Below are 46,542 nucleotides of genomic sequence, written 5' to 3' on the forward strand. Positions count from 1 at the left end.
CAACGATCTAGGGGCGCGACGCCTCCCACCACCGCTTCTTCTGGGGCGCCAAGCTCCTGCTCATCACCACCGCAGACGGAGCCGTATGCGCGTTCTCCCCGGCCAACCCCAAGGAACTGGACGAACGCAGCCAAGCGGTGCACCTGCTCCACGTCTAGCGGTGCGCGCCCGGGGCCGTGCCCGATCGTGGGCGACAAAGGCTTCGCCAAACTGATCGCCTACGACCACTGACCAGGACACCAAACCCCCATCCTGGGACTGCCCGATCGCCCGGACGCCGGAGCGGATCGGCGGGCGGTGGACCCGGCCCGTCGTCCGCGCCGCGTTCAACGGTGTCCGCTGGTGAGGCGGCTTCCTGGGAGCACCTCGGCGTGCCGCGCGGTCCGCACTCCGCGGCTGAAGGACCTCGTGGACCGCGCCGGGCTGGACGAGCACGTCCGCACCGGCGCGGTGGTGGCCTTGTCGATCCCGGTTCCGGTGAAGCGCTTGCCGCACCCGATCGGGCGCGGTGCTGGCGCGCACCGCTGGACATAGCGGGGTGCGGGGCTCGCGGGTGTTCGTCCAGTTCCTTGGAGTTGGCCGGGGCGAGCGCGTGCACGGCTCTGCCTGTGGGGGTGGGCAGGAGCTCGGCGGTCCGGGGCAAGGCGTGGTGGGACGTGGTCCATGCCCTGGCCGGCCTCCTCGCCCGGGCGCGAGCGGTGCACGGTCGGGCGGGAGGCTGCGCAGCGCGGCGGGGTGCCGTCTGTCATCCGGGGCCGAGCCGGGAGGGACCGCGCGCTTCCAGGGGCGTCGGGTGGCGCAGCGCGGCGGGACCTGGGCGGTGGCGACGCGGACGGGTTCGGCGCCGCCACGCCGCCCGCGGGGACCGTCGTCCGCCCCGGACCGGGGGCCGGCACCGCCCGGGAGGCGCCAGTGAGCCGCGCGATGCGGGTACCGCGCCCGCTGCTCGCCCCCGGTGCACTCACCGGCGGGCGCGACCCGGTGGCCGGGACCGGCCACCGCGCGCGGCGCGGTTCAATGGAGGTATGCAGCTGGGACCAGATCCGTCGCCCTATTCCGACCTCGACCGGCCGCCGCTGCGGGAGGCCGCGCTCACCCGCGCGCTCGTCCGCCCCGGCGGGCTGTGGTCCGGCGTCGAGGTGGTTCCCGCGATGGGGTCCACGAACACCGAGCTGGCCGCCCGCGCCCGGGCCGGCGCGGCGGAGGGGGCGGTGCTCGTCACCGAGCACCAGACCGCCGGACGGGGGCGCCTGGACCGCACGTTCCACACGCCGCCGCGCGCGGCGCTGACCTTCTCCGTGCTGCTGCGCCCGGACGTACCCGCCGCCCGCCTGGGCTGGCTGCCGCTGCTCATGGGCGTCGCGGCCGTGCACGGCGTCCGGCGGGTGGCCGACGTCGGGGCCGGGCTCAAGTGGCCCAACGACGTCCTGGTCGGCGAGCGGAAGCTGGCCGGCATCCTGTCCGAGGCGGCGTTCACCGACGACGGGCCGGCCGTGGTCATCGGCATGGGGCTCAACGTCGCCCAGACCCGCGGCGAGCTGCCGGTCCCCACGGCCACCTCCCTCGCGCTGGAGGGCGCCGCCCACGCCGACCGCGATCCGCTGCTGCGCGCGGTGCTGCGCGGTTTCGCCGAGCGGTACCGGACCTGGCTCGACGGCGGCGGCGACGCCGAGGCCACCGGCCTCGCCGCCGAGTACCGGGCCTGCTGCACCACGCTCGGCCGTGCCGTCCGGGTGGATCTGCCCGGCGACCGCCGTACCGAGGGGACCGCCACCGGTGTCGACGCCGACGGCCGGCTCACGGTGCGCACCGCTGCCGGCGAGGACGCGGTGCTCAGCGCCGGCGACGTCGTGCACGTGCGCCCGGTCGGCGCCGCGCCGTCCGCCCAGTGAGACGGCCGCCGACCCCGAGCGCGGTTTCTTGACGCACCGTGCTCCCACGTACTAAACCGGCAGTCACACGCGCGGGCAGCCGCGCACCACCGGTCACCCGATGGCGGGCGGATCCCACGAATCCGGCGGCATCGCCCTGACCTCGAACACGAGAGAACGTATGTCGTCGCGTCCCGACCCCAAGGAGATCGAAGCCGCCCTGTTGGGAGGCGAGGCGCGATACACCCGCGCGGAGGCGGTCCGCCGCTCCGGGGCCGATCCGGAGTTCGTCACCCGCGTCTGGCGGGCCCTCGGATTCGCCACCCGCGGCGAGGACGTCGTCGCCTTCACCGACAGCGACGTCGAGGCGCTGCGTGCCACGGCGGAGCTGCTCCGGCACAAGGTCCTCGACGAGGAGGCCGCGGTGCGGCTCGCCCGTGCCATGGGCCAGACCATGGCACGGCTGGCGGAGTGGCAGACCAGCATCCTCACGACCCTGTCCTACGCCCCGCAGACCGTGGCCGAGCACGAGCAGCTCGGTCCGCTCGTGGGGCTGACCAAGGAGCTGCTACCCGACGTGGAGCGGCTGCTCACGCACATCTGGCGGCGCCAGCTCGCCGCCTCGGCGACCCGGACCCTCGCCGTGATCGAGAACAGCGAGGACGCGGCGCCGAACTACTTCCCGCTGGTCGTCGGGTTCGCCGACCTCGTGTCCTTCACCACGCTGAGCCGCGAACTCGACGAGGTGGGGCTGGCCGAGGTGGTCGAGGGGTTCGAGGCGACGTCGGCGGACATCGTCGCCGCGGGCGGCGGCCGGGTCGTGAAGACCCTCGGTGACGAGATCCTCTACGTCACCAACTCGGCGCGGCAGGCCGCCGAGATCGCGCTGCAGCTCGCCGACGGCGTGAAGACGCACGTGGAGGTCCCGGACGTGCGGGTCGGGCTGGCCTACGGCCCGGTGCTCGCGCTGCTCGGTGACGTGTTCGGCACCACGGTCAACAGGGCCAGCCGGCTCACCTCCTTCGCCCGCCCGGGGACCGTGCTCATCGACGACGCACTCGCCGGGCTGCTCACCGACGAGGACCCGTTCCAGGTGGTCCCGGTGCGGCCGCGGCACGCCCACGGTCTCGGGCAGCTGCAGCCGCACGCGCTGCGGCGCGCCTTCGAGCCGCAGGTACGCGGCGGCGCGGGCTGAGTCGGCCCGGCGGCCGGATCCGGCCGCCGGCTGTCCACAGGGTCGCGGAAGATCTTCCGTCCGGCGGCGATGTCAGGCATGTTGGTTGCGGACACGAAGAGTGTCCGGTGGTCGACCGCTGGTCGTCCCAGTGGCCGGTGTGAAGGGGTGGTTGGGCATGCCGCACGAAGTCAGGGCCGTGGTCTCCCGGGAGAAGAACGCCCCGGTGAGCGTCGAGACGATCACCGTCCCCGACCCCGGCCCCGGGGAGGCGCTGGTCCGGATCCAGGCGTGCGGGGTCTGCCACACCGACCTCCACTACCGCGAGGGCGGCATCAACGACGAGTACCCGTTCCTGCTCGGCCACGAGGCGGCCGGCGTGGTGGAGGCCGTCGGCGACGGCGTGACCGGGGTCGCCGAGGGCGACTTCGTGATCCTGAACTGGCGCGCCGTGTGCGGCAACTGCCGCGCCTGCCTGCGCGGGCGGCCGTGGTACTGCTTCGCCACCCACAACGCCCACCAGAAGATGACGCTGGCCGACGGCACCCCGCTCTCGCCCGCGCTCGGCATCGGCGCCTTCGCGGAGAAGACCCTGGTGGCGGCCGGCCAGTGCACGAAGGTCGACCCCGGGGCCAGCCCGGCGGTGGCCGGCCTGCTCGGCTGCGGCGTCATGGCCGGCCTCGGCGCGGCCATCAACACCGGCGGCGTCGGCCGCGGCGACTCCGTGGCGGTCATCGGCTGCGGCGGCGTCGGCGATGCCGCCATCGCGGGGGCCCACCTCGCCGGCGCGAGCACGATCATCGCGGTCGACATCGACGACCGCAAGCTCGAACTGGCCCGCGGGTTCGGCGCCACGCACACCGTGAACTCGCGCGGGACCGACCCGGTCGAGGCCGTCCGCGAGCTCACCGGCGGCCACGGCGCCGACGTCGTCATCGAGGCCGTCGGGCGGCCCGAGACCTACCGGCAGGCGTTCTACGCCCGGGACCTGGCCGGCACCGTCGTCCTCGTCGGGGTCCCCACCCCCGAGATGCGGATCGAGCTGCCGCTGCTCGACGTCTTCGGCCGCGGAGGGGCGCTCAAGTCGTCCTGGTACGGCGACTGCCTCCCCTCGCGGGACTTCCCCATGCTCATCGACCTGTATCTTCAGGGACGACTCGATCTCGAGAAGTTCGTGACCGAGAGGATCGCCCTGGACGACGTCGAGGAGGCGTTCAGCAAGATGCACCACGGAGACGTGCTGCGTTCGGTGGTGGTGTTCGAGTGACGGAACCGCCGGACCCCGCCATTCCCATCGACAAACTGGTCACCTCGGGCGTGTTCCGCCTCGACGGGGGCGAATGGGACGTCGACAACAACGTGTGGATCGTCGGCGACGACCGCTCGGCGGTTGTCATCGACGCCGCCCACGACCACCAGGCCATCGCCCGCGCGCTCGGCGACCGCGAGCTCATGGCCATCATCTGCACGCACGCGCACAACGACCACATCAACGCCGCGGCGCAGCTGGCCGACCTCACCGACGCGCCGATCCTGCTGCACCCCGACGACGGCGTGCTCTGGAACATGGTCTACCCCGACCGCGAACCCGACGCCCCACTGCTCCAGGGCGAGCGGCTGCAGGCGGGCGGGGTCGAGCTGCAGGTGCTGCACACCCCGGGCCACGCGCCGGGTGCGGTCTGCCTGTACGCGCCCGAACTGGGCGTCGTCTTCACCGGCGACACCCTCTTCAAGGGCGGACCCGGCGCCACGGGCCGCTCGCACTCGGACTTCCCCACGATCATCGCGTCCATCCGCGACCGGCTGCTCACGCTTCCGGCGGACACCGTGGTGCACACCGGCCACGGCGAGTCCACCACCATCGGCGCGGAGGCCCCGCACCTGGAGGAGTGGCTGGCCCGCGGGCACTGAGCCTGTCCCGCGCCGCCGGAGCCGCCCGGCGCCCGGCGGCGCGGACCGGCCACCGGCTCCGCCGCTCCGGCGCCTAGACCGGGCCGGTCGCGCGCGCCTGGCCGCCGGACCCGGGCGGCAGGAACAACGCGAACGTGGTCGGATGGGTCTGCACCAGTTCCACCCGGGCCCCGCCGGACTCCGCGATGTGCCGGGCCAGGGCCAGCCCGAGCCCGGTGCCGTCGCCGCCGGACACCTCGCGCTCGAAGATGCGCGGCGTGAGCTCCTCCGGGATGCCGGGACCCTCGTCGCAGACCTCGATCCGCACCGTCTGCCCGGTCGCCAGCCGGCGCACGGTGACCGTCCCGGCGCCGTGCTGGTAGGCGTTCTCCACCAGGGTCGCCAGGATCTGCGACAGGTCGCTCGGCACGGTCATCGCGGTGAGGCCGCTGGTGCCGTCCAGCCGCAGCTCGCGGTTGGCCTGGTCGAAAACCGGCGCCCACTGCCGGACGAACTGTTCGAGGACCTCGTCGATGTCGACCTGCTCGACCTCCGGGTTCTGGCTCTTGCGGGCGCGGCCCAGCAGGCTCTCCACGATCTCCACCAGCCGCTCGGTCTGGGCCAGTGCCGCCTCGCCCTCCTGCCGCACCACGTTCGGATCACTGGCCTCGGCGATGATCTCCTCCAGCCGCATCGTCATGGCGGTCAGCGGGGTGCGGAGCTGGTGCGAGGCGTCGGTGGCGAAGTGGCGCTCGGTCGCGATCAGGCTGGCGATGCGTTCGGCGCTGCGGTCCAGCACCTCGGCCACGCGGTCGGCCTCGGGGATGCCGTACCGGTGCCCCCAGGGGGTGGCCTGCCCCGAGCCCAGCCGCTCGGCGGTCGCGGCGAGGTCGACGAGCGGCAGGGTGAGCCGCCGGGCCTGGAGCATGGCGAGCCCCACCGCCACTCCGATGGCCAGCAGCGACAGTGAGGCGATGCCCAGCCAGGCGTTCACGATGCTGTCCCGGATGGCGGTGGTGTCGCGCCACACGTGCACGGTGGCGCCGCCGTTGGAGGTGGCGGTGGCCTCCAGCGTGGGAGTGCGGGTGTCCGAGTGGGGATCGTGCCGCCAGCCGCCGGTCGACACCGTTCGCTCGCTGTCGGGCGGCTTGATCTCGATGTGCCGCTGGGGGTAGACGGCGACGAAGTGCTCGACGTCGATGCTCCCGTTGCGCTGGAGCTGCACGTCGGCCTCGGCCCCGATGACCTCGGCCTCGCGCTGCAGCTGGTTGACGGTGTCGTCGTAGATCGTCTGGTAGGTGAGCGCACCCAGCGGCAGGCCGAGCAGCATCACCGCGATGATGGTGACCACCAACGTGGAGAAGAGCATCCGCCTGCGCATGTCACCTCTTGTTCGTGTGACTCTCCAGCGCGCGGCGCGGTGTCACACCGCGGGTCAGCGTCTCCTGCTGTTATTCCCGCTCGAACCGGAATCCGACGCCTCGCACCGTGGTGATGTAGGACGGCTGGTTGGCGTCGTCGCCGAGTTTGCGGCGCAGCCAGGAGATGTGCATGTCCAGGGTCTTGGTGGAACCCCACCAGTTGGTGTCCCAGACCTCGCGCATGATCTGCTCGCGGGTGACGACCTTGCCGGCGTCGCGGACCAGCACCCGCAGCAGGTCGAACTCCTTGGTGGTGAGCTGGAGTTCGCGGTCGCCGAGCCAGGCCCGGCGGGAGTCGTTGTCGATCCGCACGCCGTGCACGACCGGGACCTCCGCCCCGCCGCGGCGCAGCAGCGCCCGCACCCGCGCGAGGAGCTCGGCCAGGCGGAACGGCTTGGTGACGTAGTCATCCGCGCCCGCGTCGAGCCCGACCACGGTGTCGACCTCGTCGACCCGGGCCGTCAGGATGAGTATGGGCGTGCCATGACCTTCGGCTCGGAGCCGCCGCGCGACTTCGAGGCCGTCCATTTCGGGCAGTCCGAGATCGAGCACGAGCAGGTCGACGTCACCCGCTCGGGCGCGATCGAGGGTCTCAACGCCGTCGACGGTCACGTCGACCGAGTACCCCTCCCGGCGGAGCGCACGGGCCAGTGGCTCGGAGATCGAGCTGTCGTCTTCGGCCAGCAAAACGCAGGTCATGCACCCGATCGTAAGTCGAGTTAGCGGGTTTTCCCTATTATGCGCGCCGCTTGGCGAAGGGTTGACCGAAAACGCGCAAGTCTCATAACCGACATAGTTCCCTAACGTCCGCGGGGTGGCGGATCAGGTGCGCCGGGTAGCCGCGGAACCGCCGGCCGCGCGGGCCTTCTCACGCCCGGGACGCCGGCGCCTCGGCCGCCGGCGCGGTCCCCGGCTCCGCGGCGTCGCGCGCGGGGAAGACCCAGGTGCGGTACGACCAGAACCGGAACAGCGAACCGAGGCCGACACCGACCACGTTGCCGGCGATGTTGCGCGCCAGCGGCCCGTCCAGCCCCAGCACGGCGTCGCTGAACCACAGGCAGCCCACCTGGATCAGCAGCCCCACCCCGTTCATGAGGAAGAACAGCACGTACTCGCGGGCCAGGCCGGTGCGGGCCCGGTGGCCGAACGTCCAGTACCGGTTGCCCAGGAACGCGACCACGGTGGCGCAGACCGTGCCGAGGGCCTGCCCGGCCAGCAGGGGGGTGCCCAGGACGCTCCAGAAGAGGTTCGTGGTGGCCAGCTGCACCACGTACGCGACCGCGCCCACGGTGCCGAACTTGGCCACCTCCCGGAGGAGGTGGGAGAAACGCTGGTAGAGCGCCCGTAGCATTCGCAAGAGCCGTTCCGATCCGTCGCCGGGATGGTTACTAGACTTCCTGGGGGCCACGTCCCTGGGCGCCGCGCCGACGACCGCGGCCGGCCCTCCCGCCCCGTGTGAAGAGTTGAGGAACTGTGAGCGAGCGTAATCGGTCCGTGCCGTCCGTCGGAATGGTGGGCGGCGGGCAGTTGGCCCGGATGACCCACCAGGCCGGGATCGCGCTGGGAGTCGACTTCCGGGTGCTGGCGACCTCGGCCACGGACAGCGCCGCGCGGGTCAGCGGCGACGTGCACCTGGGCGACGACCGCGGGCTCGCCGACCTTGCGGCCTTCGCCAAGTCCTGCGACGTGCTGACCTTCGACCACGAACACGTGCCCGAGCCGGTGCTGCGCGAGCTGGAGCGGGAGGGGGCCACCCTGCGCCCCGGACGCGCCGCCCTGCGCTACGCCCAGGACAAACTGCGCATGCGCACCCGCGCCGAGGAGCTGGGTGTGCCGTGCCCGCGCTGGCGGGCCGTCACCACCCCGGAGCACGTCGAGGCGCTCGCCGCCGAAACCGGCTGGCCGGTGGTCCTGAAGGCCGCGCGCGGCGGTTACGACGGCAAGGGCGTCTGGATGGTCGACTCGCCGGAGGCGGCCGCCGAGACCGTGCGCCGCGCCGCCGAGGCCGGCGTTCCGCTGCTCGTGGAGGAGCGGGTGGACTTCGTCCGCGAGCTCGCCGTGCAGGTGGCGCGCTCGCCCTACGGCCAGCTCGCGGTGTACCCGGTAGTGGAGACCGTGCAGCGGGACGGCATCTGCCACGAGGTGATCGCCCCGGCGCCGGACCTGGACGACGAGAAGGCCACCCGAGCCCAGGAACTCGCCATCGAGCTCGCGCACGCACTCGACGTCGTCGGCATGCTCGCGGTCGAGCTGTTCGAGACCCCGGCCGGCGTGGTGGTGAACGAGCTCGCGATGCGCCCCCACAACTCGGGCCACTGGACCATCGACGGCGCCCGCACCTCGCAGTTCGAGCAGCATCTGCGGGCCGTCCTGGACCTCCCGCTCGGGTCACCGCGCAGCACCGCGCCGTTCACGGTGATGGCCAACGTGCTCGGCGGTGCGGACCCCGACGTCTACAACCGCTACTTTCATGTCATGGCCAGGGACCCCGAGCTCAAGGTGCACTTCTACGGCAAGGAGGTCCGGCCGGGCCGCAAGATCGGCCACGTGACGGTGGCCGGCACCGACCACCGCGACCTGCTCGCCCGCGCCCGCGACGCCGCCGCCTACCTCAAGGGAGACCCGCAGTGACCGAAAGCACGGGGAACGCCGCGCCCGCCGCCTCCGTCGGCATCGTGATGGGCAGCGACTCCGACTGGCCCTTCATGAAGGAGGCGGCCGCGGCCCTGGAGGAGTTCGAGGTCGGCTACGAGGCCGACGTGGTCTCCGCGCACCGCATGCCCCACGAGATGATCGAGTACGGCTCGCGCGCCGAGGAGCGCGGGCTGAAGGTGATCATCGCCGGGGCCGGCGGAGCGGCGCACCTGCCCGGCATGCTCGCCTCGGTGACGCCGCTCCCGGTCATCGGGGTGCCGGTGCCCCTCAAGTACCTCGACGGCCTCGACTCGCTGCTGTCCATCGTGCAGATGCCGGCCGGCGTTCCGGTGGCCACCGTGGCGGTCGGCGCGGCCCGCAACGCCGGCCTGCTGGCCGTCCGGATGCTGGCGGCCCACGACGCCGACCTCCGGCGCCGGATGGCGCGGTTCCAGGAGGACCTCAAGGCCCAGGCCCAGGCCAAGGGCGAGCGGCTGCGCCGTCAGGTCCGCGACGCCTCGTCGCCCATCGGTTTCGGGCTGGGGCGGTAGCCGAGCAGGTCGCCGGGCTGGCAGTCCAGCGCCTCGCACAGGCGGGCCAGGGTGGAGAAGCGGATCGCCCGGGCCCGCCCGTTCTTCAGCACGGACAGATTGACGACCGTCACGTCCACGCGCCGGGACAGCTCGGCGAGCGTCATGCCCCGTTCGGCCAGCAGCTCGTCGAGGCGGACGGTGATCGGCGGTGGGCCGTCGCCGTCCCCGGTGGCCGCTCCGTTCACACCGTCCCCTCGAGGTCTTCGCGCAGGCCGATGCCGTGCGCCACGATCTCGGCGATGACCAGCACCCCGATGCCGCAGGCGATCGGCACTACCGGGACGTCCCACGACAGGGTGAAGCCGGAGGCCAGCACGGCGTTGGTGAAGGGGACGTCGGCGGCCAGGGACACCACCGAGGAGCCCAGCGAGCCCAGGACGGTGAGGACGCCGAGGGCGCGCAGCCGGGCGGCGACGGCAGCGGTGAACGGCCCGTCGGCCAGCACCAGGCGGATCGTGTGGCGCAGCAGCAGGATGCCGGCGACCAGCAGCGCCGGTGGCAGCCCGGCGGCCACCATGCCGAGCAGGGTCTGCCACGCGTTGGGCTGGGCGAGGGTCACGCCGACGTCCCCGGAGAACTCCGCGCCGGGCCGCAGCACGCCCTCGTCGGCGCGGAGGCCGTCGAGCATGTCGGCGGGGATCGTGAACTCGTAGGGCAGCCGGGCGTGGCCGGAGGTCGCCAGCGCGATGAGGGGGTCGGCGAGTATCGCGACCGCCGCCAGGGCGGTCAGCACGCCCAGGACGGCGAGCAGGCGGTCGAGCGGCTTCAGCCAGGATCTGGTTCGGGGGGACATGTCGGCACACCTCGAAGGCATATCGTTTTTCGATGGTATCGAAAAACGTAGCTATCGACTTTCGATATGTCAATCGGTGTGCGGAGCGGCGACCCACCGGCGGCGTGCGGTCAGCGCTGCCGCCACCGCTCCCAGAAGGCGTCCGGTACGCGGTCCAGCAGGTCGGCCAGCGCGTCGAGCTTGGCCGGCAGCCGCGTAGGGCCGCCACCGTCGTCCGTGCAGATGAGCAGCGCGTCGTCCAGGTGGAACGAGGTGAGGGCGTACCGGCGGATCTGGGCGCACACCTCCGGCGACAGCAGCTCGAACGCGAAGGGCACCTCGGGGCTCTCGGCGTACACGTCGTGCGCGCCGCCCTCGGGATCGCGCACCTCGACGTAGGGCACGCTCGCCGGCAGCCGCACCGCGCACACCTGGAGGCTCTGCCACGCACCGGTGTCCGGTGCCACGTGCACGTAGTCGAACGCGGTGAAGGCCCGGCCCCGGTAAGTGCCGGAGACCGCGTTGCGCACCCGGCCCAGCGGCCCGGGCGGGAGCACCGGGCGCGGCCAGCCCTGGATCAGGCGCTGGTCGTTCGCGCGGTACGTCCAGCCGTGCGCCGCCGCCAGCGCTCGACGCTCGCTGGCCAGCCCCTCGTCAAGGGGCGGCGTCGGGCGCCCGGTCGGCCGGGCGCCCGGGGCGGGGCGCCGCCGGCCGGACTGGCCGAAGGCGCGCAGCAGACTCCTGGCGGCTCGCATACCGCCCCACTACCCCCGAAGAGGGCGCGGAACCGGTGCGGAGGTCCTGGTCAGGCGCCGTTCAGAGCGGCCCGAGCAGGCGGGGCCACTCGATGGCCGGGCAGCGGTCCATCACCATGGCGCGGCCAGCCGCGCGCACCCGGCGGGCGGCGGCCTCGTCAACCACACCGAGCTGGAACCAGACGGCGGCGACGCCGGGCAGGGCGAGTGCCTCGTCGGCGACGCCGCCGGCGTCCTCGGACCGGCGGAAGACGTCGACCACGTCCACCGGGAAGGGGATCTCGGACAGGGACCGGTACCCGGGCTCGCCGTGGACCGTCGCCGCGGTGGGATGTACCGGGACGATCCGCTTGCCCCGCGACTGCAGGAAGCGGGCCACGCCGTAGGCGGGGCGGTCCGGATTGTCGCCCAGGCCGACGATCGCCCACACCCGGGTCCCGGTAAGTATCCGCCGGATCTCCTCGTCCGCCGCCGCGGCGTCGGAAGGGCCGCCGCTCATGGCCGGCCCAGCGCGCGGTAGATCCAGCCCCGTTCCCGCCAGTGCTCGGGATCGAGCGCGTTGCGCCCGTCCACGATGCGGGTCTCGGCCACCACCTTCGCCAGCTCGTCGGGGTCGGCGTCGCGGAACTCGGCCCACTCGGTGAGCAGCAGCACGACCTCGGCGTCGCGGACCGCCTCCAGCATGGAGTGCGCGTAGTTCAGGTCCGGGTGCGCCCGCTTGGCGTTCTCCAGCGCCTCGGGGTCGTAGACCGTGACGTGCGCGCCCAGCGAGCTGATCGTCTGCGCGACGTCGAGCGCGGGCGAGTCGCGGATGTCGTCGGAGTTGGGTTTGAACGCCGCGCCCAGCACGCCCACCGTCCGGCCGGCGAAGCTGCCGCCGATGAGGCCGCGCGCGATGTCGATCGTGCGGGCGCGGCGCCGCTGGTTGATGGCGTCCACCTCGCGGAGGAAGGACAGCGCGGGCTCGACCCCCAGCTCGTCGGCGCGCGCCATGAAGGCGCGGATGTCCTTGGGCAGGCAGCCGCCGCCGAAGCCCAGCCCGGGGCCGAGGAACTTGCCGCCGATGCGGTCGTCGTAGGACAGCGCCTCGGCGAGTTTGATCACGTCCGCGCCGGCGGCCTCAGAGACCTCGGCCATGGCGTTGATGAAGGAGATCTTGGTGGCGAGGAAGGCGTTGGCGGAGACCTTGACCAGCTCGGCGGTCTGGAGGTCGGTGACCATGAAGGGGATGCCCTGGGCGATCTGGGTGGCGGAGATCGACCGCATCACCTCCTCGACGCGGGCGGAGTCGGTGCCGATGACGATCCGGTTCGGTGCCAGCGTGTCCTGCACGCCGAACCCCTCGCGCAGGAACTCCGGGCTCCAGCCCACCTCGACGGCGGAGCCGGCCGGCGCGAGCGCGGAGATCCGGGCCGCCACCCGGGCGGCGGTGCCGACCGGAACGGTCGACTTGCCGATGACCACGGCCGGACGGGTGAGGAGCGGGGCGAGGCTGTCGACCACGGCGTCGACGTAGCTGAGGTCGGCGGCGTTGGAGTCGGCGCGCTGGGGGGTGCCGACGCAGATGAAGTGCACGTCGGCGAACTCGGCCGCCTCGGCGTAGTCGGAGGTGAAGCGGAGCCGTCCGGCGGCCAGGTTGCGGACCAGCACCTCCTCCAGCCCGGGCTCGTAGAACGGCACCCGGCCGGCGGAGAGGGTGTCGATCTTGGCCCGGTCCACGTCCAGGCCCAGCACGTCGAAGCCCAGTTCCGCCATGCAGGCGGCGTGCGTGGCGCCGAGGTATCCGGTGCCCAGTACCGAGAGCTTCAGACGCTGTGTGGCGACCAATGGTTCGTCCTTCCTTCGACCGGCCCTGGCATGGTATCGGCGGGCTGCCGGGACGGCGCGGGCGGTGACGGGTGCGGAGCGGCCGCGGGGGCGGCACGGCGGCCGCCCGCGGTACCACGTGGTCGGGTAGGGCGGCACCCCGCACGGTGTCCAGCGAGCCGCGTGCCGGGTGTCGCGTGCTTTCATGGTGCGCCACCCTGTCAGGCCAGGTCAGGACCTCTGAGGGAGAGATTGCCGAACCCGGACCCAAAGCGACCACGGCGGCTTGCACGACCCCGTCGCGGGGGCACCCGAACGGGCGGATGTGATGTTGTGAGCGGCCCCCGTCACGCGGTGGCGGCAGCGCGGGGATTTTCGACTGGTATCTCCCCGATCGGCATTGTTCCGGAAACCGCGCGGAGACGCCAGAGCGTGTTCGGCGCGCGCCGAACACGCCCTGGCGTCTCCGCCGCCGTGTCCCCCTGGCTCCCCGGCCGCCGGCGCCCTCAGCCCTCGGCCGGCGGGCGCCGCCCGTACGGAGGCTCCGGCGGGGCCTCCGGGATCCGCGGGAGCGGCCCTGTCCCGTACAGGTGGGGTTCGTTGGTGCCGTGCCCGGGCGCGGGACCGGTCGGCGGGACCGGCGGCATCGGACCGGTTCCGTACAGGTGGGGCACATCCTGCTCCGGCCGGGGCCGGGCGGCCGGGCTTCCCGCCCACCCGGGGGCGTCACCGGGCGGCGGCGCGGCATCCGGCGCGCCCGGACGGCCGGCGGGCTGCGGACCGGTGGCGGCGAACCCGCCCGGCCCGTTCGGCTGGCCGGGGTACACCGGGCGGACCGGCCCGCCGGGCTGCACCTGGACGGCCGGCGGCGGCCACGCCGCGTGCTCGGTGCGCGCCCGCACCGGCGGAACCCACGAGTCCGGCAGCGGCCCGGGGCTGCCCGGGACGGGCGCGGCGGCCGGGCGATCCTCCGGTGCGGCGGCCCGGCGGCCTGCCCGCTTCGGAGAGCGCCGGCCCGAGCGCCACCGCGACACCGGCGTCGACGCGGCCACGAGCAGCACGCCGAGCAGCGGGTACACGGTCACGCCGTTCCACCAGAAGTCGAAGGGGATCAGCTGGTTGAAGAAGCTGTAGCCGGCCGGCAGCGACCCGTAGACGCCGAGGAAGGCCAGCGCGAGTCCCGGCAGCAGGGAGGTGAGCGGCGACACCCGGGAGCCCGCGAGCAGGCCCAGCGTGCAGCCCACGGCGAGGAGGACCGCCATCCCGCCGAGGAACCCGCCGGTGTAGTCGAACCGGGTCATGGCGAGTTGCAGGTTCCACTGGCCCCATCCCAGCGCGAACACCGTGACGGGCACCATGGCGATGCCGACCAGCGCGCCGATCACGTGCCGTACCGTGTTGGACACGAAAACCCCCTCGGTCCGTCCTACCAGGGCAGTTGGGTCCAACCTAGCCCGGCCGGCCTGGTCGGACCAGAAACCCGACCTGCGGCGTCGGGGCGTGTTGGGCACGTTCCCCGCCGCTTCGCCGGGAGAGCCGGTCAGCGGGAGTCGCCGTCGCCGAAGACGCGGGTCCCCGGCGCGGCGCCGGGCTCCTCGGTCCACGGCTCGGGTTCGATACGGCCGCCGGTGCGCCGGAACGGGGTGGTGGTCTTGGCGGGCTCGTCCAGAACCGGGTCCGGGTAGACGGGCGCGGCGCGCTGGGCAGGCGGCTCCGCGCCGCCCGCCGCCACCGGCCGCGGGGCGGGGACGGGTTCCTCGGCGCGCCGCCGGGATCGCCAGCGGGAGGGCATCAGCGCGGAGATGAAGAGCAGCGTGCCCACCACGACGTTGACCGGCAGCGCGGGCCCCAGCGGGTGCAGCATCGTCCCGGCGGCCAGCACGTCGGGCACGAGGCGGTTCATCGACGCGAAGTCGACCAGCGGCCACACCGACACCGCGAGGATCGCACCGCCCGACACGAAGGCCGCGAGCGGCGAGATCCGCGACCCCGCGAGCAGGCCGACGAGCACGCCCACCGCCATGAGGACGGCGACGGCGGTCAGCAGCATGGGCTCGCCGTAGTTGCGGCCGCTCAGCAGCGGCACGAGCTCGCTCGCCGCCCATCCGGTGCCGGCCCACAGCAGCGGGGTGACCATGATCCCGGCCAGGAGGCCGAGCGGGTGTCGGAACACGGCGTCCTCCTCTGGCCTCGCTCCACGCTTCTCATACCACTATGGGGGGATATCTAACGTCACGGTGGCGTGTGGCCGGTTCCTGGCGGAGGGCAGCGGCGGGGAAGCCGCCCATGGCGGCTCACCAGCGCCATCCACGTCTCCAGGGTCGTGACGAGGCCGTCGGGGCGGGTGGCCGTGTGCTGGCTGCGCACGTGGTCCCAGTCCGGGGCCAGCAGGCAGAGCCGGAACCCGGTCCCGGCGTACCAGCCGGCGTCCAGATGCGGCTCCCGCCGCCGGACGTCCTCATCCGGTGGCACCTCCGCCAACCACGGCGGAGGTGCCGTTCTCGCCCAGAAGAGGTCCTCGGAGCCGTTGGCCTCGCACCTGCCGTCCGGCAGCCGGCGGGCCGTCAGCTGCTTGTGGCCGACGGCCCATCCGCCCGGCGCACGCAACGGAACCAGGCCGCCGCCATCGGTGAGCCCCGCCGCGAGCGGGGAGTCCGGCGCCAGTCGGAAGATCGGCTCCATGAGCGGGCGCCCAGCCCCGGCGGCGCCGCTGCCGGCCGGCCGGGACCCGGAGACGCCGCGCGACCGGTTGCTTCGAGCGCGCCGCATGCTGGATCGCCGCCACGTTCCGCTCAAGGAAGATGCGACCACGATCGATGTGCGTGCGGCAGTGCTCCTGCCGGGCTCGATCCTGCCAGGACCTGTCGCGGAAGCGGAGTTGTCGGACCGGACGTGCCCTGCGGCAGGGACCGTTCCATGTCAGGCTCTGGGGGGCCGCTGCCCCTGGGAACCGTCAGGTGCGATCGGGAGGCTGCGCAGCGTCAGCGCGGTCGGCGGCGGCAGCGGTTCGTTGGCCGTGCCGGCGCGGAACGACTGGAGCAGATAGGCCACCAGGCGCCGGGACGCCGCATCATCATCCGGTAGGGCGGTCGCCAGACCGCAGTGGGCCAACAGGACCACGACGAGGTCGGAAGGGTGGAAATCGGCCCGTAGCGCGCCCGACGCCTGGGCCCTGCGCACCAGGGCTGTGAAGTCCCGCTCGACTCGTCGCGGGAACCGCGCGTGTTCCGACGTGCTTTCCGGGAAGGCCGCGACGAACGCGGCCGGGAACCCGCGTTCCTCCCGTTGCAGAGCGCAGATCGTCTCGACCAGCTGCTGGAAGCCCTGCCACGGGTCAGGGGCGGCCAGAGCCTCGGTGAGCGCCCGCGCGCAGGTCTCCATCTGCTGTGCGAACGCACCCCGTACCAGAGCGTCCCGGGTCGGGAAATGCCGGTACAGCGTCGCCACGCCGACCCCGGCCCGACGGGCCACGGTCGCCATCGGGGCGTCGATCCCGTGCTCCGCGAAGACCGCACGAGCGGCGACGAGGACGCGCTCCCGGTTGCGCCGGGCGTCCGCCCGCATCCCGTCCCGGGATGCGATCCGAGAGGATTCCGCCATCACTGTCTCTCGCTTCCGGTCCAAACGGACGATTGCGTCCACTTAGCAGCCTACGGTCGATGCCAGACCCGAACGGCCCCGGCGGCAAGGGAAGAACGATGGACGACCGCATGATGAAGGCAGTGCTCTACGACCGCTACGGCGGCCCCGATGTGCTCTACGCGGGCCGTGTGCCGCGCCCCGAGCCGGCCCGCGGCGAGGTCCTGGTGAAGGTGCGCGCATTCAGCGTCAACGGCGGCGAATCAATCGTCCGCGCCGGCCGTCTCCGCCTCCCGAGCGGCCGGAAATTCCCCAAGCGCGTCGGCCTGGACTTCACCGGTGAGGTCGCCGCACTGGGGGCCGGAGTCACCGGGGTAGCGGCCGGCGACCGCGTATGGGGGGTCTTGGGCCGCACCTCCGGGTTCGGCAGCGCCGCCGAGTACGTGACCGTGCCAGCCGAGCGGATCGGCCGGCTCCCCGACGGCCTCGACCTGGTGGACGCCGCCGCGCTGCCGGTGGCCACCACGGCCATCACCGCGCTGCGGGACAAGGCCGGGCTGCGCCCCGGCGAACGACTCCTGGTCCGGGGCGCGGCGGGCGGTGTCGGCAACGCCGCCGTCCAGCTCGGACGGGCGTACGGCGCCGAGGTCACGGCCCTCGCCCGCGCAGCCAACCTCGACTTCGTCCGGGGGCTCGGCGCGCACAGGGCTGTCGACCACTGGACCGTGCGGCCGGCGGAACTGGGCCGCTTCGACGTGGTCCTGGACACCGCGGGGACCGACCTGCGGGCCTTCCGGCGCCTACTGAACCCCGGCGGGCGCATGGTGACCATCGCCGTCGACCTGAAACGGCCCGCTGCGTGGCTCGGCTACCTCGTGGCCAGTACGGTCCACGGACGCGGCCGGGTGCGCTTCTTCAGCGGCAACCCCACGCGGGCGGATCTGGACGACCTCGCCCGCCATGTGGCCGAGGGCAAGCTGAGCCCCGCGGTGGACACGGTCTTCCCCCTGGAGGAGACAGCGGCGGCACACCGGGCGCTGGAGGCGGGCGGCGTCCGGGGAAAGTACGTGGTCAGGGTCGCGTAGGGCCCCTGCGGTCCCCCCGTGGTCACCGGGCCCGGTGCGGATGCCGCCTGGTGGTTCCTCCTGCGAGTCACCCCGCTCACGGACCCCGGCCCCGTGCTGACCGCGACGGGGCTCCGGCTCGCCGACGGTGCCTCCTGGCCCGCCGCCCCGCTGGTCGGCGGCGCTGGCACGGGGAGGGCGCCGGCGGCCGCAACGGCGTGGTCACGTGGCCGGCGGTGCGAGCGCGTCAGCGCCAGCCGGCCACGCGCCCGCTACTCGCAGATGTTGTCGGCGGCGGTGCTCGTCTGGACGCTGTCGCGGCCGGTACCGCCCTGCGGCGTGGGGTCGGGGGCGGGGGAGGGAGCGGAAGCGGGCGCCGTCACACTCTGGAAGTTGGCGCCGACCACGACCTGGAGCTGGCCGGTGAGGGTGGGGTCCGCCTCCTTGCGGGAGCCGGGGATGGCCTCCACCACCGTGTCGGCGGCGCCTTCCTGGTCGGGGCCGTAGCGGACCAGCGTCTCGGGGACGTCGCGGCTGGACCAGTTCTGCGCCGGACCGGGGACCTGGAAGCCGGCGCCGGCCAGCTGGTTGCCCACCTGGCCGCCCAGACCGGGCGTGCCGACCCCGTTGAACACCTGGAGGGAGATGTCACCGGCCGCGACCGCCGCGTCCTCCTCGGCGGCCGGCTCCTCGGGCCGCGCGTCCGGCTCCCCGCCCAGCGGCTCGTCCGCCGCGATCCGGCCGAACAGCTCCCGGGCGGCCGGCTCGTTCCAGGTGATCGCGACGTCGCCGTTCGGCGTCCAGTACTCCATGTCCGCGATCGGCACCTGGGTGAAGGAGACGTCGGTCAGGCTGATGTCGCGCAGCTGGTTGCCGAGCTGGTTGATGGTCGCGGTGTCCAGCCCCTCGTCCACGGTGAGGGAGCGCAGCGACGTGTCCAGGAAGCCCGCGAACTTGTCCGGATCGCTCAGCGTCTCGGAGCTGAGCGCCCGGTCCAGCAGCGCCGACATGACCAGCTGCTGGCGGTCGATGCGGTCGAGGTCGCCGTCGCCGGTCTGCCGGGTGCGGGCGAACGCCAGCGCCTCCGTGCCGTCGACGTGGTGGGTGCCGGCCGCCATGTCCAGGTGCGCCTTCTCGTCCCGGATCGCCTCGGGCAGGCACACCTCGATACCGCCCACCGCGTCCACCACGTCCACGAACCCGGAGAAGTCGATCTCGACATAGTGGTCGATCCGCACCCGGGTCGCGGACTCGACGGTCTGCACGGCGAGCTGCGGACCGCCGAACGCGTATGCGGCGTTGATCTTGTTGCCGCCGTGCCCGGGGATGTCCACCCAGGAGTCGCGCGGGATGCCGACGACCGTGATGGCGTCGCGGTCGCTGTTGAGGTGGACCAGCATCATGGTGTCGGACCGCCGGCCCTCGACGTGCCCGACGCCCAGGTCCGTCTGCTGGCCGGAGTCGAGGCCGCCGCGGCTGTCGGAGCCGATGACGAGGAAGTTGAGCGCCCCGCGCGGGCCGGCGTCCGGGCGGTCGGTGAGCCCGCCGAAGACGTCGAACCGGTTGATCAGCCCGGAGGCCCATCCGGTGACCGCCCACGCGCCGCCCGAGGCGAGCAGCACGATGACGGACATCGTCCCCGCCAGCAGCAGCGCGACGCGTTTGCGGCGGGCCTCCCGGCTCGGCAGCGGGAAGGGAGCCGCGGCGGCACGGGGGCGCCGGCCGGTCCGGGGCCGGCCGCCGTCGCCGGGCGGCCGGCGGCGCCTCTGGCGCGGACCGGGCGCTTCGCCGGGAGGTAAGGGGCCGGAGCGGACACGGCGGAACGCCGGCGTCCCGGGCGACGCGCCGGCGTCGCTCTGGTTCCCGTCCGCGTCGTCGTTCATCGGGTGACCTCCCGCCCCGTGCGGCCGTCGCCGCGCATGGTGCGCTCCGTACTGACATCCCAAGGGTGTCAGTAATCCCCCCAAGGGGCGTCGGAAGCCGCAGCACGGCGTGTTGGGGGCGAGCCGCACATACGTGTCATAACGGGCACGCGGGCGGCGGGGAGCGGGCGGCCGCCGCGCTCCAGCACCGGAGGTGCACGTGGACCGCCCCGGCCCCAGATGAGGAAAGGCCGGGGCGGCACCTCCGAAGGTATCGCGGATTCCGGCGCAGGAGGCCGCTTTCGGCATCCTTTCGAGGGCCGGATGTGGCCGCGCGTGCAGTACCGTTGGCTGCGCGTCCGGCCGCGGACCCTGTCACCGCCCTCCGGACGCGCCCCTTGCAGTCGTCCCCCCCCGCTCCGTGACCCTTGGATATGCCCGTGACCTGGCCGGCCGTATCGGTTGTCATGCCCATCCTGAACGAGGAACGCCATCTCGCCGCCGCCGTCCGGCACGTCCTGAGCCAGGACTACCCCGGCGAGCTTGAGGTGGTGCTCGCGGTGGGCCCGTCGAAGGACCGCACCCAGGAGGTGGCCGACTCGCTCGCGGCGGCCGACCCCCGGGTGAAGGTGGTGGCGAACCCCAGCGGCCGGACCCCGTCCGCGCTCAACGCCGCCATCGCGGCCTCCTCGCACTCGATCGTGGCCCGGATCGACGGGCACGCGATGATGCCGTCGGACTACCTGCGGGTGGCCGTCGAGACCCTGGAGGAGACCGGGGCGGACAACGTCGGCGGGATCATGGCGGCCGAGGGCGAGACCCCGTGGGAGCAGGCGGTCGCCGCCGCCATGACCTCCAAGATCGGGGTGGGCAACGCCAGGTTCCACACCGGCGGCGAGGGCGGCCCTGCCGACACCGTCTACCTCGGCGTGTTCCGGCGCTCCGCGCTGGACCGGGTGCGGGGGTACGACGAGGCGTTCCTGCGGGCGCAGGACTGGGAGATGAACCACCGCATCCGGCAGACCGGGGGCGTGGTGTGGTTCCAGCCGCGCATGCGGGTCTCCTACCGTCCGCGCCCGAACGTGCGGGCGCTGGCCCGGCAGTACTTCCACTACGGCCGCTGGCGGCGCGTGGTGGCGCGGCAGCACAAGGGCACGATCAACCTGCGCTACCTGGCACCGCCGGTGGCGCTGGTGGGGATCGTGCTGGGGCTGGTGGCCGGCTTCTTCTTCTGGCCGGCCTGGCTGGTTCCGGGGGCCTATGTGCTCGCGGTGGTGGGGGCGTGCGTGCCGCTGGGCGGCGGGCTGCCGCTGTCCGCACGGGCGGCCATCCCGGTGGCGCTGGCCACGATGCACATGGCGTGGGGGGCCGGCTTCCTGACCAGCCCGCCCAGCCTCGGCGCCGACTCCCGGACGGCGCGCGCACAGCAGCAGGCGGCGTGACGCCGGCGCGCGGTGGGGGAGCGGGCTCGTTGCAGTTGACGTGACATGGTCGCCGGTCCGCCGACCGGCCGACGGAGTACTGCTTCATCAAGGATGACGTCAAGCTCTGTAGGGGCGTCGTGTTCGAGGAACTGTTGACGCCTCATGCGGACGTTCACCCATCGCTCGATCTGCTGCTTCGACGCGTTTGGGGAGCTGACGCTGATGATCTCGGTCGCGTACTCGTCCGTCTGCTCTGCTGACTATTCCCCCGTGGGGGAGGGGTGTTCTCCCTCTCCCACGGCTCGTGTGGTTTGACGAGTGGTTCCCGGCGACGCCTTATTCCTCAGTAGAGACCCCAACTTCCACCGGGCGGGTCTTCAGGAGCGTTTTCCTGGATCGCCCACTTGTCGCGAAAAAGGCTGTGTCGCCGCACGGTCTCGGTGTCCATCGAGTCGGCGACCACGAAGCCGCTTCCGGTGCGCCATGAAACTTCGTAGCGTGAGGGGCTTGACGGGAGTGACGGGCCTCGGATCGTCAGCTCTGGGAGCTGTTGGTCGATGGAGAATTCGCGTACCTGGAAGAAGGCGATGTTTACCAGTTCCTGGTAATCGTTCCAGCTGGGTGGAGCGGAGAGGAGGAGGGTGTCGTTTTTGGAGGTGTAGTAGAGGACGATGAACTTGCGGTTCGGGAAATAGAGCGTTGCGCCTACCGTCACGAGAACAGCTCCTGGTCGCTGTGGGTGTCGTGCAATTGTTCGAGATTCAGTGCGTTGTCGATGGATGATCCGTCTCTGATCTGCACTACTCTCGGGCGCTGGGCGAGTATGTAGCCGGTATACTTGGCTGTGTGGAGTACGAGGCCGGTTTCCCGGCGTGGGTGATTTGATAGATCATCGCCGAAGGTTTGCTCAATCTCCTCTACTGGCACCTCTGTTATCTGCAGGCCGGAGAATCGCGGGCGCATTTGAATTCGATTCGTTCCGTGGAAGAAGAGTATGTCGGAAGTGTTGTCGTTGCGTGTATCGCGCCCGACGATCATCACCACGGAGAACGACGAGCGCCAAGCGCGTATCCGGAACTCCCACGCTTTTGGGTATCGTATGAATGCCTGGGGCATCGTCGGCGCCTCTCTTATAGCCCGGTGAAATTGACTCGGTCTAGTAGTCCATGTTCGCTCAGATAGTAGAGTTCCCAGCGGGTTATGCCCCCTTCTAGCCCTCCGTAGGGGTTGATGAATCCGTCGCTTCCGTAAGTCGCTCCTGGTACGTAGGAGGCGACCGCCTCGTAATCCGTAGTCACCTGCTTGATTTTATCTGCCAGTGTTTCGCCTGGGATGGAGCTGACATCGAAGTTGATGGTGGTATTTGGGTTGTTGACCACTTGCCGATACTCTTCCGGAAAGCGGTCCATGCCGAGCTCATTGAGATGAATTCCGCCGTTCTCGCGGGCTCGGGCACGGGGATCCGTGTACGCCGCTCCCAGGTAGAGGTCATGCGGATTGGAAGGCGTGTAGCCAAGGTTGTACCGCTGCTCGGCGGTCTCACCATCGATGCACTCGTCGTTGTGAACGAGTACGTCCGGCCCGCCAACCCCAACGTAGTACGTGTGCAGGTCGTCAACCGTGAGGTTGTACACCGCCTGGTCGGAGACGGTCCGCGCCTCGACCGCCGACACCTGGACCCACGTCCCCGCGCTGGTTTGCAGCCACGTGCCCGGCTGTAGATCGATCGCGTCCACCCAGGCGCTCTTGTCCGGGACCCAGAAGGGGTGGCCGTCGGTCGCGGTGATCGTGTCCGAGACGCCCGTGTCGTCGGTGACGGTGATCTCCACGAGGGTCTTCTCGCCATCGCCAGTGATGACGGCGGTGACCTCGCGCGGGCCGGTCTCGCCCGTCAGCGGGTCGGTGGCCCACACCTCGTCGCCCACCGCGATCTGCTCGATGGCGAGGTAACTCCCGTCGGCCATCAGCACCGGCGTGGCGGCCACGAAGCTGTTACGGGCGCAGCTCCCAGCGGAACCGCCGGAGCCCTCGGACTCCTGGCCGCGACCGCCGGGGCCCTCCCCCTCGGTCGGGTTCTCGCCGTCCGCGCGGATGGTCCCCTCGGGGCTCTCCCCGCCGGGCCGGCCGCTCCCCGAACCGCCTCCTTCGGGAGGGTTGAGGACCTTCAAGCTCTTCAGGATCCGCGCGCCGATCCCCACGTAGCCCGAACCGAGGGACGCGACCTCCCAGGCCAGCACACCGGCGGCCCCGCCGATATCGCCGTCGGCCAGTTCGTCGGCGACGTCGCCGTAGAGATCGCGGCCGATGGCGAGTCCGTTGTAGGGGTTCTCCCAGATCGCGTGTTCCCACACACCGCCCGCGAGCGTCCGCAGTGCCTGGAGTGGGTGTCCGCCGCGCAGCTGTCCCCATGACTCGGCGCCGGCGCCTTTCAGGCCGTCCCACATCGATCCCAGGTTGCCGGTGAAGTCGTCCCAGACGGCGGCAGCCGTGCCACCGGGGTCGAGGACCCATCGTCCGACGGACTCGGCCAGCCCCGACAGTTCCTCCTGCGGCTTCTCCAGGAGGAACGTGAGGTAGTAGTCGCGCAGGAAGTCCTTGATCCCTCCGGCATCGACACCACCCAGGTCGGCGAGGGCGTCAACGAACCCGACCGGGACCATCTCCGAGCCGTCGTCGGTGCCGGCATCGTGCTCCGGCTCGTCCCGGTCCGGCGAACCCGGACTGGGCTGATCGGTGGAGGAGACCACGCCCGGTGCCGGCTGGGTGGAGGGGGCGGCGGCCGGGTCGGGCGCCTCGGCCTGCTCGCCGTCCGGGTTGAGGATCCGGTCGAGGGTGCTCTCGACGCCGGTGGTGATGGTCTGCGGAAGGCCCATGGCGGCGACGGCGGCGAAGATCGCGGCGACCAGGACGATGACGGCCGCGTATTCGGTGATGGAGGCGCCGTGCTCGGGGTTGTGGATTCGTCTCAGCATGGGGGTGCGGCTCCCGGGGCCTGCGGGTGAACCGGGCGGAGGCGTGACGGAAGTGAGGGACGGCGGCGGACCCGCAAGGCGGGGCGCCGATGTAGTGGAGTCAGGCCGTGGGCGCCGCGTGGCGGTCGGTGAGGAACGCGCGGGCGTCCTTGCGCAGCACGAGGACGAGTGTGGCGATGGGGAGGGCGAGTTGCGCCAGGCCACGGGAGTCGCCGGCGCCCAGGTTGGACAGCGCGGCCAGGATGCCGAGGGCCTGCAGGACGACGATGGCCCACAGCAGCACGCGGCCGCCCTTGGGCAGCCGAAGGCCGAAGACGAGGGACAGCACGCCCGGGATCGCGACCCAGGTGAGGTCGGCGGCCACCGCTGGGGTGAACGGAAGGGTCACCAGGGCGGCCACCACCGCGAGACCGGTCAGGCCCGCGGCGACAAAGAGGAGAATACGAGCGGCTTTCAACGGGCGGGGGAGACGACGTTGCACGCTGGGGCCTTACCGACTTGGGGTAAATGAAGAGACCGCCAGTTTATCGACGGTCTCTGACAGGTAGCGGGCGGGCCCGGCTGGACGTCGCCGCCACCAGCGGGAACGGGGCCGGAAATGGCCATTCCTCATCCAGGGCGTTCACAAGTGGCAACTGGCGTCGAATGTGCGGATAATTCGAGAGCGGGCGGTTTATCGGAGAAGGGAATTAAGTGGTCCCGCTTCCTCGCAATGACGGCCGCTGAGCGATGGTGCCCACGGCGACCGCTCAGTCCGCCGCTGGGTCCGCCGACCTGTCCGGCTCCCCGCCCTTGAGGGCCGCCACGGCGCCCGGGACGTCGTCCACCACGACGGCGTCCACGCCCGCTTCCGCGAACCGGGCCGCGTCCACCGGGTCCGGGCACCAGGAGAGCACCTCCAGGCCCGCGCGGTGCGCCACGTCCACCGTGTAGCCGACCGAGCGCCGCCCCGGCCGGTCCGGGTCGCCGGTCAGCCCGAACGAACGCGCGTCGATCGCCACGATCGCGCACCCTATTCCCGCCGCACCGGCCACCGCCTGGTCCAGCGGGTTGCGCACGAACGGCATCCACGCCGTGGGCACCTCCGGCGCCTCCGCCTGGACGGCCAGCAGCACGGCCGGGTCGAAGGAGCAGACGAAGACGCGGCGGCGGCGCGCCTCGCGGCGCAGGTACGGCAGCAGCAGCGTCACCGTGCTCCGGCCCGGCGCGGCCGTGGCGTCCTCCATGACCGTCTTGACGTCCACGTCCAGTCCGGTCTCCGGCGGGATCGCCTCAAGCGCCTCGTCCAGGGTGAGCAGCCCGGCCGCGCGGCTCTGGGCCGCGGGCAGGTCCGCGATGACCCGGCCGTCCGGCAGCGCGGCGTCATGGTGGATCAGCAGTACGCCGTCAGCGCTGCGCCGGACGTCGATCTCCACCCACGACGCGCCGTCGGCGACGGCGGCCCGGAAGGACGCCGCCGTGTTCTCCAGGGCGCCGTTCACGGTGCCGCGCCCGGCGCCGCGGTGGCCGATCACCTCGGGGGCCCGGAAGATCACCGCGTCCCCCCGGCCGTCCCGCCGCGGAGGCGGAGCAGCGCCTCCGCCACGTCGATGTCGCCCGGGTGCGTCACCTTGATGTTGGACTCCGCGCCGGCGACCAGGCGCACGGGGACCTCCGGCAGGTAGCGCAGCACCACGCCGCAGTCGTCGGTGGCGACCAGGTCCGGGTCGGCGAGCGCCAGTTCGTAGGCGCGCCGGATCACGCCGAGCCGGAACCCCTGGGGCGTCTGCATCCGGCGCAGCGACGCGCGCGGCGGCACGTTCTGGATGACCTCCGCGCCCGAGGGGCCGGCCCCGGCCTCCACCACGGTGTCGCTGGAGGGGACCGCCACCCCGACCGCGTCGGCGGTACCGAGCGCCTCGACGCAGGACCGGATGACCTCCGGGGCGACCAGCGGCCGGGCGGCGTCGTGCAGCAGCACCAGCTCGTCGTCCCCGGCCTGCTCCAGCGCCCGCAGCGTCGCGGCGGATGTCGCCGTGCGGGTCGCGCCGCCGGGCAGCACCCTCGACACCTTGCGGTACTCGCGGTGCGCCACGATCTTCTCGACCTCGGGGATGTGGTCGGCGACCATCAGCACGATGACGTCGTCCACCTCCGGTGCCGCGCAGAACGCCGCGATCGCGTGCTCGACCACCGGCCGGCCGGCCAGCGGGAGCAGCTGCTTGGGACGTGTGCCGCCCATCCGCGCGCCGACCCCGCCCGCGAGCACCGCGGCGGTCACGCGCGGCCGGGGCCGGGGCGGCGGTCCGGAATCAGCGGACATCGGATTCCTCTCCGGGGTGATCGGTCGGCCACGGCTGGCAGGCCGAGACTAGCGGACACGCGCCCGGGCCCGGCGGGGATCGCGCCGCGCCGAGCGGTCGGCGCCGCCGGCAACAAACTCTGAACAATCGGCCCTCCCGGATCCACGGGGTGTCGCCGCCCGGGTACCCTGAAGGACGCCTGGATGGGTGTCTGGTGGGCGAATGTGGAAAGATCGGGCGCCGAGCCCCGGGAGCGTCGCCCCGGCGACGACCGAGGCCCGACCCCCCACTTCTCGGACACCCGCCCCCCGGACCGCGCCGCCGCCGCTTCCCGTACGCGGCGCCGGGCGCGCCCGTGTGAGCGCCCGTGATTTCAGGACCGCCGTCGGCGGAGTCGAAGCCCAATCCCGTGTCATGTCCCGGCCGCGGTCGGCACAGTCGGCGCGACCAGCGGGACAACAAGACACGACTGCATCCCCGGAGGAGGTGACGGTGGCGTCCAGGGCGCTGTCCGTCTGGCAGAACCGGCAGGTAGTTGACCTCCTGGTCAAACGCGACCTCAAGGTCAAGTACCAGAAGTCCATCCTCGGCTACGCATGGTCGTTGCTGGACCCGCTCGCACAGGCGGCGATCTATTTCTTCGTGTTCGGCATCCTGTTCAACGCCCGGGTCGCACCGGGCGGCGCCGACGCGCCCGGCGGCTATGCCCTGTTCCTGCTCTCCGGCATCCTGCCCTGGATGTGGATGAGCACGGCCCTCAACGACGCCAGCCGGGCGCTGATCACGCACGCCAAGCTCATCACCACGATGAAGGTGCCTCGGGAGATCTTCCCGCTCGCCGTCGTGCAGACGAAGTTCATCGAGTACCTGCTGACCTGGCCGGTGCTGCTGCTGTTCGTGGTGGTCCTGGGCGGACAGACGGGATGGACGCTGCTGTGGCTGCCGGTCGCGATCGGCGTGCAGTTCGTGTTCACCCTCGGTATCACGCTGCTGCTCGCGTCGCTGAACGTCCTCCTCCGCGACGTCCAGCGGATCGTCCGTATCATGAACCGCGTACTGTTCTACTCCTCGCCGATCATCTACCCGATCCACCAGGTGATGGGCGCCGAATCGCTGCCGGGCTGGTTCAAGACGGTGTACGAGATGAACCCGCTGGTGGGCATCTTCCAGATGCACCACGCGGTCTGGTACCCGACCGAGGCCCCGAGCTCGCTCATGCTGTGGTCCACCGTGGCGGGCGCGGTGGCCATGTTCGCCGTCGGATACTGGACGTTCCGGCGTCTTGAGACAGCCGTTCTGAAGGAGTTGTAAATGGCGGAGCCGGTCATCGAGGCCAAGGGGCTCGGCGTCAAGTTCGCCATGAACCGGCGCCGGAAGCTCACCCTTCGCGAGATGTTCATCCACGGCAAGAAGCGGGACCCCAACAAGGGCAGCACCGACTTCTGGCCGGTGCGCGACGTCTCCTTCGAGATCGCCCGGGGTGAGTGCGTCGGCATCGTGGGCAAGAACGGCACCGGCAAGTCCACCCTGCTGAAGCTGATCGCCGGGGTGCTCATCCCCGACGAGGGCACGGTCACCGTGCGCGGCAAAGTGGCGCCGCTGCTGGAGCTGCGGGCCGGGTTCTCCGACGACCTGACCGGGCGCGAGAACGTCCACCTGGTGGGGTCGCTGCACGGCATGACGCCCAAGATGCTGGAGGAGAAGTTCGACGAGATCGTCGACTTCGCCGAGCTGCGCGAGGGCTACATCGACAAGCCGGTGCGGCACTACTCCAGCGGCATGAAGGTCCGGCTGGGCTTCGCGCTGATCTCGCAGCTGGAGCACCCGATCATGCTGGTTGACGAGGTGCTCGCGGTCGGCGACAAGGCGTTCCGCCGCAAGTGCTACGACGCCATCGAGAAGATGCTGGCCAACAACCGCACCATGGTGCTCGTGTCGCACAACGAGGGCGACCTCAAGCGGTTCTGCAACCGCGGCTTCTACGTCAAGGACGGCACGCTGGCCATGGACACCGACATCAAGGCCGCCCTGGACGCCTACAACGCCGACACCAAGGCCGAGATCGAGGCGCGGGAGGCGAAGGCCAAGAAGAAGGCCGAGGACGACGGCAAGGTCGCCTGACCGGGACACCCGCCGCACAGGGCCGTGCGGGGAGCCACGCCGCTCCCCGCACGGCCTTCTCGTCCCACCCGCCCGCCTGGGGGCCGCCCGCCGTTCATGCGCCACGGGGGCTGTGTCCCCGCGTTCATGCGCCACGGGGGCTGTGTATCTCCGTCCACCGCGCCACGGAGGCTTCCCCAACCGGAAATCCCGCGTCGGTCCTTGCCAGGAACCGCCGACTGGGCAACGCTTCCGGGGGAGTCCAGGCGGGAGGTAGCGTCCGTGGCGAGTGAACGGAAACACACCTCCGTGGCGGATGGACGGGACCGTGGCCGTGACGAGTGAACGGGTCTACCCGAGGACCGCAGCACCGGAGCCCGGGCTGGTCGCGGCACGCGTCCTGCGGCCCGCCTCGCGGGCGTTCGCGCGCTGGGCGGCCCGGACGTCGGTGACGCCCTCGGCGCTCAGCCGGGCGGGGCTGCTGGTCGGCGTGCTGGCCGCACTCTGGTTCACCGAGGGCGGGCCGCGCGGCGCGGTGGTCGGCACCCTGCTGCTCGGCGCCGCGCTGCTCACCGACACGGTCGCCGAGGAACTGGACGCCCGCCGCACCGCGCTGGACGCATGGCTGGCGGTGGTGCTGGTCCGGCTGCGCGAGTACGCCGTCTACGCCGGTCTCGCGGCGGGCGGTGCGGCGGCAGGCGTGGCCGGGGCGTGGACGTGGGCCGCTGGCGCGCTCATCGCCCACGCCATGGTGGAGGCGGTCGCCTCCGCCCGCGCCGCCCGGCCCGGCCGCCGCGATCCCGGAGCGGACACGGCCGTCCCCGGGAGTGCGGAGCGGCGCCCAGCCGCCCTGATCGAGACGGTCGATCCGAGCCGCCCGCCCGCGGGACCGGCCGCCGGCGATCCCGGCCTCCTGGACGAACTCCTCGGCACCGCCGCCCCGGAACCCGCGCACCGCCGCTCCGACCCGCACGGCCGATGGGAGCGCACCCGGCGCGCCCGGGCGGCCGGTCCGAGGGACCCGTCGCGGCGCACCGCCCCGCGCGACGGCCGGCCCGCGGCCCGGCCCGACCGGGTGGACGAGCCGCAGCCGCCGCACCTCGCCGGACGGCCCGCACCGGCACGTTCCGCGTCCGGTGCGCCGGACCGGACGCGGCGCTCCCGGGCCGGCGCGCTGCGCAGGCTGCTCGCCTTCGGCCCGGCCGAACGGTTCGTGGTGATCGGCGGCACGCTACTGATATGCAACGTTAAGGTGACGTTTCTCGCACTGATCGTTGGCTCCGCTCTGGCGCTGACGGCCGCCCTGGCCGCACCGTCCGACCGCGAATCCGGGAGGTGAGCGATGCCGGCGGCAGATTCCCCCGTGCCGGGGCAGGAGATTGACCTGCGTGTTCTCCGTGACGATGGTCACCTGGGCACCGCGCTCGGCAGACTGGCCGGCAGTGCGCTGCCGCCGCTGCTCCCCACGGCCACCGGCGCACTCGTCACGCTCGTGCTCATACTCGCCGGACTCGGTGAACTCTCAGGCATTACGCTGTTCGCACCGGCCGCGGTGCTCCTGCTCTCCGGGGCGGCGTCGGGGCACCCCCACGACGGGCGGTTTGATTGGATGGCTCCGCCCGTTCTGCGCGGAACGGAGTACCTTTACCTACTCGCGCTCGGTCACCAGGCCGGCGTGCCCGGGCCGCTGGTGTTCGTACTCTTGACGGCAGTCGCCCTGCACCACGGCGACGTCGTGTACCGGACGCGGTGGGGAGCGGGGCCGCCGGACTGGGCCATGCGGGCCAGACTCGGCTGGGACGGGCGGATGCTGCTCGTCGCCGCGGGCGGGATGCTCGGCTGGCTGCCGTTCACCTACGGCCTGCTCGCGGGCTACCTCACGGTGCTGCTCGTCTGGGAGACCACGACGAGCTGGCTCGCGACCCCGGTCACCATGGCGGCGGAACCGCCGCGAAACGGATGGGGAGGCGTGGACGCCTCCACAACATAAGGAGGAAGGCGCATACATGCTCGGTATGGTTCTTGCCGCGGGAGCGGGCCGCCGGCTGCGCCCATACACCGACACCCTGCCGAAGGCACTGGTGCCGGTCGATGGTGACACCACCATCATGGACATCTCACTGCGCAACCTGGCCGCCGTCGGGCTGACCGACGTCGTGGTCGTCGTCGGCTACTGCGCGAAGGCGGTCGAGGAGCGCAAGGAGACCCTGGAGCAGCGCCACGGCGTCAAGCTGACCCTCGTCCACAACGACAAGGCGGAGGAGTGGAACAACGCCTACTCGCTGTGGACCGCGCGGGAGTACTTCTCGGAGGGCGTCCTCCTGGTGAACGGCGACACCGTGCACCCGGTGAGTGTGGAAGAGACGCTACTCGCCGCCCGGGGACCGGAACTCCTCCTCGCGGTGGACAACGTCAAAACCCTCGCTGACGAAGAGATGAAGGTGACCCTGGACGACTCGGGGCACCTGGAGCGGATCACCAAGCTCATGGACCCCGCCACCGCCGCCGGCGAGTACATCGGGGCCACGCTGATCGAGGGCACACTGGCCGACGAGCTGGCCGACGCGCTGAAGACCACCTGGGAGCGCGACCCGCAGCTGTACTACGAGGACGGCTACCAGGAGCTCGTCAACCGGGGCGGCAAGGTCGCCGTGGCGCCGATCGGCAAGGTCGACTGGGTCGAGGTGGACAACCACGACGACCTCAGCCGTGCCAGGGAGATCGCATGCCGCTACTAGCCCGCATGCTCACCTCCCCCCTCGCGATCGACGTGCGGCGCGGTGCCATCGCCGACCTCGGCACGGTGCTCGCCGACCGCCGGATCGCGAACGAGGGCCGTATCGCCGTGGCGGTCGGTCCGGGCCAGGGCTCCCAGATCGCCGCCGACCTCGACCTCCCCAACTGCGAGGTCTTCCAGGTCGACGGCGGCAGCGTCGATGTCGCCACCGAACTGGGCAAGCGGCTGCGGGCCGGCGCCTACGAGGCGGTGGCCGGCATCGGCGGCGGCAAGACGATCGACGTCACCAAGTTCGCCGCCTCGATGGCGGGCATCCCCATGGTGGCGGTCGCCACCAACCTCTCCCACGACGGCATCGCCTCGCCGGTCAGCTCGCTGGAGCACGAGAGCGGCAAGGCGTCGATCGGCGTGACCATGCCGATCGCGGTGGTCGTCGACGTCGACTACGTGCGGGCCGCCCCCGAGCGGCTGGTGCGCTCCGGCATCGGCGACGTGGTCAGCAACCTCTCGGCCATCGACGACTGGGAGCTGGCCGGCCGCGAGCAGGGCGAGCCGGTGGACGGGATGGCCGTCACCTTCGCCCGGGTCGCGGCCGAGGCGGTGCTGCATCGCCCCGACTCCATCGAGTCGCAGGAGTTCCTCACCGCCCTCGCCGAGGCCCTGGTGCTGTCCGGCATGGCGATGTCGGTGGCCGGCTCCAGCCGGCCGGCCAGCGGTGCCTGCCACGAGGTGCTGCACGCCATCGACCAGCTCTTCCCGGGCACCAGCAACCACGGCGAGCTGGCCGGTATCGGCGCGCTCTACGCCTACTTCCTGCGGACCCGCCACCTCGACCGCGGCGAGTCGCGGATGACGGCCATCCGGGAGTGCCTGCTCCGGCACCGGCTGCCGATCGTGCCGGCCGACGTGGGGCTGGACGAGGAGCAGTTCGCGCAGGCCGTGGCGCTGGCCCCCTCCACGCGTCCGGGCCGCTACACGATCCTGGAGCACCTCAACCTCTCGGACGACGACATTCGGCGGAGCGTCGGTGAATATGTCAAAACCGTCGGTCGCTGAGGTCCGGGAGGGCGGGCAGCCGCCGGGCATCAAGGAGCGCCGCAACGAGGAGCACTGGGCCGGCCGGCTCTACATGCGCGACATCTCGCCGTACGTGAGCACCGTGTTCGTCCGGCTGCGCGTGCCGCCGAACCCCATCACCTACCTGATGATGGCCTTCGGCGTCCTCGCCGGTGTGGTGCTCGCCTTCGGGGGCCTGTGGTCAGCGGTACTGGCCGCCGTGCTCGTGCAGGTGTACCTGCTGCTCGACTGCTCCGACGGCGAGGTCGCTCGCTACACCGGGCGCACCAGCGTCGCCGGCATCTACCTGGACCGCATCGGCCACTACCTCGCCGAGATCGCGCTGCTCATCGGGCTCGGCGTCCGGGCGCAGGGCGAGTTCGAGGCGGGCGGCTGGGTGGTCGCGGGCATGGCGGCGGCCATCGGCGCGGCGCTGATCAAGGTCGAGACCGACAACGTCGTCGTGGCGCGGGCCAAGGCCGGGCTGGGCGAGCACGTCTCGGAGGCGGCCATGCAGCCGCGCTCCGCCGGCCTCGGCCTGGCGCGCCGGGCCGCCTCGGCGCTGCGCTTCCACCGGGTGATCCAGGCGGTGGAACTGTCCCTGCTGGTGGTCGTCGCCGCGGTCGTGGACGCGGTCCGCGGCGACCTGCTGGCCACCCAGGTGCTCACGGTCGCGTGCGTGGCGGTCGCCGCGCTGCAGACCGTTCTGCACCTGGTCAGCGTGCTGGCCTCGCGCCGGCTGCACTGACCCGCCGGCCGGCCCCGTCCGCGGGGCCGGCCGCTATCCCGTCCGCGCGTCGCTCTCCCGGCGGCGCCGGCGGACCTTTACCCTCCCGTTAGCCGGGCACTGCGATCGTTGGCCACTGTTCCCGGTGTAGTCCATCTCTCGTCACGTCCACGAACGGTTCCCATGACCAGTCCTGTTCCCACTGGCGCCCGCGCGGAGGCCGTCGCACCCCGCGCAGCTGAGGCGCGACCGCGTACCGAACCCGGCAGCGAGGGGCTACCCTCCCGAACAGGCGGCCGGACCGACGGCCTCGTGCAGGGAGGTGCCCAGCGAGTGAAGATCTCGTGCGTGCTCCTCACCATGGGAAACCGGCCGGCCGAGCTCCGGCGCGCGATCAACAGCGTGCTGGAGCAGGAGGGGGTGGAGGTGGAGGTCGTCGTCGTGGGCAACGGCGCCGACCTTCCGGAGCTGCCCGACGGCGTGGTGGCCCTGCGGCTCCCCGAGAACGTCGGCATCCCCGAAGGGCGCAACCACGGGGTCAAGGTGTGCACGGGCGACATCGTGCTCTTCCTCGACGACGACGGCTGGTACCGCTCGCGCGACCTCGCCCGGCACGTCCGGGACCGGTTCGCGGCCGACCCCGGCCTGGGGGCGATCTCGTTCCGCATCGCCGACCCCGACGGCGGGCCGGACCAGCGCCGGCACGTGCCGCGGCTGCGCGTGGGCGACCCGCAGCGCTCCAGCCGGGTGACCACCTTCCTCGGCGGGGCGTCGGCGATCCGCCGCACCGCCTTCGAGCAGGGCGGCGGGCTGCCGGGCGCGTTCTTCTACGCCCACGAGGAGACCGACCTCGCCTGGCGGATCCTCGACGCCGGCTACCACATCGACTACGACGCCGAGGCGGTCATGTACCACCCGGCGGTGGCACCGACCCGGCACGCCGACTTCTACCGGCTGAACGCGCGCAACCGGGTCTGGCTGGCGCGCCGGAACCTCCCGTGGCCGCTCGCGGCGGCCTACCTGGGGACCTGGATCGGGTTGACGGTGCTGCGCGAGCGCTCCGGGAGCGCGCTGCGCTCCTGGTTCGCCGGGTTCCGCGAGGGCTGGCGCACCGACGCGGGCGCGCGGACGCCGATCCGCTGGTCCACGGCCTGGCGGATGACCCGCATGGGCCGGCCGCCGATCATCTGAGGTCCGGCTGCCGAGGGGGGCGTCGGGACCGCCGCGCGGCCCGGCGCGCCCCCTGCCGCGGTCAGAGCTCGCTCACGACCTCGTCGTAGCCGAGCCGGGGCAGCCGCCGCGGGAACCAGGCGTCCGGGCCGGGCCGGCCGATGTTGACCACGAGCACGGTCTTGTACCGCCCGTCGGTGAAGAACTCCTTGTCGACGGCCTCGGAGTCGTAGCCGGTCATGGGGCCGGCGGCCAGTCCGGCGGCGCGGACCGCGATGATGAAGTAGCCGGCCTGCAGCGCCGCGTTGAAGGTCCCCTTCTCCTGGCGGACCGCGGGGTCGGCGAAGGACTCCCGGATCCGCTCGGCGCGGTCGGGGAAGAAGGTGTCCGCCTTCTCGTGGAAGTCGGTGTCGACCGCGAGGATCGCGGTGAGCGGCGCGGTCCGGGTCTTGGCCCGGTTCCCCTCGGCCATGTGCCGCACCAGGCGCTCGCGGCTCTCGGCCGAGCGCAGCAGCACCACCCGCAGCGGCTGGGAGTTGAGCGCGGTGGGGCCGTACTTCACGAGACCGTGGATCGCGCGCACCTGCTCCTCGGTCACCGGCTCGTCGGTGAAGGTGTTGGCGGTGCGGGCCTCGCGGAACAGCAGGTCCTGGGCCTCCGCGTCCAGGCTCAGTGGTTCGGTGACATGGGGCATGGCGCTCCTCCGGCATGGTCGCTTCCGTCTGAGATCACTTCGCAGAACTTGTCTTCCGTGGAAGGTATTCCGGGTGGGGGCGGAGAGTGGCGGACGCCACCGGGCCGGCGTGGGCGAAACGCCGCTGGTCGTGTGCGGCCCACGCGGGTCACGGCCCGGCGCGGCCGGTACCGCACCGGGATCGGGGGCCGCGCGGTGGCCGGTTAGGGGGCGGCTCGGCGAACGCGCCCGCGCGGGAGGAGCCCGGGACGGTTTCCGGCCGGGGTCCGCGCGGCCCCCGGGGCGCCCGGCGCGCTTCCGCCGGCGGCGCGGGACTCCCGCGGGACCGTGTCGGGCCACCGCCCGGCTCACCGGGCCCCAAGAGCCGCTCCACGCCCGCCCGCTCCGCCGTTTCCACCCGGTGGCCGCCGCGGCGCCGCCCGTGCCACCTGCCGGGGAGGCCGACACCGTCAGCGCCGTCAGCGCCGCAAGTGGCCGCCTGCCGCCAGCGGAGGTCGCCATGGCGCGCCCGGAAGGCCCGGCTCGCCGCGGTGATCAGGGAACCGGGCCGGTCGCAGGACAGACCGCCCGGCACTTCGTGCGCGTCGCCGCTGGGAGGAGGGCGGACGCCCCGGCCGGGGGGACTCCGGGGGCCGCTGCCGCTGGCGCGTGCCCGCGCCGGACGCCGTCGCGGGGGAGCGTCGGCCTGGTGCCGCACCATGGCGGGCGGGCCGGACGGGGCGAACGAGGACCTCGTCCCGGAGTCAGCCGCCAGGTAGGCGTTCTCGGCTCGGTACCTGCCGCCGAACCCGCACCGATCGTCCGTGCGGAGGCTTCGCCTTCGGAGGTGCTGCCCGGGCGTACCAGCGGGAACCGGGTGCCGCGTCCGTGCCGGGTGGGCGGCGCCTTCGCCGCGGACCTCAGAGCCCGGTGGGGGACCAGACCGCGTCCTGGCCGGCGGTCGGCAGCACCGGCAACCGGCCGCCCATGTCGCGCGGGCCGCGCCTCCGCTCCTGGAGCGGGAGCGCCGCGGCGGGGTGCGCCGAGGCGTCCGCCGCCCCGGCCCACTCCTCCAGCTGCCGGACGAAGGCCCGGGCCTGCACCGGCCAGTGGTAGCGGTCGCGGGCGATCTGGTGCCCGGTGCGCGCGTAGTCCTCGCGCATCCGGGCATCGTCGCGCAGCCGCAGTACCGCCGCGGCCGCGGCGGCCGGGTCGCCGAACGGCACCACCATGCCGCAGGGGCCCTGCGGCTGGCCGGTCACCAGGGCGGTCGCGGCGGGGTTCGGCGAGGTCACCACGGGCAGCCCGTGCGCCATGTACTCGACCACCTTGGTGGGCATCGAGTGCCGGTAGTTCGGGGTGTCGTGCAGCAGGCAGATTCCGGCCAGCGCGCCGCTGACCATCCGCAGTGCCTGGTCGTTGGGCACGAAACCGTACCAGCGGACCGCGTCGTTCAGCTGGGCGTCGCGCAGCAGCGGCCGGGTCTGCGGGTCCGCCGCGCCGATGATCTCCACCCGCACCCCGTGCGGACGGAGCAGCCGGCCGAGCTCCACCAGTTCGGCGGCGCCGCGCGCCCGGGAGAGCTGGCCGAGGTAGACGACGCGGTCGTCGCCCGGTGGCCGGCTCGGCAGCTCCGGTACGTCGGTGGTGTTGGGAACCACCGGGTGCGGCAGCGCGAACCGGTCGCGGTACCCCTCCTCGGCGAGCAGCAGGTGCATGCGGCGCTCGGCCCGCCGCTCCACCGCGCGCACCACCGGGGCGAGCGGCCGACGCAGAGGTCCCGGCAGCCACGGCTTGGTGAGCAGCGCGGCGGCGGTGTCCTCGTGCACGTCCCAGACCGTGGGAGGGCGGTGCCGCGGCAGCGCGAGGTGCAGTTCGGGGTCGTGGAAGAGCAGCAGGTCGGCCCCGGGGGCGTGCTCGGCCAGCGCGGTGCGGGCAGCGCGCAGCGCCCCGATCCGGCGGCGGCCGGCCGCGCGCGGCACGTCGATCGCGGTGAGCTCCGGCCAGGGCGTGACGTTGCGGGCCCGGAAGGGCGCCATGTAGGTGACGCGGTGCCCGGCGTCGAGCAGCGCGCGGATCTGGCGGTGCAGGATGCGCGCGTCCTCGGGATGGTGCACCACGGTGGCCACGAGTGCGTGCATGGGTCTCCTCACCTGCCCTTCCGAATAGCCGCCCTGTAACGGGCGGCGCGCCTGGCCGCCACGCTAGGGAGCCGGGGAAACAGCACGTGAAAAGCCGGGTTACGGCAAGGCGTGACCGGAGTGAATCCCCGGATCACGGGCGCGGTGGGCGCGTCTCCCCGCAACCGGGCAGAACGCGCCGCAACTCCGCACAACGCCCATGGTCCACCACGGGGTGCGGCCCGGCCCGCCCGGGCCGGGCACCCGGACGGCGCCGGGGCTCGGGCAGCGCCCGGTTCGGCCGGGCGCCCGGAATTCCGTCCGGGCGCCCGGAGGCGGCCGTCAGAGCACCTGCACGCCCTCGCGGGTGATCGACGCTGTGGTGCGCAGGTCGCTGGGCCCCTCGGGCGCCAGCCGGCGCAGCACCCCGCGGGTGTCCAGCAGCATGCGGGCGTGCTCGGTGAGCAGCTCCGACCGGTACTCGCGGTGGTCGGTCAGCAGGATGGCGAGGTCGGCCTCGGCCAGCGCCCGCTCCAGGTCGGTGGCACGCTCGACCTGCTCGCCGTTGACCGACCACTCCGCCACGTGCGGGTCGTGGTAGGTGAGGTGCGCGCCCTTGGCGGCGAGCTTGCGGGCGACCGGCCGGGCCGGCGACTCGCGCTGGTCGGCGATGTCGGCCTTGTAGGTGACGCCGAGCAGCAGCACCTTCGAACGGGACAGCGCCAGCCCGGCGTCGTTGAGCATCTCCTGGGCGCGCTGCAGCACGAAGGAGGGCATCCGGGCGTTGATCTCCTGGGCCAGCTCGACGAACCGGAACGGGTAGCCCAGCGTCTTGACCTTGTAGGACAGGTAGTTCGGGTCGATCGGGATGCAGTGCCCGCCGACCCCCGGACCCGGGTAGAACGCCTGGAAGCCGAACGGCTTGGTGGCCGCGCAGGCGATGGCGTCCCACAGGTCGACGTCGAGCTCCTGGCAGAAGATCGCCATCTCGTTCACCAGCGCGATGTTGACGTGCCGGTAGGTGTTCTCCAGCAGCTTGGCCATCTCGGCCTCGCGGGTCCCGCGCGCCTGCACCACGGTCTGCACGAACTTGCCGTAGAACGCCGCGGCCGTCGCGCCGCAGGTCTCCGTCAGGCCGCCCACGACCTTGGGGGTGTTGGCGACCCCGAAGGTCGGGTTGCCCGGGTCGATCCGCTCGGGCGAGAAGGCGAGGTGGAAGTCCTCGCCCGCCACCAGGCCGGACTCCTCCAGGATCGGGCGGACGACCTCCTCGGTGGTGCCCGGGTAGGTGGTCGACTCCAGGATCACCAGGGTGCCCGGCCGCAGGTGGGCGGCGATGGAGCGGGCGGCGGCGGTGACGGCGCCGAGGTCGGGGCCGCCCTCGGCCGACAGCGGGGTCGGCACGCAGATGACGACCGTGTTCGCCTGGGCGAGTACGGCGGGGTCCGTCGTGGCCTGGAAGCCGGCCTCGCGCATCGCGGCCACGTCGGCCTCGGACAGGTCGTCGATGTGCGACCGGCCCGCGGTCAGCCCCTCGACCACCCGCGTGCTGACATCCAGGCCGGCGACCCGCAGGCCGACCCGGGTGGCCTCGTGCGCCAGCGGAAGACCCACGTAGCCGAGCCCGATGACGGCCAGATCGTAAGTGGAGGTTGCGACGTCCACGGAGGTCCCCCTCGCGTCTTGTGGTCAGGCGGCAGGACGGCCGTTTCGGGATAGACGCCGGGCGTCAGCCGGAAGTTGGCTGTCCTGGTACGCGGTGGCCTGGTCTGGACAATTGCTCGGAAATGGCGGAATACGCCGTGATGTAGCGGTAAGCCGCGGCGGTCCAGGTCCGATCGCGTCCGACCCGTTCACGTGCGGCATCGCCGTACGCGGCCCGCAGTTCGGGACTGTAGAACAGGCGTTCCAGACAAATCGACAGAGCTTCGGAGTCGTCCGGAGGAATTAACTCGCCGGTCACCCCCGGTTCCACGACCTCCCGCAGCGCGGCGAGGTCGCTCGCCACCACCGGCAGCCCGCCGGCCATCGCCTCCACGGGCTTCAGCGGGGTCACCAGCCGGCTGACCCGCTCGTCGCGCCGCGGCACCGCGAACACGTCCATCGCCGCGTGGTGGTCGCGCACCTCGGTCGCCGGCACCCGGCCGGGGAAGTGCGCGGCGCCGCCCAGTCCGGCCTCGTCCGCCCGCCGGCGCAGCGCCGCCAGCTCGGGGCCGTCGCCGACGATCAGGACGTGCGCCGGGACGCCCCGCGCCCGCAGCAGCGCGATGGCGTCGACCAGCGTGGTCAGCCCCTCGTAGCCGTAGCAGCTGGTCGTGGTGCCGACCACGAACGCGTCGGCCGGCACGCCCAGGTGCGCCCGCCGCCGCGCGCCGTCCGGCAGCGGCAGCAGGAACTCCTCGTCCACGGCGTTGGGGATGACGACCACCCGGTCCTCCGGTACGCCGCGCGCGACGATGTCGGCCCGCATCGTCTCGCCCAGCGTCACCACCAGGTCGGCGCCCAGCATGCACGCCGTCTCGCGCTCCCGCTCCGCCTGGTAGAACGCGTCCGCCACGCTGCGCGCCGGGTCGCGCGACAGCCACGACTCCTCCAGGAAACCCCGGACCTCGTAGACCACCGGCAGCCCGAACCCGCGGCCCAGCTCCAGCGCCAGCCGCCCGTTGCGGTGGTTGCTCGCCGCGTGCAGGACCTGCGGGCGCAGCCGCTCCACCAGCCGGCCGGTCAGGCGCAGCGACGTCCGCAGCTCCGCCGCGGCGTCGCGCGGCGCCGTCCACGGCAGTATCCGGTGGTAGGCGACCCCGTCCAGCTCCAGGCGGCGCCGCGTGTCGGGCACCCCCTTGGTCAGCGGGTAGCCCAGCCGGGTCAGCACGTGCGGATCGAGGCCGGCGGCCCGCTGGCCGAGGGCGATCCGGTGCGTGCGCTGGGTGTAGCCGGCGTTGGTGTGCGGCAGCGCGTTCGTGACCACGTGCAGTACCCGACCGTTCACCACGGCGTCGCGCGGCGTTCGCCGCCGCACGGTTACGCTGGCGGCGTTCCACTGGTCAGGCGCGTCGTCCGGGGCCACGCGTCCCGTCTTGACCGCCAACCGGTGCGCCAGCCCGGCTCGGCGCCGGCCTTCGGGCAGACTCGCCAGGAGTTCGGTCGCGAGCCCGGGCTGTTCGACGGCTATGGTGAACGCGGCCAGTCGGGCCAGGTGTCGGGGGGAAGCGTCATGGGCGGCGCGGCGGACGGTCTCCAGGACGTCCGCGCGGTGGCCCGCGTCCCACAGCGCGTAGGCCCGGGGCAGCCCGCCGAGCCGGCCGCCCGCGCGGCGCGCCCCGCGGCGCAGCGGGCCCGGCAGCAGCCGGAGGGCCAGCAGCGGCAGCCGCGCGGGCTCGTCCCGCAGGTGCCGCCAGGTCAGGGTCGCGGTGAAGGTGCCCGCTTTCACGATGTTGCGCACGGCCAGGAATGAAACCACGCCAGAGTGACCTCCCGGTGACGCCACGGCGTCGCGCACGGGACGTCGGAGGATGTTCGCGAAGGGAAGTCGATTACCGATGCCGTCTGCACCGAGCCGCCCCGCTGAGTCGGCCGCTGCCGAGGTCGTGCACATCGTGGGAGCACGCCCCAACTTCGTCAAGGCGGCGCCCGTGGTGGCCGCGCTGCGGGAACGCGGCGTGCGGCAGGCCGTGGTGCACACCGGCCAGCACTACGACGACCGGATGTCGGCGGTGTTCTTCCGCGAGCTGGGGCTGCCCCGCCCCGACGTCGACCTCGGCGTGGGGTCGGGCTCGCACGCCGAACAGACCGCCGCGCTGTTGGTCGGCCTTGAGCGGGAGTTCATCGCCCGTTCACCCGGCTTCGTCATCGTGTACGGCGACGTGAACTCCACCCTCGCCGCCGCCCTGGTCGCCGCCAAGCTGCACATCCCCGTCGCCCACGTGGAGGCGGGGCTGCGGTCGTTCGACCCCACCATGCCCGAAGAGGTGAACCGGCGGGTCACCGACCAGCTCTCCGACCTGTGCTTCGCCACCAGCCCCGAGGCGGTCGGCCACCTCGCCAACGAGGGTGTCGACGTGGAGCGCGTCCACTTCGTCGGCAACCCGATGATCGACACGCTGCTCGCCAACCTCGACCGGTTCGACGTGGCCGCGCTGCGCTCGCGGCTCGACCTGCCCGAGACCTACCTCACCGCGACGCTGCACCGGCCCGCCAACGTCGACGACCCCGCGACGGTGGCCCGCCTGGTGGCGCGGCTGCACGAGGTGGCCGACGACGTCGACGTCGTGATGCCGGTGCACCCGCGCGGGCGCGCCGCCTTCGATGCGGCCGGGCTCGGCGCACACGAGCGGGTGCGGCTGCTGGAGCCGCTGGGCTACATCGACTTCGTGACGCTGGTGCGCGGCGCCGCCGCCGTCGTCACCGACTCCGGGGGTGTGCAGGAGGAGACCACCATCCTCGGCGTCCCCTGCCTCACGCTGCGGCCCAACACCGAGCGGCCGGTCACCATCACGCACGGCACCAACCGCCTCGTGGTGGAGTCGGAACTGCCGAGCCTGGTCGCCAAGATCCTGGCCGGAGACGGCATCGGGGGCACGTCGGTCTCCGACGTCCCCCCGCTGTGGGACGGGCAGGCCGGCCCGCGTATCGCCGCGGTCCTCGCCAGCGAACTGGTGTGATGCCGGTGGACACCTCTCCGGCCGGCAGGCCGCCGGCGGAGGGCGGGGACACGGTACATCTCATCCCCCGTCGAACCTCGCGAAGTAGGGAAACCCGTGAAACGGCGTGAACAGAGCCAGACCGAACAGCTCCGTCGGGCGCTCTCGGAGCGGGAGGCCCAGCTCCAGGAGGCCCAGGCCCGCCTGGCGGCGCTGGAGTCGTCCACCTCGCTCCAGGTCGGCCGGGCGCTCGCCGAGGCGGCCCGGCGGCCCGGCCGCGGACTCGTCCGGCTGCCCCGGGACCTGTTCCGGCTCTGGCGCGGCGCCACCCGCACCACCCAGGTCGGCGCCCGGCGCCGCCGCTCCGCCGAGCCGGTCCGCTCCTACGACGCCGAGCGGCAGGAGGCCCGGCTGCTCTCCGGGACCGCCGGCGCCCATGACGACCGGCTGGTCGTCGCCGGCGTGCTCTCGCCCGAGGCGCACGCGGCCATCGAGCCCTACGTCCGGGTGGTGCCGCTGCGCCCGCACGACGCCCAGGTCGTGTTCGACTCGATCGACGCCGACGTCGTCCTGGTGACCGCTTCGGCGGCGTCGCCGGGCACGCCGTGGGCGCACGTCGGCGACCCCGCCGTCGCCGACCGCACCCGCGCCCTGCACTGGGTGGTCTCGGCCGCGGCCTCCAGAGGGGTCCCCTCCGTGCTGGTCCGCGACACCCCCGCGCCGCCGGCGCTGGTGACGGTCGGGTTCGACCACGTCCACGACGGCGACCTCGGCGTCCCGCTGCACCGGTTCAACCCCATCGCGGCGGAGCCCGAGCGCGAACCCGCCCCCGTGCACGTGCCCGCCGCGGGCCGGCCGCGCGCCGCGGTCACCGCGCTGCTCGGCACGCTCGCCGGGCGCGGGCTCACCGAGCGCTCGCCCGGGTGGGGCGCCCTCCCGGAGACGCTGCGCGGGCTGGCCGGCATCGTCGTCGCCGACCGGGCCCTGGCCCGGCGGGCCCTCGTCTGCGGCACCCGGGCGCTGCTGCTGGACACGCCGCGCTCCGAAGGGGACGGCGACCTGCCGGACGGCGTCCTGCGCACCGCGGTCGCCGACGCCGGCTCGCTGGCCTCCGGCGAAGCCGAGCGCGAGCTGTCCGTGCTGCGCACCGCCGGCGCCCTCACCGCCGAGGAGGTGCGCGCCGTCCTGCGCGCGGTGTTCCTCGCCGACGCCACCCCCGCCCGGCTCGCCGAGATCCTGGGGCGCGTCGAACTGGCCCCCGGCGCCGGCGGCGCCGCCCTGCCGCTGCGGCACCGGCGGGTGGCCCTGCTCGCGGCCCCGGCCGACGACGTCGCGTCGCTGGCCCTCGCCGACGACGTGCTGAACCAGCTGCACGCGCCGGCCGAGGTCGTGGTGCCGCGGGCGGCCGAGCACTTCGCCGGCGTCGAGCGGCTGCGCTCGCACGGTGTGCCGCTGCGCACGGCGGAGGCCGACGCGGTGGCGGAGCCGGCGCCCCGCGACTGGGCCGCGCTCGCCCGGGCCGCCGAGGCGCCGTGGACCGCGCTGTGGCGCGGCACCCGGGGATCCGCCTTCCTCGCCGACACCCTGTGCGCCGCCGAATGCTCCGGCGCTGACGCCGTCGGGCCGGCCATCGCCCCCTGGAGCGCCGCCGACGGCTCCGACGCGGTGAACTGGTCGGCCGCCGACCAGGACTACGTGTTCGTCAGCGCGATCGAACCGGAGCTGGCCCGCCGGGAGCTCGTGCTGCGCGGCCTGCACCCGGGCGTGTGGAACCGGCACGGTGCCCGGCTGCTCGCGCTCGGTCCCGCGCGCGAGACGGGCCGCGACCCGGAGCACGGCCGCGTGCACAGCGCCCCGAGCGCGGGGTGACCGGCGTGCCTGGCCCCGAGGAAGCTCGCGCGCGGTCGGCCGCCGTCGACCAGGCAGTCCATCCGCGGTCGCCGCTTCCCCGCGCTGCGGCGCCCGCGTACAGTTCACCGTGCTCGTTCCGCGGTGGATCGGTTTCGAAGGGAAACACGTGACCATTCGCGCACTCGTCTACGGGGACGTCGACCTCAACATCATCGACGGCTCGGCGATCTGGGCGCAGTCGATGACCCAGGGCCTGGCGGCTGCCGGGTGCGAGGTCACCCTGCTGCTGAAGGCGCCCGTGAAGACCGACCGGCTGGTGGCCCCCCTCACCGGCGTGCCCGGGGTCACCCTGCGCCGGCCCTACGAGGAGGAGCTGCTGCCCGACCTCGGGCCGCGCGGTCTCACCCCGGACCAGGCCGTCGGGCTGATCACCCGGCTGGACACCGAGAACCGGTTCGACCTCGTCGTGGTGCGCGGGCGGCGGGCGGCGATCGCGGCGGCCCAGGCCGAGGCGCTGGCCGGCCGGCTGTGGACCTACCTCACCGACGTGCCGCAGAACGTCGCGGAGCTGACCTCCGCCGCGGTCTCCGAGCTGACCGACATCGCGGTGGCCTCGCGGTTCCTGCTCTGCCAGACCGAGGAGCTGCGCGACTTCCTGGAGTCCTCGGTCCCGGCGGCGTGCGGCAAGAGCGTGCTGTTCCCGCCGGTGGTCGTGGTGCCCGAGGGCGTCGCCGGCTCCGGCACGCCGCACACGCCGCTCAAGCTCGTCTACACCGGCAAGTTCGCGCCCCGGTGGAACACGCTGGAGATGACCGAGCTTCCGGCGGCGCTGGCCGCGCAGGGGGTGCCGGCCGAGCTGCACATGATCGGCGACAAGATCCACCGGGACTCCCCGGACTGGGCCAAGCGCATGGCCAAGGCGCTGGAGGACACCCCGGACCTCGTCTGGCACGGCGGCCAGTCCCGCGCCGAGGCGCTGCGGCTCTCGGCGCAGTGCGACATCGGGCTGTCCTGGCGCGCCCCCGAGATGGACGCCAGCCTGGAGCTGTCCACCAAGGTGCTCGAACTGGGCGCCCTGGGGCTGCCCGTGGTGCTGAACCGCACGCCGATGCACGAGGAGCTGCTGGGCGCCGACTACCCCCTGTACGCGGGGGAGGACATCGACTCGGTCGCCGACGTGCTCGCGCTGGCCGCCGACCCCGACGTCTACCGCCGGGCCGCCGAGCGGTGCGCCGCGGCGTCCGCGAAGTTCACCCTGGACCGCGCGGCCGAGCGGCTGCGCGGCTACCTCGACCTCGCCTTCCCGGCCGCCCCGGCCGGGACCAGCCCGGACCGGCCGCTGCGGGTGGTGGTGGCCGGGCACGACCTCAAGTTCTTCACCCGGCTCGCCGACCACCTGATGTCGCTGCCCGGGCTGGAGGTCCGGCTGGACGAGTGGGAGGCGCTGCGTACCCACGACCAGTACCGCAGCAAGGAGCTCGCCGCCTGGGCCGACGTCGTCATCTGCGAGTGGTGCGGGCCCAACGCGCTCTTCTACGCCCAGCACAAGCGGCCCGGCCAGCGGCTGCTGGTGCGGCTGCACCGGTTCGAGCTGTACGCCGAGTGGCCGCGCAAGCTCGACATCGACAAGGTCGACGCCGTCATCTGCGTCAGCCCCTACTACGCGGACCTGACCCGCGAGCGGGTCGGCTGGCCGGCCGACAAGATCGTCGTGCTGCCGAACTGGGTGGACGACGAGCAGCTGGACCGCCCCAAGCTCGCGGGCGCCGAGTACACCCTCGGGATGATCGGCATCGCGCCGTCGCGCAAGCGGATCGACCGCGGCCTGGACGTGCTCGCCGCGCTGCGCCGCCGCGACCCGCGCTACACACTGGTGGTCAAGACCAAGCAGCCGTGGGACTACTGGTGGATCTGGAACCGGCCGGAGGAGCGCGAGTACTACGAGCGCACCTACCGCCGCATCCAGCGCAGCGACCTGCTGGCCGACGGAGTGGTGTTCGACCCCTTCGGTCCCGACGTGGCGACCTGGCTGCGCCGGATCGGCTTCGTCATCTCCACCAGCGACGACGAGAGCTTCCACCTGGCCCCCGCCGAGGGCGCGGCCTCCGGCGGTGTCCCGGCGGTCCTGGCGTGGCCGGGCGCGGACACCATCTACTCGCGGCGCTGGGTGCACGAGGACACCGACGCGATGGCCGACGCCATCCACCGGATCGTGAGCGAGGGGCGGTTCGACGCGGCCCGCGCCGCCGCCCGCGCCGAGATCACCGAGCACTACGCGCTGCGCCGGGTCTGCCAGCTGTGGACCGACCTCGTGGTCGACGGCACCGCGCCCGAGCGGATCCAGCTCGACCGGTTCGCCGCGGTCGGCCTGGGCTGAGATCCGCCGGCGGCCCGGGGCGCGCCCGCAGGCGCACCCCGGGCCGCCGGGTCCGTGCGGCTCACCCGCAGGCGTTCGCGCTCTCCTCCGCGGTCCGCGCGGAACCGGGGATCTCCGCCCCGCCGTCCTGCCCGCCGGCGCTGTCCTGGGCCAGCACCAGCCGTACCGTGCCGCCCAGCGCCGCGTCCTCCTCCATGCGGGCGCCGTCGAGGTGCTCGGCCACCGCCGCGGCGTGCGACTCCTGGCCGGGCGCGTAGTAGACCGTCGTCTCGGCCGGCGCCTCCCCGACCGGATTGCCGGTCCCGGCGACCTGGAAGCCGGCGGAGGTCAGCTCCGTGCTCGTCTCACCGGCGAGCCCGTCCACTCCGGTGGCGTTGACCACCTCGACGACCACGGCCGCCGGGTCCGCCGGGGTCACCTCGCGCTCGGCGTCCTCACGGGGTGCGTCCCCGGAGTCGGACTCCTCCTCCTCGTCCTTCTCGGAGTCGGACAGCTCGACGTCCGTGGCGATCGCCTCGAACAACTGGGAGGCGTCCGGCTCCCGCCAGGCGATCCGGTTCGTGTCCAGCGGGTGCTGGCCGTTGGGCACCGTGACGAACCGGACCTCGCTCATGTCCACCTCGCGCATGGCGATGGCGACGTCGGCCATGGCGTCCACGGTGAACTCGTCGTCGGTGGTGATCGAGTCGGTGACCGAGCCGAGAAAGCCGTAGAGGTTCGCGGGGCTGGCCAGCACATCGCTGCTCACCACCTTGCGGAGCATGGCGCCCATGAACTCCTGCTGGCGGTCGATGCGCGAGATGTCGGTGCCGTCGCCCTGGGCGTAGCGGGACCGCACGTAGGCGAGCGCCGTCTCTCCGTCCAGCGTCTGCTCGCCGGCCTCGATGTCGAGCTTCGCCTTCTCGTCCTGCACGGCCGCGGGGATGCACATCTCGACGCCGCCGATGGAGTCGACCATGCCCTTGAAGCCGGTGAAGTCGACGCTGACGAAG

44 protein-coding genes and 2 pseudogenes are annotated in these 46,542 nt (G+C 72.9%); 21 read left to right on the plus strand and 25 right to left on the minus strand.

The window, feature by feature from the left end:
* Nucleotides 1-11: 11 nt before the first annotated feature.
* The 6 genes and pseudogenes from DEF28_RS29175 to DEF28_RS08450 all read left to right on the plus strand — a co-directional run.
* A pseudogene (locus DEF28_RS29175) lies at nt 12-207 on the plus strand (IS982 family transposase); the annotation flags it as partial.
* A gap of 135 nt (nt 208-342) precedes the next feature.
* Nucleotides 343-534: a hypothetical protein gene (locus tag DEF28_RS27240; RefSeq protein ID WP_147280069.1), complete on the plus strand. Its 192-nt coding sequence runs from the start codon at nt 343-345 to the stop codon at nt 532-534.
* Nucleotides 535-1,025: 491 nt separating this feature from the next.
* Nucleotides 1,026-1,892: a biotin--[acetyl-CoA-carboxylase] ligase gene (locus tag DEF28_RS08435; RefSeq protein ID WP_181874221.1), complete on the plus strand. Its 867-nt coding sequence runs from the start codon at nt 1,026-1,028 to the stop codon at nt 1,890-1,892.
* 160 nt (nt 1,893-2,052) lie between these two features.
* Complete coding sequence (locus tag DEF28_RS08440) at nt 2,053-3,066, plus strand: adenylate/guanylate cyclase domain-containing protein (RefSeq protein WP_114396622.1); 1,014 nt, start codon at nt 2,053-2,055, stop codon at nt 3,064-3,066.
* A gap of 157 nt (nt 3,067-3,223) precedes the next feature.
* Nucleotides 3,224-4,312: an S-(hydroxymethyl)mycothiol dehydrogenase gene (locus DEF28_RS08445; protein ID WP_114396621.1), complete on the plus strand. Its 1,089-nt coding sequence runs from the start codon at nt 3,224-3,226 to the stop codon at nt 4,310-4,312.
* Nucleotides 4,309-4,956, plus strand: coding sequence for an MBL fold metallo-hydrolase (locus tag DEF28_RS08450; RefSeq protein ID WP_233515173.1), 648 nt, complete (start codon nt 4,309-4,311; stop codon nt 4,954-4,956). Before DEF28_RS08445 ends, DEF28_RS08450 begins: the two co-directional genes overlap by 4 nt.
* Before the next feature lie 73 nt (nt 4,957-5,029).
* Here DEF28_RS08450 and DEF28_RS08455 read toward each other — a convergent pair whose 3' ends face one another.
* The 3 genes from DEF28_RS08455 to DEF28_RS08465 all read right to left on the minus strand — a co-directional run bounded on the left by DEF28_RS08455 (nt 5,030) and on the right by DEF28_RS08465 (nt 7,713).
* Nucleotides 5,030-6,316, minus strand: a complete 1,287-nt coding sequence (locus DEF28_RS08455; protein ID WP_114396620.1) for a sensor histidine kinase — start codon at nt 6,314-6,316, stop codon at nt 5,030-5,032.
* Nucleotides 6,317-6,386: 70 nt separating this feature from the next.
* Nucleotides 6,387-7,055 carry a response regulator transcription factor gene (locus DEF28_RS08460; protein ID WP_114396619.1) on the minus strand — a complete coding sequence of 223 codons (669 nt, stop codon included), beginning with the start codon at nt 7,053-7,055 and terminating at the stop codon, nt 6,387-6,389.
* 169 nt (nt 7,056-7,224) lie between these two features.
* Nucleotides 7,225-7,713, minus strand: a complete 489-nt coding sequence (locus DEF28_RS08465; protein WP_374058061.1) for a GtrA family protein — start codon at nt 7,711-7,713, stop codon at nt 7,225-7,227.
* 116 nt (nt 7,714-7,829) lie between these two features.
* Between DEF28_RS08465 and DEF28_RS08470 the strand changes: the two genes are divergently transcribed.
* Together DEF28_RS08470 and purE are read left to right on the plus strand one after the other, a co-directional pair.
* Nucleotides 7,830-8,987: a 5-(carboxyamino)imidazole ribonucleotide synthase gene (locus DEF28_RS08470; protein WP_114396617.1), complete on the plus strand. Its 1,158-nt coding sequence runs from the start codon at nt 7,830-7,832 to the stop codon at nt 8,985-8,987.
* Nucleotides 8,984-9,541: a 5-(carboxyamino)imidazole ribonucleotide mutase gene (purE, locus tag DEF28_RS08475; protein ID WP_374058060.1), complete on the plus strand. Its 558-nt coding sequence runs from the start codon at nt 8,984-8,986 to the stop codon at nt 9,539-9,541. The genes DEF28_RS08470 and purE overlap by 4 nt, the downstream gene beginning before the upstream one ends.
* Here the strand turns inward: purE and DEF28_RS08480 are convergent.
* The 9 genes from DEF28_RS08480 to DEF28_RS08520 form a co-directional block, all read right to left on the minus strand.
* Nucleotides 9,493-9,768: a helix-turn-helix domain-containing protein gene (locus DEF28_RS08480; protein WP_114396616.1), complete on the minus strand. Its 276-nt coding sequence runs from the start codon at nt 9,766-9,768 to the stop codon at nt 9,493-9,495. The two genes, purE and DEF28_RS08480, sit on opposite strands and share 49 nt — an antisense overlap.
* Nucleotides 9,765-10,376, minus strand: a complete 612-nt coding sequence (locus DEF28_RS08485; RefSeq protein WP_158562781.1) for a DUF2975 domain-containing protein — start codon at nt 10,374-10,376, stop codon at nt 9,765-9,767. Before DEF28_RS08485 ends, DEF28_RS08480 begins: the two co-directional genes overlap by 4 nt.
* Before the next feature lie 110 nt (nt 10,377-10,486).
* Nucleotides 10,487-11,110 carry a type III secretion system chaperone family protein gene (locus DEF28_RS08490; RefSeq protein WP_233515174.1) on the minus strand — a complete coding sequence of 208 codons (624 nt, stop codon included), beginning with the start codon at nt 11,108-11,110 and terminating at the stop codon, nt 10,487-10,489.
* Between the two features lie 61 nt (nt 11,111-11,171).
* A complete protein-coding gene (locus DEF28_RS08495; RefSeq protein WP_114396614.1) occupies nt 11,172-11,609 on the minus strand; it encodes a CoA-binding protein in 438 nt (145 codons plus the stop codon).
* Nucleotides 11,606-12,865, minus strand: a complete 1,260-nt coding sequence (locus DEF28_RS08500) for a UDP-glucose dehydrogenase family protein (RefSeq protein WP_374058062.1) — start codon at nt 12,863-12,865, stop codon at nt 11,606-11,608. The genes DEF28_RS08495 and DEF28_RS08500 overlap by 4 nt, the downstream gene beginning before the upstream one ends.
* A 557-nt stretch (nt 12,866-13,422) precedes the next feature.
* Entirely contained in the window at nt 13,423-14,322 is a 900-nt protein-coding gene (locus DEF28_RS08505) for a hypothetical protein (protein ID WP_114396612.1), read from the minus strand.
* A gap of 134 nt (nt 14,323-14,456) precedes the next feature.
* A complete protein-coding gene (locus tag DEF28_RS08510) occupies nt 14,457-15,089 on the minus strand; it encodes a hypothetical protein (protein WP_114396611.1) in 633 nt (210 codons plus the stop codon).
* Between the two features lie 59 nt (nt 15,090-15,148).
* Nucleotides 15,149-15,598, minus strand: coding sequence for a hypothetical protein (locus DEF28_RS08515; protein ID WP_147280068.1), 450 nt, complete (start codon nt 15,596-15,598; stop codon nt 15,149-15,151).
* Nucleotides 15,599-15,835: 237 nt separating this feature from the next.
* Nucleotides 15,836-16,558, minus strand: a complete 723-nt coding sequence (locus tag DEF28_RS08520; RefSeq protein WP_233515175.1) for a TetR/AcrR family transcriptional regulator — start codon at nt 16,556-16,558, stop codon at nt 15,836-15,838.
* Between the two features lie 56 nt (nt 16,559-16,614).
* Between DEF28_RS08520 and DEF28_RS08525 the strand changes: the two genes are divergently transcribed.
* On the plus strand, nt 16,615-17,580 hold the full coding sequence (locus DEF28_RS08525) for an NAD(P)-dependent alcohol dehydrogenase (RefSeq protein ID WP_114396608.1): 966 nt from the start codon (nt 16,615-16,617) through the stop codon (nt 17,578-17,580).
* 251 nt (nt 17,581-17,831) lie between these two features.
* Here DEF28_RS08525 and DEF28_RS08530 read toward each other — a convergent pair whose 3' ends face one another.
* Entirely contained in the window at nt 17,832-19,442 is a 1,611-nt protein-coding gene (locus DEF28_RS08530; RefSeq protein ID WP_114396607.1) for an LCP family protein, read from the minus strand.
* 413 nt (nt 19,443-19,855) lie between these two features.
* Between DEF28_RS08530 and DEF28_RS08535 the strand changes: the two genes are divergently transcribed.
* The gene (locus DEF28_RS08535; protein WP_181874220.1) at nt 19,856-20,863 is read left to right on the plus strand and encodes a glycosyltransferase family 2 protein; all 1,008 of its coding nucleotides are present in this window, start codon (nt 19,856-19,858) and stop codon (nt 20,861-20,863) included.
* 38 nt (nt 20,864-20,901) lie between these two features.
* On the opposite strand, the pseudogene DEF28_RS28365 reads toward DEF28_RS08535, so the two are convergent.
* The 7 genes and pseudogenes from DEF28_RS28365 to DEF28_RS08560 form a co-directional block, all read right to left on the minus strand.
* Nucleotides 20,902-21,084, minus strand: a pseudogene (locus tag DEF28_RS28365) (Scr1 family TA system antitoxin-like transcriptional regulator); the annotation flags it as partial.
* A gap of 104 nt (nt 21,085-21,188) precedes the next feature.
* Complete coding sequence (locus DEF28_RS08540) at nt 21,189-21,560, minus strand: hypothetical protein (RefSeq protein WP_114396605.1); 372 nt, start codon at nt 21,558-21,560, stop codon at nt 21,189-21,191.
* A complete protein-coding gene (locus DEF28_RS27245; RefSeq protein ID WP_147280067.1) occupies nt 21,557-21,889 on the minus strand; it encodes a hypothetical protein in 333 nt (110 codons plus the stop codon). Before DEF28_RS27245 ends, DEF28_RS08540 begins: the two co-directional genes overlap by 4 nt.
* A gap of 86 nt (nt 21,890-21,975) precedes the next feature.
* Entirely contained in the window at nt 21,976-23,817 is a 1,842-nt protein-coding gene (locus DEF28_RS28010) for a polymorphic toxin-type HINT domain-containing protein (protein ID WP_199493175.1), read from the minus strand.
* A 100-nt stretch (nt 23,818-23,917) separates the two neighbouring features.
* Entirely contained in the window at nt 23,918-24,205 is a 288-nt protein-coding gene (locus DEF28_RS08550; RefSeq protein WP_233515177.1) for a hypothetical protein, read from the minus strand.
* A 361-nt stretch (nt 24,206-24,566) separates the two neighbouring features.
* Entirely contained in the window at nt 24,567-25,352 is a 786-nt protein-coding gene (locus tag DEF28_RS08555) for a glycerophosphodiester phosphodiesterase (RefSeq protein WP_114396603.1), read from the minus strand.
* Entirely contained in the window at nt 25,349-26,119 is a 771-nt protein-coding gene (locus DEF28_RS08560) for an IspD/TarI family cytidylyltransferase (protein ID WP_114396602.1), read from the minus strand. Before DEF28_RS08560 ends, DEF28_RS08555 begins: the two co-directional genes overlap by 4 nt.
* 472 nt (nt 26,120-26,591) lie before the next feature.
* Here DEF28_RS08560 and DEF28_RS08565 point away from each other — a divergent pair, with 472 nt between their 5' ends.
* The 8 genes from DEF28_RS08565 (at nt 26,592) to DEF28_RS08600 (ending at nt 33,910) form a co-directional block, all read left to right on the plus strand.
* Nucleotides 26,592-27,410, plus strand: a complete 819-nt coding sequence (locus DEF28_RS08565) for an ABC transporter permease (protein WP_233515178.1) — start codon at nt 26,592-26,594, stop codon at nt 27,408-27,410.
* Nucleotides 27,411-28,220, plus strand: coding sequence for an ABC transporter ATP-binding protein (locus tag DEF28_RS08570; protein WP_114396600.1), 810 nt, complete (start codon nt 27,411-27,413; stop codon nt 28,218-28,220).
* 307 nt (nt 28,221-28,527) lie between these two features.
* On the plus strand, nt 28,528-29,538 hold the full coding sequence (locus DEF28_RS08575) for a hypothetical protein (protein WP_147280066.1): 1,011 nt from the start codon (nt 28,528-28,530) through the stop codon (nt 29,536-29,538).
* A gap of 3 nt (nt 29,539-29,541) precedes the next feature.
* Nucleotides 29,542-30,189 (plus strand): DUF5941 domain-containing protein, encoded by a 648-nt coding sequence (locus DEF28_RS08580; RefSeq protein ID WP_114396598.1) that lies wholly within the window; start codon nt 29,542-29,544, stop codon nt 30,187-30,189.
* A 16-nt stretch (nt 30,190-30,205) separates the two neighbouring features.
* Complete coding sequence (locus DEF28_RS08585) at nt 30,206-30,937, plus strand: phosphocholine cytidylyltransferase family protein (RefSeq protein WP_114396597.1); 732 nt, start codon at nt 30,206-30,208, stop codon at nt 30,935-30,937.
* Between the two features lie 5 nt (nt 30,938-30,942).
* Entirely contained in the window at nt 30,943-31,992 is a 1,050-nt protein-coding gene (locus DEF28_RS08590; RefSeq protein WP_114396596.1) for an iron-containing alcohol dehydrogenase family protein, read from the plus strand.
* Nucleotides 31,970-32,740, plus strand: a complete 771-nt coding sequence (locus tag DEF28_RS08595; protein ID WP_114396595.1) for a CDP-alcohol phosphatidyltransferase family protein — start codon at nt 31,970-31,972, stop codon at nt 32,738-32,740. Before DEF28_RS08590 ends, DEF28_RS08595 begins: the two co-directional genes overlap by 23 nt.
* Nucleotides 32,741-33,079: 339 nt before the next feature.
* Nucleotides 33,080-33,910 carry a glycosyltransferase family 2 protein gene (locus tag DEF28_RS08600; protein WP_114396625.1) on the plus strand — a complete coding sequence of 277 codons (831 nt, stop codon included), beginning with the start codon at nt 33,080-33,082 and terminating at the stop codon, nt 33,908-33,910.
* Between the two features lie 61 nt (nt 33,911-33,971).
* On the opposite strand, the gene DEF28_RS08605 is transcribed toward DEF28_RS08600, so the two are convergent.
* The 4 genes from DEF28_RS08605 to DEF28_RS08620 all read right to left on the minus strand — a co-directional run bounded on the left by DEF28_RS08605 (nt 33,972) and on the right by DEF28_RS08620 (nt 40,142).
* Entirely contained in the window at nt 33,972-34,583 is a 612-nt protein-coding gene (locus tag DEF28_RS08605) for a malonic semialdehyde reductase (protein WP_114396594.1), read from the minus strand.
* Nucleotides 34,584-35,482: 899 nt separating this feature from the next.
* Nucleotides 35,483-36,703 carry a glycosyltransferase family 4 protein gene (locus DEF28_RS08610; protein WP_114396593.1) on the minus strand — a complete coding sequence of 407 codons (1,221 nt, stop codon included), beginning with the start codon at nt 36,701-36,703 and terminating at the stop codon, nt 35,483-35,485.
* Nucleotides 36,704-37,024: 321 nt separating this feature from the next.
* Nucleotides 37,025-38,347, minus strand: a complete 1,323-nt coding sequence (locus DEF28_RS08615; RefSeq protein WP_114396592.1) for a nucleotide sugar dehydrogenase — start codon at nt 38,345-38,347, stop codon at nt 37,025-37,027.
* Between the two features lie 64 nt (nt 38,348-38,411).
* The gene (locus DEF28_RS08620) at nt 38,412-40,142 is read right to left on the minus strand and encodes a glycosyltransferase family 4 protein (protein WP_233515179.1); all 1,731 of its coding nucleotides are present in this window, start codon (nt 40,140-40,142) and stop codon (nt 38,412-38,414) included.
* Nucleotides 40,143-40,221: 79 nt separating this feature from the next.
* Here DEF28_RS08620 and wecB point away from each other — a divergent pair, with 79 nt between their 5' ends.
* The 3 genes from wecB to DEF28_RS08635 all read left to right on the plus strand — a co-directional run bounded on the left by wecB (nt 40,222) and on the right by DEF28_RS08635 (nt 45,550).
* Entirely contained in the window at nt 40,222-41,343 is a 1,122-nt protein-coding gene (wecB, locus tag DEF28_RS08625; RefSeq protein ID WP_114396591.1) for a non-hydrolyzing UDP-N-acetylglucosamine 2-epimerase, read from the plus strand.
* Between the two features lie 96 nt (nt 41,344-41,439).
* Nucleotides 41,440-43,191 (plus strand): hypothetical protein, encoded by a 1,752-nt coding sequence (locus DEF28_RS08630; RefSeq protein ID WP_114396590.1) that lies wholly within the window; start codon nt 41,440-41,442, stop codon nt 43,189-43,191.
* Between the two features lie 223 nt (nt 43,192-43,414).
* On the plus strand, nt 43,415-45,550 hold the full coding sequence (locus DEF28_RS08635) for a glycosyltransferase (protein ID WP_114396623.1): 2,136 nt from the start codon (nt 43,415-43,417) through the stop codon (nt 45,548-45,550).
* A 61-nt stretch (nt 45,551-45,611) separates the two neighbouring features.
* Here DEF28_RS08635 and DEF28_RS08640 read toward each other — a convergent pair.
* A partial coding sequence (locus DEF28_RS08640) for an LCP family protein (protein WP_147281056.1) occupies nt 45,612-46,542 on the minus strand: 931 nt, incomplete at its 5' end.

Origin of the sequence: Marinitenerispora sediminis (assembly GCF_003336425.1) — a bacterium.
Lineage (GTDB): Bacteria > Actinomycetota > Actinomycetes > Streptosporangiales > Streptosporangiaceae > Marinitenerispora > Marinitenerispora sediminis.

Excerpts from the sequence above, each read along its gene's own strand:
- DEF28_RS08445 (WP_114396621.1), top strand. The coding sequence starts at position 3,224 with ATGCCGCACGAAGTCAGGGCCGTGGTCTCCCGGGAGAAGAACGCCCCG.
- DEF28_RS08595 (WP_114396595.1), top strand. The coding sequence starts at position 31,970 with ATGTCAAAACCGTCGGTCGCTGAGGTCCGGGAGGGCGGGCAGCCGCCG.
- wecB (WP_114396591.1), top strand. The coding sequence starts at position 40,222 with ATGCCGTCTGCACCGAGCCGCCCCGCTGAGTCGGCCGCTGCCGAGGTC.
- DEF28_RS08585 (WP_114396597.1), top strand. The coding sequence starts at position 30,206 with ATGCTCGGTATGGTTCTTGCCGCGGGAGCGGGCCGCCGGCTGCGCCCA.
- DEF28_RS28010 (WP_199493175.1), bottom strand. The coding sequence starts at position 23,817 with ATGCTGAGACGAATCCACAACCCCGAGCACGGCGCCTCCATCACCGAA.
- DEF28_RS08515 (WP_147280068.1), bottom strand. The coding sequence starts at position 15,598 with ATGGAGCCGATCTTCCGACTGGCGCCGGACTCCCCGCTCGCGGCGGGG.
- DEF28_RS08635 (WP_114396623.1), top strand. The coding sequence starts at position 43,415 with ATGACCCAGGGCCTGGCGGCTGCCGGGTGCGAGGTCACCCTGCTGCTG.
- DEF28_RS08600 (WP_114396625.1), top strand. The coding sequence starts at position 33,080 with ATGGGAAACCGGCCGGCCGAGCTCCGGCGCGCGATCAACAGCGTGCTG.
- DEF28_RS08455 (WP_114396620.1), bottom strand. The coding sequence starts at position 6,316 with ATGCGCAGGCGGATGCTCTTCTCCACGTTGGTGGTCACCATCATCGCG.
- DEF28_RS08435 (WP_181874221.1), top strand. The coding sequence starts at position 1,026 with ATGCAGCTGGGACCAGATCCGTCGCCCTATTCCGACCTCGACCGGCCG.
- DEF28_RS08525 (WP_114396608.1), top strand. The coding sequence starts at position 16,615 with ATGGACGACCGCATGATGAAGGCAGTGCTCTACGACCGCTACGGCGGC.
- DEF28_RS08560 (WP_114396602.1), bottom strand. The coding sequence starts at position 26,119 with ATGTCCGCTGATTCCGGACCGCCGCCCCGGCCCCGGCCGCGCGTGACC.
- DEF28_RS08500 (WP_374058062.1), bottom strand. The coding sequence starts at position 12,865 with ATGGCGGAACTGGGCTTCGACGTGCTGGGCCTGGACGTGGACCGGGCC.
- DEF28_RS08605 (WP_114396594.1), bottom strand. The coding sequence starts at position 34,583 with ATGCCCCATGTCACCGAACCACTGAGCCTGGACGCGGAGGCCCAGGAC.
- DEF28_RS08440 (WP_114396622.1), top strand. The coding sequence starts at position 2,053 with ATGTCGTCGCGTCCCGACCCCAAGGAGATCGAAGCCGCCCTGTTGGGA.
- DEF28_RS08490 (WP_233515174.1), bottom strand. The coding sequence starts at position 11,110 with ATGCGAGCCGCCAGGAGTCTGCTGCGCGCCTTCGGCCAGTCCGGCCGG.
- DEF28_RS08460 (WP_114396619.1), bottom strand. The coding sequence starts at position 7,055 with ATGACCTGCGTTTTGCTGGCCGAAGACGACAGCTCGATCTCCGAGCCA.
- DEF28_RS08610 (WP_114396593.1), bottom strand. The coding sequence starts at position 36,703 with ATGCACGCACTCGTGGCCACCGTGGTGCACCATCCCGAGGACGCGCGC.
- DEF28_RS08485 (WP_158562781.1), bottom strand. The coding sequence starts at position 10,376 with ATGTCCCCCCGAACCAGATCCTGGCTGAAGCCGCTCGACCGCCTGCTC.
- DEF28_RS08580 (WP_114396598.1), top strand. The coding sequence starts at position 29,542 with ATGCCGGCGGCAGATTCCCCCGTGCCGGGGCAGGAGATTGACCTGCGT.
- DEF28_RS08535 (WP_181874220.1), top strand. The coding sequence starts at position 19,856 with ATGCCCGTGACCTGGCCGGCCGTATCGGTTGTCATGCCCATCCTGAAC.
- DEF28_RS08495 (WP_114396614.1), bottom strand. The coding sequence starts at position 11,609 with ATGAGCGGCGGCCCTTCCGACGCCGCGGCGGCGGACGAGGAGATCCGG.
- DEF28_RS08570 (WP_114396600.1), top strand. The coding sequence starts at position 27,411 with ATGGCGGAGCCGGTCATCGAGGCCAAGGGGCTCGGCGTCAAGTTCGCC.
- DEF28_RS08590 (WP_114396596.1), top strand. The coding sequence starts at position 30,943 with ATGCTCACCTCCCCCCTCGCGATCGACGTGCGGCGCGGTGCCATCGCC.
- DEF28_RS08530 (WP_114396607.1), bottom strand. The coding sequence starts at position 19,442 with ATGAACGACGACGCGGACGGGAACCAGAGCGACGCCGGCGCGTCGCCC.